Below are 56,006 nucleotides of genomic sequence, written 5' to 3'. Positions count from 1 at the left end.
CCCCCGAAGCCGTCGACCCCACGCCGAAGAAGGTGGACTACGCCGGTGTGGTGCAGGGCAACGGCGGCCTGGTGGCCATCTCGATCCGCGACGGCAAGGCGGTGGCCTACTTCTGTGACGGCTACATCGAGGCCTGGCTGAAGGGCACGGCGGAGAACAACACCGTCACCCTGAAGGGCAAGGACGCCCGGATCACCGCCACGCTCGGCGGCGGCAAGGCGGAGGGCCGCCTGCAGTTCAAGAACAAGTCGTGGCGCTTCTCGGCCCCGGTCGTGAAGAAGCCGTCCGGCCTCTACCGGGCCACCGCCCAGGTGCGCGGGGCACGGATCGTCGGCGGCTGGATCAAGCTGCCCAGCGGCCAGTCGGTGGGCCGGTTGGCCCTGGGTTCCGGCGGCGCCGGCGAGTCCGCGCCCGCCTTCGACGGCGGCGCCGTCACCTGGTACGGCATCCAACTGCAGCCCCAGGAGCCGGACGCCTTCATCGACACCCTGAACCCCTGATGTTAACGAGAAACCCGTCCCATAGACAGCCACATAGCCACCGACCAGGCCGCTCACCGCTGTGGCTGTCCAGATCACGACTTTCTCATTAAGCGAGCCCGACATGAGCCACACGCACCTGACCCGCCACCGCTCCGCCGTCGTCCTGCTCCTCGTCCCCGCCCTGGTCGGCGGCGCCATCTCCACCGCACTCGGCGTGTACGGGGAGTTCCACCCGCCCACCCGCTTCGGGATCAGCGTGGCCGGGTTCTCCGGCCCCCTGGCCATGAAGGCCTGGCTGACCACGGGCGCCGCCCTCTTGGCCATCGTGCAGGTCCTGACCGCCATGGCCATGTGGGGCAGGCTCCCGCTGGACGGCGCGTGGGTGGCCCCGGTCCACCGCTGGTCGGGCCGGATCGCCTTCCTGCTCACCGTGCCGGTCGCCTTCCACTGCCTGTACGCGGTGGGCGCCCGGTACGACGAACCCCGTGTCATGATCCACTCCATCCTCGGCTGCCTGTTCTACGGCGTCTTCGCCACGAAGATGCTCTCCCTCCCCAAGCGCGGCCTGCCGGGCTGGACCCTCCCGGTGCTCGGCGGCGTGCTCTTCACCCTGCTGGTCGGCCTCTGGCTGACCTCCTCGTTCTGGTTCTTCACCACGATCGGCGTGGTGATCTGACGCGCCACGACCCGCGCCAGGCCACACCGAACTCCCTGGGACCGCTTCAGGGGCCACCCCACAGCCCCTGAAGCGCCCTCAGAGAAGCCAGGCAAGCCAGACAAGCCAGACAAGCCGGAGGGAGCTCAGAGAAGCTCAGAGGGTTTCCGGCCGCTCGAACACCTTGCTCCGCGTCAACCCCGCCGCCCGCCCCTTGGCCGCGACCACCAGCGCCATCTTCCGGGACGCCTCGTCGATCATCTCGTCCCCCAGCATCGCCGCCCCCCGCCGCTCCACGGTCGTGTAGTACTCGTACGCGTCGAGAATCAGCTCCGCGTGGTCGTAGTCCTCCTGCGCCGGGGAGAACACCTCGTTGGCCGCGTCCACCTGCCCCGGATGCAGCACCCACTTGCCGTCGAACCCCAGCGCCGCCGCCCGCCCGGCCGCCCGCCGGAAGCCGTCCAGATCCCGGATCTGGAGGTAGGGCCCGTCGATGGCCTGCAGGTCGTGGCTGCGCGCGGCCATCAGGATGCGCATCAGCACGTAGTGGTAGGCGTCACCCTCGGGATACCCGGGCGGCTGCTCCCCCACCACCAGCGTGCGCATCCCGATCGAGGCCATGAAGTCGGCCGGGCCGAAGACCAGCGTCTCCAGCCGCCCGCTGGCGCCCGCGATCTCGTCCACGTTGACCAGGCCCCGGGCGCTCTCGATCTGCGCCTCGATCCCGATCCCGCCCAGCGGCAGCCCGTTGGCCCGTTCGATCTGGCTGAGCAGCGTGTCCAGCCACCGGACGTGGCCGGCGTCCTCCACCTTGGGCAGCATCACGCAGTCCAGCCGCCCCTCGGCCCCCTCCACCACCTCGATGACGTCACGGTAGGTCCAGTGCGTGGTCAGGTCGTTGACCCGGACGGCCACCGCCTTCCCCGACCAGTCGCCGGACCGCAGCGCCGCGACCACGTTCCGCCTGGCCTCCGCCTTGGCCAGCGGGGCGACCGCGTCCTCCAGATCCAGGAAAACGGAATCGACCGGGAGGCCCTGAGCCTTCTCCAGGAACCGCGGATTGCTGCCGGGAACCGCCAGAACAGATCGTCTCGCTCGCATGCGCCACACCGTAGCGCCCGCCCGGCCACCCGCAGCGCCCCCACCCCTCCGTCTGTGGATAACCCGCCTGCTGTGGATAACCCCGGATAGCCACCTGTGCCCTTCCTACAAACGACCGCGAACGACGTTGGCCGCGACGTCGTATATCGCACCCCAAAGCTCTCCCAAGAATGGTCAACAGCGACAAGTACTCCGAAAAGGACGTCAGGATGACCAGCGCAACCACCGGGGCCCGCCCCGCCGTACTGTCCGATCTCATCCCGGGGCGGCTGGTCCGCGACACCGCGCTGGTCGTCGGCGCCGCCGCGCTCACCGGCGTGGCCGCGCAGATCAGCTTCCCGCTCCCGGACACCCCCGTGCCGGTGACCCTGCAGACGCTGGCCGTGCTGCTCTCCGGAGCCGCGCTCGGCCTGCACCGGGCCTTCCTCGGCATGGTGCTCTACTTCCTGGTGGGCCAGGTCAGCGACCTGGCGGGCCTGGGCCTGACCTGGTTCGCCCCGTCCGGCGGGAACGCCACCCTCGGTTACATCCTGGGCTTCATCGTGGCCGCCTCGCTGGTCGGCCACCTGGCCGCGCGTGGCGGCGACCGCACCGTCGCGCGCACCGTCGGCACCATGCTCGCCGGGACCCTGACGATCTACGCCGTGGGCGTGCCCTGGCTGATGGTCTACACCGGCATGGACCTGGCCACCGCGGTGGACAAGGGCGTGGTGCCGTTCCTGGCCGGGGACACGGTCAAGCTGGTGGTGGCCGCCGGGCTGCTCCCCGCCACCTGGAAGCTGCTCGGCGGGGGTGCCAAAGTAGAGGAATGACCCTGCGGCTGATCGAAGAGGGCGCCAAGAAGTCCGGAGTCTGCTGGCTGGCGCTGCCGTCCGGAACCCGGCTGGCCTGGCACGTCTGGCACGACGGGGCGATCTGCCTGGTCACCGGCGGCGGCGAGCAGGAACTGCCGGGCCTGGCCGAGTGCGCGACCACCGAGGTGGTGCTGCGCAGCAAGGACAACGGCGCCCAACTGATCCGCTTCCCGGCCACCGTCGAGGTGCTCGACCAGACCGAGCACGCCGAGACGGTAGCCGCGCTGGCCAAGGAGCGGCTCAACGCCGCCGACAGCGCGGCCCTGACCGCCCGCTGGGCCACCGAAGCCCTGGTGGTACGGCTGACGCCGGCACCCGACCCCAACGGCTGAGGCCCGCACCCGACCCCAACGGCTGAGGCCCGCACCCGACCTCAACGGGTGAGCCCCTCACCCCACCCCGACGGGTGACGGCTCGGCCGCCACCGGTGCGGCCTTCCTGGCACCCGCGGCGGCGGTCTGGGCCAGCAGCGCCCCCACGAGCACCACGGCCCCACCGGCGATCTGCGCCACCCCGAGCCGCTCCCCGAGCAGCACCCAGGCGATCAGCGCCCCGCCGATCACCTCCACGGTGGCCACGGTCGCCCCCACCGCCGCCGACAACCGCCGCACCGCGGTGACCCCCGTGACGTACGCGATGACGGTGGCCACCACCACCAGCCAGGCGGCCGCGCCCGCCACCGGCAGCGTGTGCTCACCCACCGTGGCGGTCCCCCCGAACACCGCCCAGTCGATCTCCCACGGTCGCGCGATCGGAATCAGCACCACCGCCGCCCCCGTCATCCCCCAGGCGACCAGCCCGAGCGGATCGACCCGCAAGTTATCGCTCATCAGGAAATATCCGGCGCAGCACGCGGCGGCCAGCAGCGCCAGCACCAGCCCGATCGCGTCCAGCCGCAGCCCCTGCCACACCTCCACGACCACCCCGAGCCCGACCACCGCGACCACCGCGCCCACATAGGCCGCCCGCGACAGCCGTACCCGCCGGACGAACCGCACCCAGAGCACCACGAGCACCGGCGCGGTGTACTCGATGAGCAGGGTCACCCCCACCGGCAACCGGGTGATCGCCACGAAGAACAGCGCCTGCACCCCGGCCACCGCCACCACCGCGTACGCCGCGAAGAACCCCAGCTGGTCCCGGGGAATGCGGAGCGCCCGCGGCCGGACCACCGCCAGCACCGCCAGGAGCAGCACCCCGGCCCCGGCCATCCGCACCCACACCGACTCCAGCGGGGCGAGCCCGGCGGCCCCGAGGAACTTGGCCATCGGCCCGGAGAACCCGAAACAGGCCGCGGAGACGACAGCGATTCCCAGGCTGATTGACCTGATCATGACCCATCCATGTAACTACCGTTTGATGCTATTGATCCTGTCATAACCGGCGTAACGCACGCACCCCCATAGCCTTCGAGCGTGGATCGGATCTTCGTGGCCCGGCTGGCGGGGCTCGCGGTGTTCGATCCGGCCGGCGACCGCATCGGCCGGATCAGGGACGTCGTGGTCGCCCTGCGCGGCCGCCTGCCGCCCCGGGTGCACGGCCTGGTGGTCGAGGTACGCCCCCGGCGGCGGGTCTTCCTGCCGATCACCCGGATCATCAGCGTGGAGGCCGGCGCGGTCATCTTCACCGGCCGCCTCAACCTGCGCCGGTTCGAGCAGCGCGACTCCGAGACATTGGCCATGGGCGAGCTGCTGGACCGCAAGGTCGCCCTGGCCGGCGACCCCGCCACCGTGCTGGACCTGGCCATGGAGCACAGACCCCCGGACTGGCTGATCACCAAGGTGGCCATCCGGCGCGGCACCCGCCGCAGGGGCGAGACGGTGATCGTCGACTGGGACCAGGTCACCGGCTTCGAGACGCGCCCGCACGAGCAGGGCGCGGCCAGCCTGCTCGCCGCCATCGACACCATGCGCCCCGCCGACCTGGCCAACCTGCTGCACGAGCTGCCGGACAAGCGCATGGCCGAGGTGGCCGCCGCGCTCGACGACGATCGCCTCGCCGACGTGCTGGAGGAGCTGCCGGAACGCGACCAGGTGGTGGTGCTCGGCAACCTGGCCGCCGAACGGGCCGCCGACGTGCTGGAGGAGATGGGCCCCGACGACGCGGCCGACCTGCTCCAGGAGCTGCCCGCCGAGCAGGCCGAGTCGCTGCTCCAGCTGATGATCCCCGAGGAGGCCGAGCCGGTACGGCGCCTGCTCGGCTACGGCGAGGAGACCGCCGGCGGCATGATGACCACCGAGCCGGTGATCCTCCCGCCGAACGCCACCGTGGCCGAGGCGCTGGCACACATCCGCAACCCGGAGCAGACCCCCTCGGTGGCCGCCCAGGTGTTCGTCTCCCGCTCGCCCACCGAGACCCCGACCGGCCGCTACCTGGGCCTGGTGCACTTCCAGCGGCTGCTCCGCGAGGCGCCGTCCACCCTCATCGGCAGCCTGCTCGACACCTCACTCGACCCGATCCGCCCCGACCTCACGCTGCCCGAGGTGGCCTCCTACCTGGCCACGTACAACATGATGGCCAGCCCGGTGGTGGACGGCGTGGGCCGGCTGCTCGGCGCGGTGACGGTGGACGACGTGCTCGACCACCTGCTGCCCGAGGACTGGCGGGAGAGCAATGGCTGACCGGCTGGACCAGCCCAGGGAAGCGCGCCTCCAGCTCCGGCCGCAGTACGACCCCGAGGCGTTCGGCCGCTGGGCGGAGCGTTTCGCCCGGTTCCTGGGGACCGCCAGGTTCCTGGTGTACATGACGATCTTCGTGACCGTCTGGGTGCTGTGGAACGTGCTGACGCCGCTGAAGTTCGACCCGTACCCGTTCATCTTCCTGACCCTGGCCCTGTCCCTGCAGGCCTCCTACGCCGCGCCGCTGATCCTGCTGGCGCAGAACCGGCAGGACGACCGGGACCGGGTGCAGAACGAGCAGGACCGGCTGGCCGCGGAACGGAACCAAGCGGCGGTGGAATATCTGACCCGGGAGATCGCCGGACTCCGGATCGGGCTGGGCGACGTGGCCACCCGGGATTACCTCAGAGCCGAGCTCCAGCGCCTGATGGACCAGCTGGAGGGCGAGGCAAAAGACAACCCACAGGGACGGTAAGACAGCCCGCCGTTCGTAGGTACGCCCCCGAGTTCGTAGCATGAACGGTATGGCACCGACCCCTGAACAGGTGACAGCCGCGCTGGCGAGGGTCAACGACCCGGAAATCCGCCGGCCGATCACCGATCTCGACATGGTGAAGAGCATTGACATCGGGCTCGACGGTGAAGTCCGGGTGGGCATCTACCTGACCGTCGCCGGATGTCCGATGCGCGACACCATCACCCGGGATGTCACCGCTGCCGTCTCCGCCGTGCCCGGCGTGTCCCGGGTCCGGGTGGAGATGGACGTGATGAGCACCGAGCAGCGAAAGGTCCTGCAGACCAAACTGCGCGGCGACCGCGGCCCGGAGAAGGAGATCCCGTTCGCCAAACCCGGCTCGCTCACCCGGGTCTTCGCGGTGGCCAGCGGCAAGGGCGGGGTCGGCAAGTCCTCGGTCACCGTCAACCTGGCCGCCGCCATGTCGGCGAGCGGGCTCAAGGTGGGCGTGGTGGACGCCGACATCTACGGCCACAGCGTGCCGCGCATGCTCGGGGTCGGGGAGCGCCCCACCAAGGTCGAAGACATGATCATGCCGCCGGTGGCGCACGACATCAAGGTCATCTCGGTCGGCATGTTCAAGCCGGAGGGCAACAGCGCGGTGGTCTGGCGCGGGCCGATGCTCGACCGCGCCCTGCACCAGTTCCTCGCCGACGTCTACTGGGGCGACCTGGACGTGCTGCTGATGGACCTGCCGCCCGGCACCGGGGACATCGCCATCTCGGTGGCCCAGCGCATGCCGACCGCCGAGATCCTCGTGGTGACCACCCCGCAGCAGGCCGCCGCCGAGGTGGCCGAGCGGGCCGGGTCGATCGCCGCGCAGACCCACCAGCAGGTGGCCGGCGTGATCGAGAACATGTCCTGGCTGCCCTGCCCGCACTGCGACGAGCGCATCTCGGTCTTCGGCGAGGGCGGCGGCCAGCAGGTGGCCGACGCGCTGACCCGGACGCTGGGGGCCCGGGTGCCGCTGCTCGGCCAGGTGCCGATCGACACCCGGCTGCGCGAGGGCGGCGACGAGGGCAAGCCGCTGGTGCTCACCGACCCGGACGCCCCGGCCGCCGCCGAGCTCCGCCGGATCGCCGCCGGTCTCGGCAAGCGCTCCAGCAGCCTCAAGGGCCGCAAGCTCGACATCTCCCCAGCCGGTCGATAGACACGCACACGAAAAAGCCCGTCCTGTCCAGGACGGGCTTTTTCACATCAGGTCGCCTCGTTGTCGTATGGCGGGATCTCGCCGTTGGTGAGCTCCATGGCCGCCGGCGCCGGGACGGGCGCCTCCAGCGGCTCCGGTTCCGGCGAGTTCCAGTCCTTCTCCACGTCGTCCAGCAGGTGCTTGCGGACGAACGCCTTCGGGTTCAGATCGGCCGGGTCGAAGTTCTTGAACTCCGGCCCCAGGTTGGCCTCCAGATCGCTCCTGGCGTTGTTGGCCATCTGCCGCAGCTGCCGCAGCGTGCGCCCCGCCTGGGAGGCCGCCTGCGGAAGCTTCTCCGGACCGAAGACCAGCAGCGCGATGACCGCCAACGCCACAATCTCCGGCCAGCCGATTCCGAACACGGCGATCTCCCTTACAAACCCGTACCGATGGCTCTCAGACTAACGCCGCCACCGGCGTGCTCACGAGGCCCCGTCAGCTTGGCCGCGCGCTCGGCGCCGGTGCGGCACCGATCGTTACCGTGGTGGTCCGCTCCGCGCCGGCCCGCTGATACTTGAAGGACACCTGGTCGCCGGGCGCCTTGCTCCGGATGGTGACGATCAACTCCCGGCTGTCGCCGACCGGCTGGCCGGCCACCTCCAGGATCACGTCGCCCGGCCGCAGCCCCGCCTTGTCGGCGGGCCCGCCCGGGGTGACCGGCTCGATGCCCCGCTCGGCCTGCGCCGCGATCCGCACGCCCGGCCCCTGGTACTGCTGGTCGATGCTGATCCCGATCCGGGAGGTACGGGCCGTGCCGGTGGTGATCAGCTCCTCGGCGATCCGGCGTACCTGGTTGACCGGAATGGCGAAGCCCAGGCCGATGCTGCCGGTCTGCTGGCCGCCCAGGGCCGAGCCGCCGCCCAGGGTGGCGATGGCCGAGTTCACCCCGATCACCTCCCCGGCCGCGTTCACCAGCGGCCCGCCGGAGTTACCCGGGTTGATCGCGGCGTCGGTCTGGATGGCGTTGATCAGCGCCGAGTCCCGCCCGCGCTCGCCGCCCGCCTCCACCGGCCGGTTGAGCGAGCTGACGATGCCGGTGGTGACGGTCCCGGTGAGACCGAGCGGGGAGCCGATGGCGATGACCGGGTCACCGACCACCATGGTGTCGGAGTTGCCCAGCGCCGCCTCCGGCGAGCCGAAGGTCTCGTCCGGTTTGACCACGGCGATGTCGGAGTTGGGGTCGCGGCCGACGATGCGCGCGGTGGTGGCCTGCCGGTTGGCGAACTTGATCCGGATCTCACCGCCCTGCGCGGCCACCGCCACCACGTGGTTGTTGGTGACCACGTAGCCGCCCTTGATCAGGAAGCCGGAGCCGGTGCCCGACTCGGCGTTGCCCCGCACCTCCAGCGAGACCACGCTGGGCAGCACCCTGGCCGCCACTCCGGCCACCGACTCTGGCGGGCGCGCGGTGGTCCCGGCCGGGGCGCTGGGAATGGCGTACCCCGGGTCCAGGCCGGAGCCGCGGCTCTGCAACAGGTAGGTGCCGTAACTGCCGGCCACGCCGGCCACCAGCGCGATCGTCACGGCCAGCGCGGCCAGCGTGCCCGTCCGGGGCGAACGCCGCGGGGCGGGCGCCGGCGGGGGACCTCCCGGCGGCGGCGCCCAGGCCGGGCCCATACCGAACGGGTTGGTGGGCGGCGGCGGACCGGCCGGACCTGGCCCGCCGAAGGGCGGCTCCTGCGGAAGCGGCGGCGGCGGGCTGCCGAACGCCCCTTGCTGACCTCCGAATTGCTGACCTCCGAACCCCCCTTGCTGACCGCCGAACGACCCCTGCTGCCCGGGGTACGGCCCGAACTGCCCGGTCGTCGCCGGGTCCGGTGGGGGCATGCGGTGCGGAGCGGTCCCGCCGGCAGCCCCGGAGGGATCGCCCCAACCTGGCTGGGGCGCGGCTCCCTCCACCGGTGCCGGTAGGAACTGTGGCCGGTCCGACGCGTTGTGAGGACGCGTGTCGTCGGTCATCGCTGCTTTCACTCCCACGCAAGGTCAGCGGTGGCGGGATGCCATCCTCACCGCAACGGCATACGTCCGGCGTAAAGCCAGATCGTATGCCGTCTGGATCCCCATCATTCGGCAGGGTAGTCGCCCGATCTGGACATCAGTGCGCAAGCGACGGCGTCACACTCGGGCTGACCTGAGGAGTGGCCCTGGGGGCCTGGCCGTTGAACGGGGTCGCGGTCTTGGGCGCCGGCACCATCATCTCGGGCGGCGTAGCGGGCCGCGGGTCCCCGCTGACCATGAACAACGTGCCGAGCGCGACCGCCGCGGAGGCCATCCCGACCGCCACGTAGCCGACCCGGCGATTACCACGGCCAGGCCCGGAAGAACCGCCGCCGCTTCTGCGGGGGCGGTTGTCCAAAGGGGCCAGGCTGTAGATCCCCGGCAGGTTGCGGGTGTCCGGCGGGCTCGGCGGCGGCATGCGCAGCAGCGACATGGTCAGGTCGGCCGGCATGGCCGGCGGGTCCATCAGCCGCAGTCGGCTCTTCAGGGCCCGCAGCGCCTCCACCTCCGCCCGGCAGTCGGCGCAGAAGGTCAGGTGGGCCAGCGCGCGCTCCCGGTCGTTGTGGCCGAGCTCGCCATCGATCAGCGCGGAGACGCGCTCTCCGAGGTGCGTCATGCTCCCTCCTCGTGGTGCTGTCGGGGACAGCGGAGCGGGGTGCTCATCTGCCCTCCCGGGTGAAGGACGAAGGGGGGAGTTGGTCATTGCGGGGGGCCCGGTGCTCCAGCGCGTCGCGCAGCTGGGTGCGGGCCCGGTGGATGCGGCTGCGGACGGTGCCCAGCTTCACCCCGAGCGTGGCCGCGATCTCCTCGTAGGACAGGCCCTCGATGTCGCAGAGCACGACGGCGGCCCGGAACTCCGGGGCCAGCGCGTCCAGCGCCGCCTGGATGTCGGGTTCGAGGTGGGCGTCGTCGTAGGCCTGGGCCGGGGACGGCTCCCGCCCGCGCAGCCGCTCGGCCGCGTCGTCGGCGAGACCCTCGAAGCGGACCCGCTGCTTACGCCGCGCGTGGTCCAGGAACAGGTTGGTGGTGATCCGGTGCAACCAGCCCTCGAACGTGCCGGGCGTGTAGCTGGACAGGGAGCGGAAGACCCGGACGAACACATCCTGGGTCAGGTCCTCGGCGTCGTGCACGTTCCCGGTCAGCCGGTAGGCGAGCCGGTACACCCGCGCGGAATGCGTTCGGACGACCTCCTCCCAAGTGGGAGGCGTCCAGTCGGACACGGCGGTGTCCGGCTGGTGGTCCCGATCGTCCACCGACAATCCTCTCTCCAGTGCCGCTACTACCCCCATAGTGCCCGACCCCGCCCCTCCCTGCTGCGTCTAATTTCCCGGACCCCTCGGGCCCGGGACGCGCGCGACCCTTGTCGAACGAGCAGGGTTCGACAAAGACCGTTCAAAGCGTGCAACGTCCCCGTTGTTGCGTGAGTTCCCGTTCGGGGCTTACTCCCCTACGCTTCAGAACCATGAACACGGCGAGCCTGGCCTTTGCGGAGGAGTTCGTCCCGGAGGACGAGCTCCTGCGGGCGGCGCGGCAGCGCGGCACGGAAGTGGGTGCGCCGCCCATTTTGCCCGGCGCGGGCGCCGCGCTCAGCTTCCTGGCGAGCGCCAACAACGCCCGCGCGGTGGTGGAGATCGGCACCGGCTGCGGGGTCTCCGGCCTCTGGCTGCTCCGCGGCATGCGCCAGGACGGCACGCTCACCAGCGTGGACGCCGAGCCGGAGCACCAGCGTCTGGCGCGCCAGACGTTCGCCGAGGCGGGCTTCTCCGGCAGCCGGATCCGCCTGATCGTGGGCCGCGCCCTGGACGTGCTGCCCCGCCTCGCCGACGGCGGCTACGACCTGGTCTTCTGCGACGCCGCCAAGCAGGAGTACGGCGACTACCTGGCCGAGGCGATCCGGCTGCTCCGGATCGGCGGCATCGTGGCCTTCGACAACGCGCTCTGGCACGACAAGGTGGCCGACCCGACCCAGCGCGACCCGGACACCGTGGTCATCCGCGAGCTGGGCAAGCTGGTCCGCGGCGACGAGCGGCTCCGCCCGCTGATGCTCCCGCTCGGCGACGGCCTGCTCGCCGCGGTCAAGCTCAGCTCCTGACGCTGCCGAGCCCGCTCAGCCACTCCAGCAGCAGCCGCACGCCGAACCCGGTGGCGCCCTTGTCGGCGCGGGCCGGGCCGGCGATGTCCAGGTGCGCCCAGGGACGCTTGCCGACGAACTCACGGAGGAACAGCGCCGCGGTGACCGAGCCGGCGGCGGGGATGGGGCTCGGGTTGCGCTCCACGTTGGACAGGTCGGCCACGTCGGAGTCCAGTTCGGCCCGGTAGTCGTCGATGAGTGGCATTCGCCACATCCGGTCGCCGCCGCGCTCCCCTGCCGCCAGCAGTTCGGCGGCGAGGGTGTCGTCGCTGGCGTACAGGGCGCCGAGGCCGGTGCCGAGGGCGACCCGGGCCGCGCCGGTCAGGGTGGCCACGTCCACCATGGCGTCGGGGTCGAGTTCGGCGTCGGCGTAGGCGAGCGCGTCGGCCAGCACCAGGCGGCCCTCGGCGTCGGTGTTGAGCACCTCGACGGTGCGGCCGCCGTACTGCGTGATGACGTCGCTGGGGCGCTGGGCGGAGCCGGAGAAGGAGTTCTCGGCGCAGGCGATCAGGCCGGTCACCTTGACCGGCACGTCGAAGCCGGGCAGCGCGGCCAGGGTGGCGATCACCGCGGCGCCCCCGGCCATGTCGGTCTTCATGGTCTTCATGCCGTCGGAGGTCTTCAGCGAGAGCCCGCCGCTGTCGAAGGTGATGCCCTTGCCGACCAGCACCACATGCCGGTCGTACGAGGCGGGCGTGTAGGACATCTCGACCAGGCAGGGCGGGTTGACCGAGCCCTTCCCGACCGCCCGGATGCCGCCGAACCCGGCCAGCTCGGTGTCCACCCGCACGCCGACCCCGGCCGCGGCGCCGAGTTCCACGGCCTGCGCGGCCAGCCAGCCGGGGGTCTTGATCGAGGCCGGGGTGTTGATCAGGTCCCGGGCGGCCGCGGTGGCCCGCGCGGTGGCCTCGCCCCGGCGGATGGCCGCCTCGTCGCCGCCGACCACGACGATCTCCCCCACCGGGCGGCCGCGCACCTCGCCGATGGTGAACTGGTAGGTGGCCAGCAGGGCCGCTTCCACCAGCGCGGCCACGTCCCCGTCCGGCGGGAGCAGCACCGTCAGGCTGGGCCTGCCCTTGGCCTTGCCGCCCAGCGCGGCGCCCGCCTTGCGCAGGTCGTCGCCGGTGCCGTACAGCAGCACGCGCCGCACTCCGTCGCCGTTCGCGACCGGAATTTCGAGCACCTCGCCGGGCTCGCCCTTGGCCTGGTAGTGCGCGAGCAGGGCGTCCACCGGGAGCGGGAGGTCCACCTCGGGGGTCCGGCCGGGGCCGAACGGCACGGCCAGGAACTCGGCGTCGGCGATGGCCTGCGGGGCGATGGTCAGACGGGTCTCGATGGGCACGGAAACTCCAGATAACCGAGGACAACCAGGGAGAAAACAATGCGGCCCCGGCGCGGAATCACCCCGCGGCCAGGGCCGGTGTGGAATCGGACGGCGGGCCGAGCCTCAGCCGACCACGTTCTTGAGAGCGTCTCCGAGCGCGCTGGCCTCGTCCGCTGACAGCTCGACGACGAGCCGGCCACCGCCTTCAAGCGGGACCCGCATGACAATGCCCCGGCCTTCCTTGGTGACTTCCAGCGGACCGTCACCAGTCCGCGGCTTCATCGCCGCCATGCGTGTATCCCTTCCCGCGTTGTCGACCGCCCCCGAAGAGGTGGTCGGCGCATTCACGTCTTCTGTGATGTCCTATTATCCCGCCTCCGAGCTCTTCAGGGTAACGGCCTAGGGCTCATTTGTGGATCAAAGCGGGTGCCCCTATGCATTGTCGGAGACAGATCCTGACCCCACACTGGGTGGCGTGAACGCCCGAGCCGCGCTTTTCGACCTCTACGGGGACCATCTGCGTACGCGCGGCGGACGCGCCTCCGTGGCCGCGCTGGTGCGGCTGCTCGCGCCGCTCCACGTCGCCGCCCCGGCGGTCCGCACCGCCATCTCCCGCATGGTCCGACAGGGCTGGCTGGACCCGGTACGGCTCCCGCAGGGCCCCGGTTACGGTCTCACCCCAAAGTGCGCCCGCCGCCTGGACCAGACGGCCGCCCGAATCTACCGGAGCGGCACGGTCACCTGGCCCGGCCGCTGGCACCTGCTGGTGATCGAGCCGGTCAGGGACCGCCCGCGCCGGGAGCGGCTCCGGGCCGACTTGATGTTCCTGGGGTACGCGCCGCTCTCCGAGACCACCTGGATCGGTCCGCGCCCGTCTCCCGAACTGGACGCCCTGCAGATCACGGCGGACCGCTTCGAGGCCGTGCTGGAGGGCGACCCGCGGGACCTGGTGGCCCGGGCCTGGGACCTGGAGGGCATCGGCAGGGCGTACGAGGAGTGGCTGGCCGGGGCGATGACGCTGGTGGGCTCGCTGCCCGACGACGCCCCCGAGGACCAGGTGTTCGCGGTCCGCAGCAGGCTGGTGCACACCTGGCGCAACTTCCTGTTCCGCGACCCCGCGCTGCCTCCGGCCCTGCTGCCCCCCGGCTGGCCCGGGGAGAAGGCTCGCGCCTACTTCGAGCAGGAGGCCGGCCGCCTGCTGCCCCGCGCCGCCGCCTTCGTCGACCGCACCCTGCACGGGGCCACCTGAGGAAGCGGGTCAGGCTCCGGCCGGTGGCCTGACCGCGTCCGGGTCGGTGCGCACCACGCAGTCCGCGATGTGGTCGTTGACCAGGCCGATGGCCTGCATCAGCGCGTACGCGGTGGTGGGTCCCACGAAGCGGAAGCCGTGCCGTTTGAGGTCCTTGGCCAGGGCGGTGGAGGCGGGGGTGATGGCCGGCACGTCGGCCATCGTCTTCGGGACGGGGGCCGCGGGGTCGGCGTACTGCCAGACCAGGGCGGACAGGCCGCCGGGCAGGGCCAGGGCGGCGCGGGCGTTGGCCACCGCGGCCTCGATCTTGGCGCGGTTGCGGACGATGCCGGGGTCGGCCAGCAGGCGGGCCACGTCGGCCTCGCCGTACCCGGCGACCTGGTGGACGGCGAAGCCGTCGAAGGCCCTGCGGAAGTTCTCCCGCTTGCGGAGGATGGTCAGCCAGGACAGGCCGGACTGGAACGCCTCCAGGGTGACGCGCTCGTAGACGCCGTCGTCGCCGTGGACCGGGCGGCCCCACTCCTGGTCGTGGTAGGCGACGTAGAGCGGGTCGGAGGTGGCCCAGGCGCAGCGGACCACCACAGGGCTACCTCGTCTCCTCGGCGTCGGCCGTCACGTCGGCCTTGCCGTTGGCCGTGATCTCGGCCGTGGCGCCGGCCTGGGCGCCGTTCCAGTCGAGCACCTCGGGCTGGTGCTCGGTCCTGGGCGGCTCGGCCGGGCGGGCGTAGGCCTCCTGGCGGGCCTGCAGGCGGCTGGCCAGCAGTTCGGAGACCCGCTGCTCCAGCATGGCGATCCGGCTGTCCCGCTCGCTCAGCGCGGTGGCCGCCCGCTGGAGGGTCTCGTCCACGCTCTGGGTGTGGTAGCCGACCAGGCCGATGGGCAGGTGCAGGTCCACGAAGTCGCCCGCGTCGAGCCGACCGGCCTCCGGCAACTCCAGCGGCGGGACGTCCGGCGGGAACTCCGCCAGTTCGCCGCCCTTGCCCAGCGACACCAACACCACGCACCCCAGCACGGCGAGGGCGGCGACCACGAGTACGACCAGCAGCACATACGAATCGTGCCACAACTCCCACCACCGGGAGCCGGTTAGGTCAGGCCTCGTCCACGCTGGGGATGATGTGGGAGCGCTTGTCCAGCAGGTCGAACGCCTCCTCGACCGAGCCCGTCCAGGAAATCGCGTCGAACACGTCGGGCCGGGTGAACCCCTGGTCGTACATGCCCTCCACCAGGGCGCGGAGCGGGTCGTACAGGCCCCAGGGGTCGAGGATGACCAGCGGCTTGTTGTGGATGCCGAGCACCCGGGAGGTCCAGATCTCGAAGAGCTCCTCCAGGGTCCCGATCCCGCCGGGCAGCACCAGGAAGGCGTCCGACCGGGCGTCCATCAGCGCCTTGCGCTCCCGCATGCCGTCGGTCACCAGCAGCTCGTGGGAGCCGGTGTCGGCGATCTCGATGTCCACCAGCACCCGCGGGATGACGCCGATCGTGGCGGCGCCGCCGGCCCGCGCCGCCCGGGCCACCTCCCCCATGCAGGACACGATGGCGCCCCCGCTGACCAGGGTGTGGCCGCGCCGGGCCAGCTCGGTGCCCACCTCCCTGGCCAGTTCCAGGAACTTGGGGGCGATCCGCCCGCTGGAGGAGCAGAAGACGCAGATCGCGCTCACTGGGCGTCCGCGGCGGTGAGCTCGGCGGTGGGCTCAGTGGTGGGCTCAGTGGCGGGCTCGGCTTCCCCGGTGTCGTCGTGCTTGCGGTCGGCGTTGACGATGATCTCCACGGCCTCGTCGACGTCGTCGGTGAGGCGGATCAGGTCGACGTCGGCTGGGGAGATCTTGCCGTCGGCCAGCAGCGTGGTCTTGATCCAGTCGACCATGGGGGTCCAGAAACGGGTGCCCATCAGGATGACGGGGAAGGAGGTGACCTTGCGGGTCTGGACCAGGGTGAGGGCCTCGAAGAGCTCGTCCAGGGTGCCGAAGCCGCCGGGCAGGGTGACGAAACCGCAGGAGTACTTGACGAACATGGTCTTGCGGACGAAGAAGTAGCGGAACTCGACGCCGAGGTCGACGTACTGGTTCATGCTCTGCTCGTGCGGGAGCTCGATGCCCAGGCCCACGGAGAGGCCTCCGGCCTCCAGGGCGCCGCGGTTGGCCGCCTCCATGCAGCCGGGGCCGCCGCCGGTGATGACCGCGTAGCCGGCCTCGGCCAGGGCGCGGCCGAGGCGCACGCCGGTGGCGTAGTCGGGAGCGTCGGGCTTGGTCCGGGCGGAGCCGAAGACGGTCACGGCCGGGGGCAGCTCGGCGAGGGCGCCGAAGCCCTCCACGAACTCGGCCTGGATGCGCAGCACGCGCCAGGGGTCCAGGTGCACCCAGTCGGTGGGGCCGCGGCGGTCCAGCAGGCGCTGGTCCGCGGTGGAGTCGGAGACCAGGTTGCCGCGGACCAGGGCGGGGCCCTGGCGTCGCTCGGGTCGGAACGTGTTCATGGCGGTCACGGTACCGTCCTAGGCGGTGCCCGTGACGGCCGCGAAAAGAATCTTGAAATTCATTGGAAACGAGCGGAACCGGCTTTCGCGGAGGGCGCGTCTAAGGTTCGAGGGTGCTGCTCGGGACGGAAAGTGGCTTTCCCCGCCAAATGGCCGGCGAGGAAAGCCACTTTCTTCTTTCTACGGGTACTTCCCCGGGTGTCAGCTCAGGTCAACCAGGCTGTCATCACCCGTTCCGCCTCGACGATCTTCGAAAGTTCCACGTACTCGTCGACTTTGTGGGCCAGTTCCGGATCGCCGGGGCCGTAGTTCACCGCTGGCACGCCGAGCGCGGAGAAACGCGCCACGTCCGTCCAGGCCACCTTGGCCCGGGGAGTGCCGCCCACGGTGGCGGCGAACGCGGCGGCCACCGGGTTCTCCAGGCCGGGCCGGGCGCCGGGGGCGCTGTCGACCAGCCGGACCGCGAAACCGGCGAAGACCTCCTCCAGGTGGGCCAGGGCCTGTGCCTCGGAACGGTCCGGGGCGAACCGGTAGTTCACCGTCACCACGCACTCGTCGGGGATCACGTTCCCGGCGTGACCGCCCCGGATCAGCACCGCGTTGAGGCCCTCGTGGTACTGGAGGCCGTCCACCACCGGGCGGCGCGGGGTGTGGTCGCGGAGCCGGTTGAGGATCTCGGCGGCCTGGTGGATCGCGTTGACGCCCAGCCAGGAGCGGGCGCTGTGGGCGCGCACGCCGGTGGTGGCGACCTCCACGCGGAGGGTGCCCTGGCAGCCGCCCTCGATCTCGCCGCCGGTGGGCTCCATCAGCACCGCGAAGTCGCCGCGCACCCAGTCGGGGTGGTCGCGGACCAGGTGGCCGAGGCCGTTGCGGGCCGCCTCGATCTCCTCGCAGTCGTAGAAGACCAGGGTGAGGTCGCGGTTGGGACGCTCCAGCAGGGCCAGTTTGAGCTGGACGGCCAGGCCGCTCTTCATGTCCGAGGTGCCGCAGCCGTACAGGCGGTCGCCCTCGACCCGGCTGGGCACGTTGCCCGCGATCGGCACGGTGTCCAGGTGCCCGGCGACGACCACCCGCTCGGCGCGGCCCAGGTCGGTGCGGGCCACCAGATTGGCGCCGTCCCGGTGCACGGTGAGGTGGCCGAGACGGGACAGCGCGGCCTCGATCGCGTCGGCGAGCGGCTTCTCCTGGCCGCTCTCCGAGGGCAGGTCCACCAACTCGGCGGTCAGCGCCCTGACGTCTTGATCCAATCGCATGTTCCCGAGCCTATGTCCCGGGAGGGTAGGTTCTGGTTCGTGACAAGGCGCGTTCCCAGAACAGCACTGATCATCCTGGCCATCGTCGCTGTGCTGGGCGCGGGCATCTTCTTCGCCCTCTACAAGATCTTCCAACAGGCCCGGACGTACGCGCTGGGCGAGCACTGCCGGATCACCACCCCCGCGGGCACCCTGGAGCTGGACATCGAGCAGTCCCAGGTGGCGGCCACCATCGCCGCGGTCGCGGCCCGGCGCAAGCTTCCCGAGCGGGCCCTGAAGATCGCGTACGTGACCGCCATCCAGGAGTCCAAGCTGAGCAACATCCCCTACGGCGACCGCGACTCGGTCGGGGTGTTCCAGCAGCGGCCCTCACAGGGCTGGGGCACCCCCGAGCAGCTGCTCGACGTGGTCTACTCGACCCGCAAGTTCTTCGCCGCGCTGGAGAAGGTGGACGGCTACCTGGACATGCCGCTGCACGTGGCCGCCCAGGAGGTGCAGCGCTCCGCCGACGGCAGCGCGTACGCCATGCACGAGGCCGACGCGAACATCCTGGCCGGGGGGTTCGGCGGCCGGGTGCCCAAGGCCGTGAACTGCTGGTGGCCGCCCGCCGACAAGCCGGTGACCCCCCGCCTGGAGGCGGCACGGAAGGAACTGACCCGGGCGCTGGGCGCCGCCGCCGCCAAGGACAGCTGGCTGGTGGCCACCTGGTACGTGGCCTACGCCCAGAAGTACGGCCTGCGCGAGGTCCGCTACGACGGCGTGATGTGGATCGCCGAGAACGGCTACGACGGCTGGCAGTCCGATCCAAAGGCCAAGAGCGTCGCGGTCGTTTAGGCCAGCCGTTCCACCTGGATCGAGCCAGGGGTGAGCGGGTGCGCGTACGAGGCCACCCACTGCCCGCCCTGGACCCGCTGGAACGACAGCAGCCGGTTGTCGTTGGCCCGGTAGTCGGCGAAGTCGAGCAGCCCCCGGTCCGGCAGGCCGGTCATGCCCTCGGCCCGGAAGGCCACCGTGCCCCGCTCGATCGGGAAGAACTCCACGCCCTCCATGATCAGCATGCTCTTGGCCGGGATCATGCCCTGCGCGGGCACCTGGGTCCAGAGCATGACCTCCAGGTGGGCCTCCCCCTGGCTGACGTCCCGCTCCTGGACCGAGAGCCACTGGTAGCGGCGGGTGCCGTCGTCCAGCAGGTGCTCGGTCCACTGCTCGCCGTGCCAGGACAGATGGAGCGCGCCCATCGCCTTGTACCGCGCCCCCGCGATGTGCACGGTGTCGCCGACCTTGATGGTCCGCGGGTCGAAGAACCCGGGCCCCTGATCAGCGCCGAACTCCAGACCGGCGCCCGCGGGAGCGCTCCGCCGGTCCTGCCGGGTGGTGGCCAGGAACGCGCCCAGCACGACGACAAGCGTCGCGAGGCTCAGTCCGAGCACCACCGCTGTCGTCATGGCGGGAGATGCTACTGGAGCCGACGCACAACCGCATTTATCCGCTCATCGGTGGCGGTCATCGCTATACGAATGTGGTTTTTCCCCGCGACGCCGTAGAACTCTCCCGGAGCCACCAGGATGCCCGCCTCGGCCAGGCGTTTGACCTGGTCCCAGCAGTCGGAGCCGTCGGTGGCCCAGAGGTAGAGCCCGGCCTGGGAGTGCTCGATCCGCCAGCCGGCCGATACCAAAGCCGTACGGAGTGCGTTTCGGCGCGCCGCGTAGCGGAGGCGCTGGTCATCGGCGTGCTCGTCGTCGTCGAGCGCGGCGGTCATGGCGGCCTGGACCGGTCCGGGGACCATCATGCCCGCGTGCTTCCTGACCTCTAGCAGCTGCCGCACCAAATCCGGATCACCTGTGACAAACCCGGCACGGTACCCGGCCAGATTGGAGCGTTTCGAGAGCGAGTGCACCGCCAGCAGCCCTTGGTGCGAGCCGCCGCACACGTCGGGGTGGAGGATCGAGACCGGCTGGTCCTCCCAGCCGAGCCCGATATAGCACTCGTCGGAGGCCACGACCGCGCCGCGTTCCCTGGCCCAGGCCACCACCTTGGCCAGGTGCCGGGCGGGCAGCACCCGCCCGGTCGGGTTGGAGGGGGAGTTCACCCAGACCAGCGGCACCCGCTGCGGACCCAGGCTGACCAGCCCGTCCGCCGGGTACGGCTCCGCCCCCGCCAGCCGCGCCCCCACGTCGTAGGTGGGGTAGGCCAGCTCGGGGAAGACCACCCGGTCACCGGGCCCGACGCCGAGCAGGGTGGGCAACCAGGCCACCAGCTCCTTGGAGCCGATGATGGGGAGCACCGCCTCCGGGTCCACGCGCACCCCGTGCCGCCGGGCCAGCCAGCCGGCCGCCGCCGCGCGCAGGGCGGGGGTGCCGTGGGTGAGGGGATAGCCGGGGCTGTCGGCGGCGTCGGCCAGGGCCTGCCGTACCGAGGGGGGAACGGAGTCGACGGGCGTGCCTACCGACAGGTCGGCCAGGCCGTCCGGGTGGGACAGGGCGATCTCCTTGTACGGCGCCAGCCGGTCCCACGGGAAGTCGGGCAGTGCTTTCAACGGTGTCCCCCTACGAGTCACGCAGAGCGCATGCGGAAGCCGCCCGCCGGGCTGCTTCCCCCAGCAGGCGGCCGACCGCCGGTTTTAATGCTCGGTCAGTGGCCTTCGGCCTGCGGCGGCAGCGCTGCCACGATTTCATGGTCCTTCTCGATCTTGCCCACCTTGGAGGCACCCCCGGGCGAGCCCAGGTCCTCGAAGAAGTCCACGTTGGCGCGGTAGAAGTCCTTCCACTGCTCAGGCAGGTCATCCTCGTAGAAGATTGCCTCAACCGGGCAGACCGGCTCGCACGCCCCGCAGTCCACACACTCGTCGGGGTGAATGTAGAGCATGCGGTTGCCCTCGTAGATGCAGTCGACGGGGCACTCCTCGATGCACGCCTTGTCCAGGACATCCACGCAAGGCTGCGCGATGACGTAGGTCACCTCGGGCTCCTTCTTTCCGGCACGAACACGGCCGCGGTTGCTAACGCCTAGTATTGCGTTGCCTGCCTGGTGGCTGAAACAGGAGGGGGCCAAAGGATGGCCTTCCATCTCGTGGTGAGCATCTCAGCGGAAGACGTGGGGCGGCGGGTGTCGGTGCGACGCCGTTGTCCAGAGGGCTTCCGCGATGTCGTGGGCGTGCTGGAATCCTGGTCCGGCGGCGTGCTGGCGGTGCGCAGGCGGGACGGCACGCTGGTGGAGTTCTCCGAGCACGTCATGGTGGCGGCAAAGGTCGTGCCCGGCTGACGGCGTGTCCGCTCGACCTGGGGCAACCTCGCGCCAAGTATTCAAAGGGTGACCACACGTGTTCTCGGACTGTTCGCCCTGCTCGCGGTGGCCTCGGCCGCCTGTTCCACGCCACCGGTGGATGACAAGAAGCTGCCACCGGTCAATCCGAAGGCGGCCGGCCTCCAGCAGGGCTTCGGCACGCTGGACCGGCTGGCCGAGGCGGCCAGGAACGAAGGCACGCTGACCGTGATCGGGCTGCCCCGGACCTGGGTGAACTTCGGCGAGATCATGGACAGGTTCGCCGACAAGTACGACATCAAGATCAACGCCATCAGCCCCGACATGGCGAGCAGCCAGCAGCAACTCCAGGGCGCCGGCGGCCAGGCCCCGGACGTGTACGACCTGAGCCTGGACGTGGCGGTCGCCAACGCCGACAAGTTCGCCCCGTACAAGGTGACGGGCTGGCAGGACATCCCCGACGACCTGAAGGACCCGTCCGGCACCTGGTACGCCGGGTACGGCGGCTACATGTCCATCGGGTACGACCCGCGCCGCATGGCCGCTCCGCGCACCTTCGCCGAGCTCATCAAGCCGGGCAACACGGTGGCCCTGCCCGGCGACCCCACCAAGACCGCCTCCGGGTTCAGCGGGGTGATGGCGGCCTCGCTGGCGGGCGGGAAGGCCGACCCCGAGCGCGGCCTGAAGTACTTCACCGACCTGAAGAAGGCCGGCGCGCTGGTCTCCTCGCCGGAGCAGGCCACCGCCGTGCTGGACTGGGACTACCTCAACCTGGCCAGGGGCGCCGCCGCGGCCGAGCAGGGGCGGCCGGACTGGAAGGTGACCGTGCCGCAGAACGCGGTGCTGGCCTCGCACTACGCGCAGGCCATCAACGCGCAGGCGCCGCATCCGGCGGCGGCCCGGCTCTGGCAGGAGTTCCTCTTCTCCGACGAGGGCCAGAACCTGTTCCTGAAGGGGTTCGCCCGGCCGGTCCGGATGGAGGCCATGGAGATGCGGAACACGCTGGACAAGGAGGCCGCCGCCAAGCTGCCCAAAGTGTCCGGAACCCCGGTGACGCTCACCATTCCCCAGCAGGACGCCGCGAAGACGTACCTCAAGCAACATTGGGCACAGCAGATCGGTTAACGAACACGCATTCCACGAAGGCCGTACAGTATGCCTAACCGTGGAATGTGAGCCGATCTTGCGATATGACACCCCTAGTCTCATGAGGTGGAACGCTCGCGCGTACGACAGCTCTTTCGGCTACGTCTCCGCGCAGGGTGCGCCACTGGTTGAGCTGCTGGATCCGCAGCCGGGCGAGCGCGTGCTCGACCTGGGGTGCGGCACCGGCGTGCTGACCGCCGAGATCGCGTCCCGCGGCGCCCGGGTGCTCGGCATCGACGGATCCCATTCGATGATCGAGACCGCCCTGGCCCAGTTCCCCGGGCTGGACTTCACCGTCGGGGACGGGGCCGACTTCACCGTCGCGCAGCCGTACGACGCGGTCTTCTCCAACGCCGCGCTGCACTGGATGAGCCGCGACCCGGACGCGGTGCTGGACTGTGTCCGGATGGCGCTCCGTCCGGGCGGCCGGTTCGTCGGTGAGCTGGGCGGAGCCGGCAACTGCGCCGCGCTCACCTCCGCCATGCTCACCGCCTGGCGCGAGTACGGCCTGCGCGAGCCCGAGCTCCCGTGGTACTTTCCCAGCCCCGCCGAGTACGCGGTACGGCTGGAGCGGGCCGGTTTCACGGTGCGATTGGTGGAATACTTCGATCGGCCCACCCCGCTGGACGAGTGCCCGAACGGCGCCGCCGACTGGGTGCGCATGTTCGCCCACTCGCTGCTGGACGGTGTGCCGGTGGGGACGGTGGAGCCCCTGCTCCGCCGGGTCAACGAACTCGCGGCCCCCGCGTTGCGCCGGGAGTCCGGCTGGATGGCCGACTACGTGCGCCTGCGCTTCGCCGCGGAACGCAGTTGACCGTGATTACCCGGATACGGGGTTGACGCACGGGTTCGGTCACACGCGCGCGGCTCGGCGCTGGTTCTGGACGTCACTGAGGAAACTCCCGCCGCGGCGAGGGATTTGCCAGACTATGGTCTGGTCTTACGTACGTGATGGGGATGGCGATGAACTTTAGCCTGAGTGACCTTGTGCCACCGCTGCGCTGGAGTGACGCTGCCAACGTCCCCGTTCCCGCGGACCTGCCGGACGCCTGGTGGCGCAGCCTGCCGATGGCCCGGGTGCTGGCCACGACCGGCCCCGACAAGCTGGCCGAGATGCTGACCGAGCTGGCCCTGGACCTGTGGCCGGCGGCGGCCATCGGGGATGTGCTGCCCGCGTTGCACGTGCTGGACCCCGACGAGGCCGACGACCCCCAGGTGGCGATCGCGCTGGACCGGGCCGGGTCCTGGACCGGGCTGCTCGCGCTGACCGGGCGGGAGCTGGGCGACCAGCCGTTCGTGAAGGTCCGCCCGGTGCTGACCGCGCTGTTCGCCGCCGTGTTCCACCGCCTCGGCGCAACCCCGGCGGCCGCGCCGCGCACCGCCGCCGCGCCCCGACCGGCCGCCGCGCAGGGCCCGCTGGCCCTCAAGCCCTGGGAACCGATCCGGGTGGAGCCCCCGGCGGTGGCCGTCCCCGCCCCCCGGGCCGGGTTCTCCGGGGCCGAGCTGCCCCTGCTGCTGGACAACGTGTTCGCCGCGCTGGACGACCAGACCTGGATGGTGGCGCAGAACCGGGTCTTCACCGACACGCCGACCCCGGTGGAGGAGCTGGCCCGGCTGCTGGCCGTGCCCGCCGGGCTGATCGAGGCGATGGAGAAGGCGCTGCGGGCCCGGCTGGCGGAGTGGCTGGCCAGTCCGGAGTCGGCGCCGTTCCGCGAGCATGTGGACCAGATGGTGGTGCAGCTCGGGGTGGCCGCGCCGAAGACCCGGCTGATCGGGGCGGCCGAGTGGCACGAGGAGGAGCTCCGCTCGCTGGACGTGCCGGCCTGGCAGTTCGTGCTGGCCGCGCTGCCCGGGTACGAGGTGTCCGGGGAGTGGCTGGTCGCCGGGGACCTGGCGGAGTTGCACGAGAAGACCGTCGGGCTGATCATGAATGCGGACCGGCCGCCCACGGTGAGCCGGGCCCTGGAGCTGGTCTCCAGTCTGGGTATCCATCCCGAGGTGGCCAAGGAGTGGCTGGAGAACGTGCCCCAGTTGCGCATCCAGAGCGGCAGCAACGGCGCCCAGCCCAAGTCGAAGCCGAAACCCCGCCCGCAACCCCGGCAGACCCGGCCCCCAGCATCCCAGCCCCCGCCCGCCGCCCCCGCGCCCAAACCGGAACCCAAACCGGAGCCGAAGCCGGAGCCGAAGCCGGAACCTAAGTCGGAACCGAAGCCGGAAGAACAACCCGAACCCCAGCCGGAGCGGAAGCCGGAACCCCAGCCGGAGACGGTGCTCAGTGGCGAGGTGAAGCCGAAGGACCCGGGGTTCAAGGACGTCGCGCTCACCCGCCGGTGTTTCCGGCAGCCCGACGGCCGGTGGTGGCTCCGGGTGGACGTCACCGCCGAGTACCTCACCGGAGGCGAGGTCCCGCTGCCCAGCGGCTTCGCCGCCTACCTCGGGCTGGCCCAGGGCGGCAGCCGTACCGTGAAGAGCGCCGCCGGGGACGTGGAGATGAGCTGGGAGGCGCGCCCGGCGCTGGGGTCCCTGCAACGCATCCTGACCGAGGTGGCCGCCAAGGAGGGCGGGCACATCTTCCTCACCCTCTCCGAGGAGGGCATGCTGCGGGTGCGCCACCTGCCCGCGGCCTCCGGCGGTGACAGCACCTCGCGGGCGCTGCGCCTGGTCGGCTACACCGCCCCCGGCGGCACGCCGGACCAGGCCACCAAGGTGATCGCCACCCGGATCGGCCTGACCGGCCCGGTCGGCACCGCCGATCTCCTGTCCCGACTCCAGGAGCGCGGGGACCGCGATCTGCTGTCCCTGCTCGGATAGCGACGGGACCCATGCCACGACTCGCGGTCTCTCTGGACTTCACCAAGGAGCTCAGCGCCTTGGCCCGGCCAGTGCGCCGGGACGCCGCGGTCGCCGTCCGCCGTTTCCTGCACAACTCCCCCGCCGGGCCGACCCCGGAGCGGGTGCGCAACGCCCGGGACCCCCGGGTGGCCACACTCCGGCTGAGCGACCGGTACCGGGGGGTGGTGGTCCGCCAGCGGGACGTCTACTGGCTGGTCGCGATCCTGCCGGACGCCGAGGCGTGGAACTACGCCCAGCGCCACCTGTTCACGGTGAACTCGGCGATCGGGGTGATCGAGGTCTGGGACGCCGAGGCGCTGGACCGGGTGGAACCCGCGCTGCGCCGCTCCTCGGCCGGGTCCACCCGCCGCCTGTACAGCCACATCTGCGACACCGACCTGCTCAACCTGGGCATCGACCAACGGCTGCTGCCGCTGCTGCGGCTGATGTCCACCGACGCGCACCTGGCCGCGGTGGAGCCGCTGCTGCCGGAGAGCCAGTACGCGCCGCTGGCCTGCCTGGCCCAGGGCGGCTCGCTGGCGGAGGCGTGGCGGGAGCTGGACGGATGCCGGTGCATGCTGGCCGAGACCATCGACGAGGACGACCTGCTCACCGCGCTGGTGCGCACCCCCAGCAAGGCGGCCTTCGCGGCGGACCGGGTCGAGCTGGACCGCATCCTGACCGTGCCCGACTGGTGCACCTTCCTCTATCCGCCGCAGCACACCTACTCGCACTGGGAGACCTACGAGCAGCCCGCGCTGATCACCGGTGGCGCCGGGACCGGGAAGACGATCATCGTCCTGCACCGGGCGGCCTTCCTGGCCAGGGCGGGTACCGGCCCGATCCTGCTGGCCACCTTCTCCCAGGTGCTCGCCAACGAGCTGGCGGCCAAGCTGGACATGATCATCGATGATGAGGTGATCAGGAAGCGGGTCGAGGTCACCAACGTGGACCGGCTGGCCCACCGGATCGTGGCCGAGCACGAGGGCCGCTCGCCGACTCTGGTCGGGGATGTGGCCAAGTTCTGGCACGAGGCGGCCGGGAGCAGGTTCGGGGCGGCCTTCCTGCTCCGCGAGTGGGAGCAGGTGATCCTCTCCCAGAACCTGCGCACACTGGAGGAGTACCTGGCGGCCGAGCGGCCCGGCCGGGGGGTGGACCTGTCTCCGGAGATCAGGACCAATGTCTGGCACGCGGTCGAGCACGCCGTGGGCCGGCTCCGGCAGTCCGGGCGGCGTACCCTGCTCCAGCTGGTGAGCGAGGCCGCCGACCTGCTCGGGCAGTCCACCGGGGACATGCTGGGGGACCAGGCGCCGGGGCGGGAGCCGTACCGGCACATCGTGGTGGACGAGGCGCAGGACCTGCACCCGGCGCAGTGGCGGCTGCTGCGGGCGGCGGTGCCGCCGGGGCCCAACGACCTGTTCGTGGTGGGCGACCCGCACCAGCGGATGTTCGGCAACCGGGCCTCGCTGGCCGGGATGGGCATCCCGATCCGGCGGTTCCACCTGAAGATCTCCTACCGGCTGCCGCACGAGATCCTCTCCTTCGGCGTGCGGCTGCGCGGCGGCGGTCCGGTGGACGGCCTGGTGGACGGCATATCCGAGATGTACGGCTACCGCTCGCTCCAGCACGGCACCCGGCCGATGGTCCGCGAGTACGTCAGCCCCGAAGCGGAGCTCACCGGTCTGGTGGCGCACGTGAGCGAGTGGCTGGCCGACGGGGTGCCGCCGAACGAGGTCGCGGTGACGGCCAGGACCGTGGAACTGGTCAGGACCGCGCGGGCGGCGCTGCGCGCGGCGGGCATCGAGGTGAAGGTGACGGCACTCCATGGCATGAAGGGTCTGGAGTTCCGGCGGGTGGCCGTGATAGGCGTTGCGGATGGGATTGTCCCCTCGCCTGAAGCCCTGACGCCCGCCACCGAGGATCCGACCGCGCGGGCCCACGACCTGCAACGAGAACGGGGGCTGCTCTATGTGGCCTGCACGCGCGCGAACGAGTTGTTGTACGTGTCCTACTCCGGCCGGGCGAGTCCCTTCCTGCCCACCTGATCCCCTAATCTGAACTGCGGATATATTCCCCTTGCCGGTTGGACCTGCATGAATCTGAGCCTGAGCGACATCGTGCCTCCCCTGCGCTGGACAGCGCCCAGCCAGGTTGAGCCGATCGCCAGCGACCCCGGTCTCCCCGACGCGTGGTGGCAGGCGCTCCCGATCGACCGGGCCTGCGCCGCGGTGGGCACGGCACAGGTGGCGTCCCGGCTGGCCGATCTGGCCACCGCGTGCTGGGGCCATCTGGCGCTGGGCGACATCATGCCGCTGCTCAGGTTCACCGATCCGGTGGAGTCGGCGCGTACCCCGGGGAGCAGGGAGAGCGTGCACCGCATGTTCACCGGGCTGCTGGAGAAGCTGCTGGAGACCGAGCCGGGCGAGCAGGCCCCGGTGGCGCCGGAGCGGCCGCTGCCCGAGCTGGTGGACGCGGTCTTCGCGCGGCTGGACGACCGGCAGCGGGCGATCGCCAGGGACCGGCTCTACGCCGAGCAGCGGGCCACCCTGGACGAGCTGGCCCAGCGCTTCTCGGTCACCCGGGAGCGCATCCGGCAGATCGAACGGGACCTGCGCGACCACGTGGACGCCTGGCTGGCCGGCGCGGACGCGGCCCCGCTCACCGCGCACCTGGGCTGGCTGCGGACCCGGCTGGGTTCTGCCGTCCCCGCCGAGGACCTGGCCGCCGCGGTGCCCTGGCACCGCAGCGAGCTGGCCACCCTGGGCATCCCCGCCTGGCGGTTCATCCGCACCCTGCTGACCGGCTATGACCAGACCGACGGCTGGCTGATCGCGGGCGGCGCGGACGAGCTGCGGGAGAAGACCCGGGGCCTGTTCACCGACGGCCCGGTGCCGCTGTCCGACGCCATCAAGATGGTCTCCCAGCTGGGCGTGCGGGAGGACGTGGCCGAGCGGTGGCTGGCCGCGGTGCCGCACCTGCGGGTGCTGGAGGGGTACGTGGTGCCCTGGCCGCGCAGCGTCAACGACAAGGCCGAGGCGGTGCTGGCGGTGGCCGGCACGCCGCTGTCCCCTGAGGAGATCCAGACCCGGATCGGCGAGGACTACAGCCTGGTCGGCATCCGCAACCAGCTGACCGCCGACGAGCGGTTCATCCGGCTCGACCGCAACAAGTACGGCCTGGCCCGGTGGGGCGGCGAGGAGTACCTGGGCATCCGGGAGATGATCGCCAGGGAGATCCAGCGGGCCGGCGGCGAGGCCTCGGTCAACACCATCGTGTCCAGCCTGACCTCCAAGTACGAGGTGAGCGAGAGCTCGGTCCGGGCGTACGCGGGCGGGCCCGGGTTCGAGCGCACCCAGCGGGGCTGGATCCGGGTGGCGGGCGCCGAGCAGAGCGAGTACCAGCCGCGCCGGGACGTGTCCATGACCCGCCGCTGTTTCCGCAGCCGGGACGGGCGCTGGTGGCACCGGGTGGACGTCAACGCCGAGCACCTGCGCGGCTCGGGCTCCCCGCTGCCGACCGGCTTCGCGGCCCACCTGGGCATGGCCCCCGGCGGGCAGCTGACCGCCTCCACCGCCGCCGGCGAGGTGGTGATCAGCTGGCACAACCAGCCGACCATGGGGTCCATCCGCCCGGTGCTGGCCGAGTACAACGCCGCCGAGGGCGACCACGTCTTCCTGACCGTGTCGGACGGCGGCGAGCTGCTGACCCGGTTCCTGCCGGCCAGCCCGCCCGGGCTGCCCGCGCTCAACCGGGCCCTGCACCTGATCGGGTACACCGCGCCGGTGGCCTCGGAGGCGGAGGGGCTGCGGCTGATCGGGGCGCGGATCGGGCTGCCGGACGGCGCGGGCAGGGAGGAAGTCCTGGCACGGCTCCGGGAGCGCGGCGACCGCGACATTCTCGCGTTCCTGTAGCGGGCGTCGCCGGAGATCTGTCAGGATCTTCGGCACTTGTCCGTTACGGGGGGATTTTTCGTGAAGTTTTTACTTACGGGGTTGCTGACGCCTGCCGTCGCGATGGCCGTGGCCGGGATACCGGGGGTGGACGTCTCCAACTGGACGGGAGATGTGGACTGGGAGTCGGTGTCCCAGAAGGGGTCGGGGTTCGCGTTCATCCACGCCACCGAGGGGCTGGACTACAAGAGCCCGCGATTCGCCTCGCAGTTCGCGGGGGCGTCCACGGCGGGGATCTACCGTGGGGCCTACCACTTCGCCCAGCCGCACGAGTCCGGCGGGGCCGCGCAGGCCGATTTCTTCGTGCGGAACGGGGGCCGGTGGACTCCTGACGGCAAGACCCTGCCGGGGGTGCTGGACGTCGAGGACAACCCGTACAACAGCCTGAACAAGCTTGACCACTGCTACGGGCTCTCCCAGGAGGAGATGGTCGACTGGATCAGGGACTTCGCCAACCGGTACCGCGCGTGGACGCGGCGGGATGTGATCATTTATACGACCACGGCCTGGTGGCGGAGTTGCACCGGGGACTCGCTGGAGTTCGCCCGCAATCCCCTGTGGCTGGCGCGCTGGGGGAAGTCGGTGGGTGAGCTGCCGTCCGCCTGGAAGAAGCACACCTTCTGGCAGTCCGCGGCCAAGGGCAACCACGCCGGGGGCGCCGACCGGTTCAACGGGACCGCCTCGCAGCTGCGTGCGCTGGCCTTCCCGCCGATCCGGTACCAGCTGGCCGGGCGGGCGGTGCGGCGGAACGCGTACACGATCACGATCACCAACACGGGGGCGCGGGCGGCGACCGGCCTCAGCGTGTACGGCAAGACGTTCGGCTCCAACAAGCTGGTGAAGGCGCCGAAGGCGTGCAGGGTCACGGCGACCGTGCTGCGGTGCAAGCTGCCCGAGCTGGCCCCGGGCAAGAGCGTGAAGCTGACGGTGGCCACCAAGGTGAAGGGCGCCGCCCCGGTCGGCCTGCGGGTGGCGGTGGGGTCGGCGAAACTGACGCTGCGCGGGTGATCTCGCACAGCTGATCTGGATGGGTCCCCGTGGGTAGGCTCGGAGCATGTTGCGGCTCTATGACACGCGACACCGGCAGGTGCTGCCGGTTCTGCCCGCAGGGGCTCGTTCGATGCGGATGTACACCTGCGGGCCGACCGTCTACCGCTTCGCCCATGTCGGAAATTTCCGTTCGTACCTGTTCGCGGATCTGGTCCGGCGGGTGGTCGAGCGGCACGGGGCCCGGGCGGTGGTCTGCCAGAACATCACTGATGTGGGGCATCTGGTGGACGACGCGGAGATCGACCCCACCGGGGAGGACAAGGTCCTCGCCCAGGCCAGGGCCGAGGGCCGGTCCTCGCTGGAGATCGCGCGCTTCTACGAGGAGGCGTTCCGGTCGGACGCGCTCGCGCTGAACCTGCGCCCGCCGGAGCACACCCCCCGGGCCACCGAGACCATCGACCTGATGATCGAGCTGATCGCCAAGCTCATCGAGAAGGGCCATGCCTACGTGGGCACGGACGGCTCGGTCTTCTTCGACGCCCAGTCCTTCCCCTCCTACGGCGAGATTTCGGGAAATCGGCTGGAGGCGCTGCGGCCCGGGCACCGGGTCGACGGCGTCGACACCCGCAAACGTTTCCACGCCGACTGGGCGCTCTGGAAGCACTCCCACCGCGACATGACCTGGGACACCCCGTGGAGCCGCGGCTTCCCCGGCTGGCACATCGAGTGCTCGGCCATGTCCCTGCACTACCTCGGCGAGCGCATCGACCTGCACACCGGCGGCATCGACCTGCGCTTCCCGCACCACGAGGACGAGCGGGCCCAGTCCGACGCGGCCACCGGCCACGAGGTGGTCCGCCACTGGGCGCACGGCGAGCACCTGCTCTTCGACGGCCGCAAGATGGCCAAGTCCACCGGCAACGTGGTGCTGCTGGCCGACGTGGTCGCCGAGGGCCTCGACCCCCTCGCGGTACGGCTGGCGCTGATGGAACACCGCCACCGCCAGCAGATGAACCTCACCTGGGACACCCTCCGGGCGGCCGACCGTACCGTACGGCGCTGGCGCGCCAAGGTGGCCGAATGGGCGGAGTCACCCAGCAGGCCCATCGACGCCGGGTACCGCGAGCGCGTGCAGTCCTGCTTCGACGACGACCTGGACACCCCCGCCGCGCTGCGCGTGCTGCGCGAGCTGGAACGGGCCGAGGACGTGGCCCCCGGCGCCAAGTTCGAGACCTTCCTGCACTTCGACCACCTCCTGGGCCTGGACCTGTCCACCGAGATCGGCAAGGTGCCCGCGCTGCCGCCGGGCGCGGCCGAACTGCTGGAGCAGCGCGCCCGCGCCCGGGAGGCCCGGGACTGGGCGGGCTCCGACCGGCTCCGGGAGACGCTCGCGGGCCTCGGGGTCAAGGTCGCGGACACCCCTTCCGGGCAGACCTGGACGTTCTAGCGCCGCCAGCGGGGCGGGCAGCGGCGGTAGCCGCCGTCCTCCAGGTTGGCCATGCGCTCGAACACGTTCCAGGACGCCAGGTCTCCGGTGACCGCGTACGAGAGCGTCAGGTTCAGCACGTACAGCACCAGCATCGGCAGGCCGAGGCAGGCGGCGTACTGGGAGGCGTGCCTGGCCTCGTGGGCCAGCAGCCTGCCGTGCAGGAACCCGTCGGGGTGCTTGGTGAGGATGACGTTGCCCACGGTGAACGCGCCGGCGATCGGGAACGGGATGCGGTAGCCGTGCGCGTACACCAGGCCGAGGTCGCCCCGGCGGACGGTGGCGCCGCCGACGCGGGCGATGAGCAGGCCGAGCGGCGTGGACAGGTTCACCCAGTTGATCACCCGCCGGGCCTGGTGGCGTGGCTTCATGCCTCCCATGGTGACCCGGATCACAGGCGACGGTAACGGCCTTCGTGGTACAGGAGGGGCTCACCGTCCTGGGGGGTGCCCACCGTCTCGACCGAGCCGACGATGATCGTGTGGTCACCGGCGGAGTGGGTGGCCGTGGTCCGGCACTCCAGGGTGGCGATCGCCTCGTCCAGCAGCGGCACCCCTAACATGCCCCGGTGGTGGGGGTGCCCGGCCAGCCGGCCGGCCAGCGGACGGCCCCGGTGGGCGAAGAAGCGGGAGGTTTCCTCGGCCTCGGCGGCGAGCACGGACACGCCCCAGACGCCGGACCTGAGCACGGAGTCGTGGAACCGGGCGATCTTCTCGGCGCAGAACAGGGCGAGCAGCGGGTCCAGGGAGACCGAGCTGAAGGAGTTGACCGTCATGGCGTGGTCCATGCCCTCGTCCACCGTGGTCACGATGGCGATGCCGGTGGCGAAGCGGCCGACCACCTTGCGGTAGAGGTCCCTGTCTGCGTACACGGGGTTACTTTATTCGGACATTTTGCCGAAGTAGCCAGGAGCCCCCCGTTGAGGGGATCAACAGGACGGCGACCGCGGAGGCCAGCATGCCGCCGTACAGGTAGACATAGCCGGCCAGGTCGCCGGCGATGGTCAGGTCGCCCTCGGGGCGGCGGCCGGACAGGACGAAGGAGACCAGCAGCCAGGAGAGCATGGGCAGCAGCGCGGCCAGCCGGGTCCCCATCAACCGGCCCATGCCCCACGGCAGCGCGAACAGCGCCACGACCCACCCCACCGCCGCGATCGGGATGTCCTGCAGGTACCACGCGTGGCTGAAACCGCCCAGCACGCCGAGCACCACCCCGAGGATGAGCAGCACGCCGTACGCGGCCCCGGTGATGGCCGCCGCCCGAGCGCCCGGGAGTTCGGAACCGTCCGGAACCTCCGGGGCGACCCCCGGGGCGAGCATGCCCATCATGCCGCCGAGGTTAGCCGATCCCCGAGAAGAGCCCGACCTCCAGGTCATAGGGCTCGCCGATCCCCCCGGCCTCGACCGGCGCCCCAGGCCCGCCCGGACCGCGCACCCCGTCGGCCAGGATGAAGTGCTCGACCCCCAGCACCTCCTGCCCGATGTTGTTGGACAGCGCGAACCAGGGCGCGTCCACCGAGATCTGCGTCGCGTGCGCCCGCATCGCCGCCAGCTTGGCCTCCGCGTACGGCCGGGCGTCGACCTCCGTGGTGATCTCCGTGTCCTCGGCCCCGAACGGGAGGTCATCGATCGCCCCCTCCGCCCAGAAGGCCGGGAACGCCGCGCCCGCCGCCCGCATCGCCTCCGCCGACCGCCGCATCACCGACCGCGCCAGCGCCGTGTGGTAGAACTTCGCGACCTCCACCGAACTCCCCCGGACCGTCTGGAACGCCCGCCACGCCACCCGGTGGGCCTTGATGTGATCGGGGTGCCCGTAGAACCCGATCTCGTCATAGGTCACCATGACCTGCGGCCGGACCTCCTCGATCACCTCCACCAGCAGCCGGGCGGCTTCCCCCACGTCAGCCCGCCAGAAGCACCGCGGATCACCGTTGCTGGCCGCGCCCATCATCCCGGAGTCCCGCCAGCGACCCGGACCCCCGAGAAACCGGTGGTCGCTCACCCCGAGGGCGGCACAGGCCCGCGCCAGCTCCCCCGTCCGGTACTCGCCCAGCGCGTCCTCCCCCGCCAGATGCGCCAGCTCCGGCGGGATGATCTCCCCTTCTTCCCCCAGCGTGCAGGTCACCAGCGTGACCTGGGCCCCCTCGGCGGCGTACTTCGCCATCGTCGCCCCGGTCCCGATGCTCTCGTCGTCGGGATGGGCGTGCACCAGCAACAACCGCCGCTCAGTCATCCCCCGACCATATCGTCGGCATCTGTAGCGGTGGAGCCGAGGTTTGGTTGATATTGGGTGGTTGTGGCTTGGCGGTAGGTTTACCTGAGCTTTGCGTGACTAGTATTTGCTTGGCTCGGAAAAGTTTGATGGTCGTGGGAGGTCGCGGTGGTTGGACGCGTGCGACGACGGGTCGCGTCCACGGTGGCCGCTACCTTGGCGTCGGTCGGCGTGGTTGTGATGATCGCGGCCGCCAGCGCCTACGCGGGGCCGGTGGATCCGTGCGCCCAAGGGGAATGTGACACGATCACCGTGACCATGACGGTGTCCGGGAGCGGGGATCCCACGGCGGATCCGGTGGTCACGGTCACCCAGACGGTCACCCCGTCGCCGTCAGGCGCGGCCTCGCAGCCGGAAGCGCCGTCGACGACACCGGCGCCGATTCCGACGGTTGCGCAGACGTTACCCACCGGCGATCCGATCATCGAGCCGCCGAGCGAGACCGCCACCGAGTCCGAGGAAGCGGTTCAGCTCCCGCCGGCGAGGCCGACCACCGAGCCGAGCGCGTCGGGCCCGGCCTTCACCGATCCCGAGCCGCAGACCGTGCCGATCGAGATCCGCAACGCCAGCCCCGAGTTCGACCAGGTCAACCTGAGCCGGAAGCTGGCCGCCCCGGCCGCCCTGCTGGTGCTGCTCGCGCTGCTCGGCTGGCTGGTCTTCGAGGGCCGGCTGCGCCGCCTGGCCCACGCCGCCGCCGTACGCCGCGCCGGGCCGATCCCCCCGCACGCGCTCGGCCCCGGCATGCCGATGGCCCACGGCGGGATGGTGCCCTACCCCGGCTACCCGGTCCAGCCGTACGCGCCGCAGGTGGTCAGCTACGTGCCGGTGCCGTATCCGATGCCGTACCCGCAGCCGCCCTACGTGTACCCGGGCCAGGAGGGGCAGCCCCCGTACGTCGCCCCGCACCAGGAGCACTACGCGCAGGGGTACGTGATCGAGCGGACCGTCCAGGAGCCCATCCCGGGCCAGCACGTGGGCGACGGAACCGCCGTCTACCCGATCCACGGCGAGCAGCCGGAAGAGGACCCGCGCCGCCGCAAGCCGTACTAGAGCCGTCCCTGGAGCCATCCTGGAGCCGGTCTGGCGGTCTCGTACCGCATCCGCGACCATTTCGATCGGCCGGTGTCACATCTGGGACGTCGGCGGTGCTCTACGAATGTGGATGTTGTAGGGCATGGTGGGAGCGCCCCGGCTGTCCTGTTGAGTGGCGGCCACGGCGCGGCGGCCAGGCGGGCCGAGCGGAGGGACGGCGTGGTGGTGTCGGGTCCTCCGGGACAGGTGACTGTCAGAGCCGACCTCGAACAGGTCTTCCGGTCGGCCTATCCGCGAGTCGTCGCGGTCGCCGCCCGGGTGCTCGGTTCCCGAGACGAGGCCGAGGACGTGGCGCAGGAGGTGTTCCTGACCTTCGGGCGCTCCTCGATACCGGCCGGGGAGGCGGTGGGCTGGTTGTCCGTCGCCGCGGCGCACACCGCGCTGAACCACCTCCGCTCCGGCCGTCGTCGGGCCTGGCGTGAAGAGGCCGCCGACGGTGGCGATGGCGTCAGCCCGGATGTCGCCGACGCGGTCGTGACCCGCGACGAGCGCCGCCGGGTGCGGGCGGCACTGGCGCGGCTGCCCCGCAGACAGGCCGTCGCCCTCGTCCTGCGGCACAGCGGCCTCAGCTACGCCGAGGTCGCCGCCGCTCTCGATCTTTCCCCCGGCAGCGTGGGCACCACCGTGCGACGCGCCGAGTCCGCTCTGCGCGAGGAGTTGAACCGTCATGCGTCATCCGACTGACGGCACGCTGCGCCGGCTCCTGGACGAGCCGGCCGGCGTCGCCGAGGCCGATCGCGAGCACGTCGCCGGCTGCCCGGCGTGCCTGTCCGGACTGGCGGCCGCCCAGGAGGACGCGGCGGTCGCCAGCGCGGCCCTGAGCGTCCAGTCCGCGAGCGTCCAGTCCGCGAAAGTCGAGTCCGTCAGCGTCCAGTCCGTGAGCGTCGAGTCCCTGAGCGTCGAGTCCGACGTGGACGTGGACGCGGGGTGGCGCCGCCTGTCGCGCGCGCTCGCCGAGGAAGGGCGGGCGGCCCCTGGCTCCTCTGCCTCCCCCGCCCGCCGTTGGCGTGCGGTGCTGCGCAGCCCGGTGGTCGCCGTGGTCGGCGTCGTCGTCCTGCTGGCCGGGGCCGGTGCCGCGGCCGCCGTGGACTGGCTGCAGATCTTCCGGACCGAGCAGATCGCACCGGTCACCGCCCCCCGGGCCGACCTGGTCAAACTGCCCGACCTGTCCGCCTTCGGGAAACTGGAGGTCACCGGACAGGTCGACGTGCGCCAGGTCGCCGACGCCGCCGCCGCGGAGAAGGCCAGCGGTCTCTCCGTCCCGCGGGTGGCCGAGCTGCCCCGCGGCGTGACGGGAGAACCCACCTACCACGTCGGCGCCCGGGCGAGCGCGGTGTTCACCTTCTCGGCCGAGAAGGCGGCGCGGACCGCCGCGGCGGCCGGCCAGACGGCGCCACCACCACCCCCGGGCCTGGACGGCAGCCAGTTCCAGCTGGTCGCGGGTCCGGGGCTCGCCGCGGTCTGGTCGGCGAACCGCCCCTTCCCCGCCCTGATCGTGGCGCGCGCTATCGCACCCACCGCGTACTCCTCGGGCGTCCCGTTCGACACGGCTCGCGACTACCTGCTGTCCCTGCGCGTGCTGCCCGAGGACGTCGCCTCGCAGCTGCGCGGCTTCTCCGGCGAGGCGATGACGCTACCCCTGTTCACGGCGACCGAACAGTCCACGAGCACCACCGCCGACGTCGGCGGGGTGCCGGCCACGGTGCTCACCCCGCGCGACGGCACGATGGCTGCCGTGGTCTGGGTGAGCGACGGTGTGGTCACCGCGGTGGCCGGTTCGCTGAGCGCCGACGAGGCGCTGTCGGTGGCCAGGGGGTTGCGATGGAACCGATGATCAGCGACACCGCCGCCGCGGAGCGGCTGCTCGCGGAACTGCCCCCCGCGGCGGCGGTGTGGTGCTCGGGCCTGCGCAAGCGGTACCGGCGGCGGACGGCGGTCGACGACGTGTCCCTCACCGTCGGCCGCGGCGAAGTGGTGGGCCTGCTCGGACCGAACGGAGCCGGCAAGACCACCGTCATCAAGATCCTTCTCGGTCTGGTCCGGCCCGACGCCGGGGAGGCGCTGGTACTCGGGCACCCGGCCCGGGACCCACGTGCCCGGGCCCGCGTCGGATACCTGCCGGAGCTCTTCCGCTACCAGCCATGGCTCACCGCGAGCGAGGTGCTGGCCCTGCACGTCCGGCTCGCGGGCGTCGCGGTGCCCGCCCAGGAGCGGCGCGAGTGCCTGGCCGCCGTCGGCCTGGCCGACCGCGCCCGGGACCGGGTGGGCGGCTTCTCCAAGGGGATGCAGCAGCGCCTCGGACTGGCCGTCGCGCTGGTGGCCCGCCCGGAACTCGTCGTCCTCGACGAGCCGACCAGCGCCCTGGACCCCATCGGCCGGGCCGACGTCCGGGACCTGCTGCTGTCCCTCAAGGCCCGCAAGGTCGCCGTCCTGCTCAACTCGCACCTCATCGGCGAGGTCGAGCGGGTCTGCGACCGGGTCGTCATCCTGGACCGGGGCCAGGTCGCCGCCTCCGGCACCCTGGCGGAACTGCTCGGCAAGCGCGAACTGCGACTGCGGCTCGGCGAGGTGAGCGCCGAGGCGGAGGCGCGGCTGGCCGCCGTCGGCCGGTTCACCCGCAGCGGAGACTCCTTCACCGTCGCGCTGCCCGCCGCCGAGGACAGCGCCTCGGTGCCGGACCTGGTGGCCGACCTGGTCGGCCTCGGGGTGCGCGTGCACGCGGTCGAACCCGCACGGATCAGCCTGGAGGACCGGCTGCTCGACATCCTCCGCGCCGACGACGGCGGTGACCGCTCATGACCGCCCGGATCGTGTTCACCATCGCCGCCCTCACCCTCCAGGAGGCCGCACGCCGACGGGTGCTGCGCGCGCTCGCCGTGCTGACGGTCGCGCTGCTGACGCTCAGCGCCTGGGGGTTCTCCCGGCTGGTCGAGGTCGAGTTCGACGGCAGCGCGCTCACCAGCGGCGAGGCCCGGCTGGTGGCCTCCCAGCTGCTCAACCTGGTGATGTTCGGCCTGAGCCTGATCGCCGCCCTCGGCACGGCGTTCCTCGCCGGTCCCACCCTGGCCGGCGAGATCGAGTCGGGGACGGCGCTGGCGATCCTGGCGCGGCCGATCCGGCGCCAGGCGGTGCTGCTGGGCAAATGGCTGGGGCTGGTGGCCTTCGGCAGTGGTTTCGTGGCCATGGCCGGACTCGCCCAGTTCCTCATCGTCTGGGCCACCACGGACTACTGGCCGCCGCAGCCGGTGACCGGGCTGGCGCTGCTCGCGGCGCAGACGGCGGTGCTGCTCACCCTGGGCCTGCTGCTGTCCACCGCCATCTCGCCGATGGCCTCCGGCATCGTGGCGGTCGGCCTCTTCGGCGCCACCTGGATCGCGGGCGTGGTCGGCGGGGTCGGCCAGGCCCTCGGCAACGAGGGTGTGGCCCAGGTCGGCACCGTCTCCCGGATGCTGCTCCCGACGGACGGCCTGTGGCGCGGGGCCATGCACGCGTTCCAGGACCCGATCACGCTGGCGCGGTTCGACGGCCCCGCGCTCCGGGGCGGCTTCCCGTTCCTGAGCAGTGCCTCGCTCACCACCGCTTACCTGGCCTGGACCGGCCTCTGGGTCGTCCTGGTGCTCGGGCTCGCGATGGCGTCCTTCCGGCGTCGCGATCTGTGAGCCGTTCAGGCTAGTCGCGGACGTGTTCGGTGTGGGCGACCGCGAGGTCGAGGAGCATGCGGACGTGGGCGTCGTCGAGGCTGTAGTACGCCATGCGGCCGGCCCGGCGGACCGAGACCACCCGGTGCGCGCGGAGCAGGCGGAGCGCGTGCGAGGTGGCGGATTCGCTGAGGCCGCTGACCACGGCCAGGTCGCAGACGCAGAGCTCGCCCTCGACCAGGGCGAGCAGCAACCGGAGCCGTCCCGGGTCGGACAGCAGCCCGAACACCTCGGCGGTGTCCTTCAGGTCGCTGTCGCCGGGCATCCGGACCCGCACCGCCGCGACCCGCTCGGCGTCGACGATCCGGGCCTCGCACGCGTCCACATCTGAAGCCTGTTTCATATGACGACAATAACGGTTACGCCGGTCGGAAAGCCCCGACCGGCGTTCACCCGTGGTTCATCGGGTCACCCGTACCAGCGGAAGATCCGTTATCGGCGGAAGATCTTGTTACCCAGCCAGACCAGCGGGTCGTACTTCCGGTCGACGACGCGTTCCTTCATCGGGATGAGGGCGTTGTCGGTGATCTTGATGTGTTCTGGGCAGACCTCGGTGCAGCACTTGGTGATGTTGCAGTAGCCGAGGCCGTGCTCCTCCTGGGCCAGGTCCTTCCGGTCCGCCACGTCGTACGGGTGCATGTCCAGCTCGGCGATGCGCATCAGGAACCGCGGACCCGCGAAGTTGACCTTGTTCTCTTCATGGTCCCGGATCACGTGGCAGACGTTGTTGCACATGAAGCACTCGATGCACTTGCGGAACTCCTGCGAGCGCTCCACGTCGATCTGCTGCATGCGGTACTCGCCGGGCCGCACGTCGGCGGGCGGCGTGAAGGACGGGATCTCCCGAGCCTTCTGGTAGTTGTACGACACGTCGGTGACCAGGTCCTTGATCACCGGGAACGTCCGCATCGGCGTGACGGTGATCGTCTCGTCCTCCGAGAAGGTGGACATCCGCGTCATACACCCCAGGCGCGGCTTCCCGTTGATCTCCATCGAACAGGAACCGCACTTGCCGGCCTTACAGTTCCACCGCACCGCCAGGTCCGGCACCTGGGTCGCCTGGAGCCGGTGGATGACATCGAGGACGACCTCGCCCTCGTTCACCTCGACGGTGAAGTCCTCCAGCTTGCCCTCGCCGCCTTCGCCGCGCCAGACCCGGAACTTCGCCTTGTACCCCATCACGACTCTCTCTTCTGTGCTACCAGCGGCCCCGCGAGCGCGGCGTCGAACTCCGCCATTTCGTCCTCGGTGAGGTACTTGGACAGCTCGCCCCGGTCGAACAGGGTGATCAGGTCGTCCCGCATGGACTGCTGGACCTTCTCCACCACGGAGACCTCCGACCCGTCCGGCGCCGCCGAGCAGACCAGGAGTTTGCGCCGCCAATCCGGCGACATGATCGGGTAGTCGTCCCGGGTGTGCCCGCCCCGGCTCTCCTCGCGGAGCAGCGCCGCCTTGGCCACGCACTCGCTGACCAGCAGCATGTTCCGCAGGTCGATGGCCAGGTGCCAGCCGGGGTTGTAGATCTTGCCACCGGCCGCGGCCGTGTTCTTGGCCCGCGACTTCAGCTTCTCCACCACTTCCAGCGCCTCGCTCAGCTCGCCCGCCCTGCGGATGATGCCGGCCAGCTCGTTCATGGTGCGCTGCAGCTCGTGGTGGACCTCGTACGGGTTCTCCCCGCCGGCGCGCTCCAGCGGAGCCAGCGCCTCGGCCATGGCCTCCTCGACCCCGGTCACCACCGGGCGCTTGGCCAGACCGTCGATGTACTCGGCGGCGCCCGCCCCGGCGCGGCGGCCGAAGACCAGCAGGTCGGACAGGGAGTTGCCGCCCAGGCGGTTGGAGCCGTGCATGCCGCCGGAAACCTCACCGGCCGCGAACAGTCCGGGCACCGAGGCGGCCGCGGTGTCGGCGTCCACCTCCACCCCGCCCATGATGTAGTGACAGGTCGGGCCGACCTGCATGGGCTCCTTGGTGATGTCGACGTCGGCCAGTTCCTTGAACTGGTGGTGCATCGAGGGCAGCCGCTTGACGATCTCGGCGGCCGGAAGCCGGGTGGACACGTCCAGGAACACCCCGCCCTGCGGGGATCCCCGCCCGGCCTTCACCTCGGAGTTGATCGCCCGGGCCACCTCGTCCCGGGGCAGCAGCTCCGGCGGACGCCGGTTGCCGGCCTGGTCGGTGTACCAGCGGTCGGCTTCCTCCTCGCTGGTGGCGTACTTGTCCTTGAACACGTCAGGGATGTAGTTGAACATGAACCGCTCGCCCTGCGCGTTGCGGAGCACGCCGCCGTCGCCGCGGACCGACTCGGTGACCAGGATGCCGCGCACCGAGGGCGGCCAGACCATGCCGGTCGGGTGGAACTGGATGAACTCCATGTTGATCAGCTTCGCGCCCGCCAGCAGGGCCAGCGCGTGCCCGTCGCCGGTGTACTCCCAGGAGTTGGAGGTCACCACGTACGACTTGCCGATGCCGCCGGTGGCCAGCACCACGGCGGGGGCGTCGAAGACGATGAACTTGCCGGTCTCCCGCCAGTAGCCGAACGCGCCGGAGATGGCGTCGCCGTCCTTGAGCAGCCGGGTGACCGTGCACTCGGCGAAGACCTTGATGTAGGCCTCGTAGTCGCCGTGTACCTGGTAGTCCTCCTGCTGGAGGGCGACCACCCGCTGCTGCAGCGTGCGGATCATCTCCAGGCCGGTGCGGTCGCCGACGTGCGCGAGACGGGGATACTCGTGCCCACCGAAGTTCCGCTGGCTGATCTTGCCGTCCTTGGTGCGGTCGAACAGCGCGCCCCAGGCCTCCAGCTCCCAGACCCGGTCCGGAGCCTCCTTGGCGTGCAGTTCGGCCATCCGCCAGTTGTTGAGGAACTTGCCGCCCCGCATGGTGTCACGGAAGTGCACCATCCAGTTGTCGTCGGAGTTGACGTTCCCCATGGCGGCGGCGGCGCCGCCCTCGGCCATGACCGTGTGGGCCTTGCCGAACAGGGACTTGCAGACGATCGCCGTCCGCTTGCCCTGCTGCCGTGCCTCGATCGCCGCCCGCAGTCCGGCACCGCCGGCTCCGATGACGACGACGTCGTATTCGTGACGCTCCACGATGACAATCCTTACGCGAACGGGAAGTTGATGACGCCCTTGGCGACCAGTCGCACGTACAGGTCGGCGATCATGACCGAGAACATCGAGGCCCAGGCGAGTGGCTGGTGCTTGGCGTTGAGCTTCGAGACGAACGTCCAGGCCCGGTAGCGCAGCGGGTGCTTGGAGAAGTGGTTGAGCCGTCCGGCGGTGATGTGCCGGCAGGAGTGGCACGACACCGTGTACGCGACGATCAGCACCGCGTTGACCAGCAGGATCCACGTTCCGAGCCCGGCTGGTTTGTGGATGAGGGCGAGGATCGCGTCGTAGGTCAGGACGGCGCCGATCACGATCGCCCCGTAGAAGAAGTAGCGGTGGACGTTCTGGATGATCAGCGGCAGCCGGGTCTCCCCGGTGTACTTCTTGTGCGGCTCGGCGACGGCGCAAGCGGGGGGTGACAACCAGAACGACCGGTAGTACGACTTCCGATAGTAGTAGCACGTCAGCCGGAACCCGGCAGGCAGGCCGAGGATCAGCAGGCCGGGCGGCAGGCCGTACCAGTCGCCGAACGGGGCGAAGCCCAGGAACCGGGCGCCCTCCGGACAGGAGGTCGCCAGGCAGGGCGAGGAGAATGGTGCGATATAGGGATCGACGAAGTAGCTTCCATCGAAAATCGCCCAGAAACCGTAGATGAGAAATGCCGACAGGCCTGCGAACGTCAGTGCCGGGGCAAGCCACCATCGGTCGGTGCGCAGCGTGCGCACCTTGAGCTGAGCGCGTTGTTTCCTGGCCGGGCTCTCGGCCGTTGTCTGGGTCATCCGGGGACCTCTCCACCGCGTACGGACGCCGTATTGGTGGGGGCTACGTTACGACCACGCAAACAGCATGTGTGAAGCGGGTCACTCACTTTGGCTTTGTGATTCCTGTCACGTGCCCCGATAGGTGTTCCCAGGCAGCTTAACCACTGTCACAAAGAAGTCATCAATCTGCCTTACCACCCGGATGAACTGGTCGAAGTCCACGGGCTTGGACACGTAGGCGTTGGCGTGCAGCCGGTAGCTGCGCAGGATGTCCTCCTCGGCCTCGGAGGTGGTGAGCACCACCACGGGGATGGCGCGCAGCTCGGGATCGTCCTTGATCTCCTCGAGCACCTCCCTGCCGTCCTTGCGGGGCAGATTGAGGTCGAGCAGGATCAGGTCGGGCCGGGGCACGCCCGCGTAGTCGCCCTCCCGCCGCAGGAACTCCAGCGCCTGCTCGCCGTCGTTGACCACGTGCAGCTTGTTGCGGACCTTGTTGTGCTCGAACGCCTCCTGGGTGAGCAGCACGTCGCCCGGGTCGTCCTCGACCAGCAGCACGTCGATCCAGCGCAGGTCATTCACTTGGTGCCTCCAGGGTCCAGCGGAACGTGGTGCCGGGCTTGCGGTCCTCCAGCCAGATGCGGCCGCCGTGGTACTCGACGATTTTCCGGCAGAGCGCCAGGCCGATGCCGGTGCCGGGGTAGACGTCGCGCGGGTGCAGCCGCTGGAAGATCAGGAAGATCCGGTCGGCGTACTTGGTGTCGATACCGATGCCGTTGTCGGAGCAGGAGAACTCCCACACGGAGCCGTCCCTGCGCACCCCGATATGGATCACCGGCGGTTCCTCGGAGCGGAACTTGATGGCGTTGCCGATCAGGTTCTGGAACAGCTGGGTGAGCAGCAGCCGGTTGCCGTTCACCGTCGGGAGCTCGTCGTGGGTGATCACGGCCCCGCTGTCCTCGATGCGGGCGGCCAGGTTGCCGACGGCCGCCTCGTACACCTCCGAGACCGCGATCGGCTCGCGTTCGGTGCTCACCCGGCCCACCCGGGAGAAGTCCAGCAGGTCGTTGATGAGCAGCTGCATGCGCTTGGCGCCGTCCACCGCGAACTTGATGTACTGCTTGGCCCGATCGTCCAGCTGGTCGCCGTACCGCTGCTCCAGCATCTGGGTGAAGCTGGCCACCTTGCGCAGCGGCTCCTGCAGGTCGTGGCTGGCCACGTAGGCGAACTGCTCGAGCTCGCCGTTGGAGCGGCGCAGTTCCACGGCCTGGTCCTCCAGCGCCCGCTTGGCCTGGGTGGCGGTGCGCCACTCCCGGACGATGCGGCGGCGCATGGCGTCCACGTGGCCGGAGAGCTCGGCCATCTCGGCGGGGTGGTGGACGGTCAGCGACCGGTCGAACTCGCCCTGGGCCACCGCGCGGACCTGGGCGGCCAGCCGGTTCACCGGGCGGATCACGACCAGCCGGACCAGCAGGGTGAACAGCACGGCGGCCAGCACCAGCAGCGCGACCAGCACGATCAGCGCCCGGTAGAAGGTGTTCCAGCCCTTCTCCAGCCGCTCGCTGCCGGTCCGGTGCAGGGCCTCCAGGTGCTGCTGCTGGGTGGCGAAGGCGCTGCGGACCGCGCCGAACCTGATGTTGTTGACGTCGGCATATCCGGAGGCGGTCTCCCGGCCCTTGCTCGGCACGTCGCGGACGATGGCGTCGGCGTAGGCGAGCCGCCAGTCGTCGATGGCCGACCGCAGATGCGCCAGGTCGGCGGCCACCTCTGGCACGCGCGGGATGAACGCCTGGAGCGCGTTCCCCGCGGCCGTCTCGGCGACCCTGGCCTGGTTGTACTCGGCCAGGTAGGAGGGCTCGTTGGTCCGGCCGTAGCCGCGGATGGAGCTCTCCTCGGTGGTCATCGCGGTGGACATCTCCAGCGTGTGGAGCACCATCGGGTCGATCACCTCGATGATGTACTCGCGGGCCTCGCGGGTCTCGTTCAGCGTGGTGAGGGTGACCGCGATGGCCGCCGTGAAGGCCAGCACCAGGGCGGCGCCGACGAGCAGGAACCACCGCCCCACCGGCAGCCGCCCGAAACCGCGCGCGGGCTTCGGCGGGGGAAGCGGATCCAGCTTCACCGTCACCTCTTCTCGTTCACCTCTTCTCGTTCACCTCCGGGATAGGACCACCGCAGCCAGGTCGTCGGTCAATGCGGTCTTGTGCATCTCCTGCACCCGGGCGATCAGGCGGCGCAGGTCGATGCCGCCCTGTTCGCGGATGAGGCCGATCAGTCCTTCGGTGCCCAGCAGGTCGCGCCCGCCGCCGACGGTCGCCTCGATCAGCCCGTCGGTGTAGAGCAGCAGCGACCATACCTCGCCCAGCGCGACGTCCACCGGGTTCCAGGTCATGTCCTTGAAGATGCCCAGCGGCGGCCCGGACGGGATCTCGGTGACCACGTTCACGTCCTCGCCCCTGATCGCCACCGGCGGCGGGTGGCCGACCACGTAGAGCCGGGCGGAGCCCAGGTCGGGCGCGATGGTGGCGGTGCAGAGCGTGGTGAAGATCTCCGGGGAGTTGCGCTCGTGCCGGAGCACGGTGTCCATGGTGGCCAGCATCGGGTTGCCGTCCAGGCCGGCGATGGTCAGCGTGCGCCAGGCGATGCGCAGCGCGGCGCCGAGCGCGGCCTCGTCGGGGCCGTGCCCGCAGACGTCGCCGACCACCACGTGCACCGCGCCGTCCGGGGTCTGCACGGTGTCCCAGAAGTCCCCGGCCAGCAGGCCCGCCTCCCGGCCTGGCAGGTAGGTGCTGTCGTGGTGCAGCGCGTCGCCGCCCAGCATCGGCACCGGCAGCAGGCCGTGCTCAAGCCGGGCCGCCTCGGCGCTGAGCAGCCGTTGCGCCACCAGCTCCCGCTGGGCCAGGTCGCCGCGCTTGCGCTCGATGGCGTACCGGATGGCGCGGGCCAGCAGCGGGCCGTCCACGTCCTGCTTGAGCAGGTAGTCCTGGGCCCCGGCGGCCACCGCGTCCACGCCCATCTGCACGTCGTCCAGGCCGGTCAGCACCAGCACCGCCGTGTCGGGGGCCATCTGGAGCACGTGTTCCAGCGCCTCCAGGCCGCTGGCGTCCGGCAGCGAGAGGTCCACAAGCACGCACTTGACCTCGCTGGTCAGCCGCTCCCTGCCCTCGGCCAGACTCCGCGCCCAGATGATCTTCGGTGGTTTCTGCGCGCCCGCGAGCGCCTCTTCCACCAGGAACTTGTCCTCTGGGTCGTCCTCGATGAGGAGGAGGGTGAGGAGGTCATGGAGACCGTAGGAGAGAGTCGGCACGCACGCCTCTTTCGGGGGAGGGCCTCACAAATATAGCGAGATCGGGTCACACCTGTGGGAGCGCTTCGACCCCGTCGGGGAGCGTTCCCTCCTGCGTGGCTTCGGCCAGGAAGGCCAGCAGGGTGGCCCGGAACGCCTCCGCCGCCCGGGTCGGCCGCACGTCCTTGCGGTGGGCCAGCGCCACCGTGCGCTGGAGCCCCGGCAGCAGGGGCGTGCCGATCAGGCCGGGCCGCCCGTCCAGCACCATGGACGGCACCACCGCCACCCCGAGACCGGCCTCCACGAACCGGAGCACCGCGTCCATCTCGCCGCCCTCGACCGCGAACCGCGGCTCGAAGCCGGCCACGCGGCAGGCGTTCAGGGTCGCCTCGCGAAGGTCGTAGCCGCGCCGGAACATCACCAGCGGCCGCCGCCGCAACTCCGCCATCCGCAGGTACGGCCTGCGCACCGGCCCCGCCAGATGCGCGGGCGCCGCCACCACCAGGCTCTCCCGCAGGATCTCCTCGGTCACCAGCGCCGGATCGTCCCCCTGCAACGGAAGGATGATCAACGCCAGGTCCAGCTGCCCCCGGGCCAGCGCCCGGACCAGGTCACGGGAGCCGCCCTCCTCGACCTCCAGCTCCACCCCGGGGTAGTCCAGGTGGAACCGGGCCAGCGCGTCGGCCAGCAACCCGGCGCAGAGCGAGGGCGTGGCGCCCAGCCGGACCCGGCCCCGGCGGAGCCCGGCCAGCTCGGCGATCTCCCGCCTGGCGGTCTCGGCGTCGGTCAGCATGCGCCGCGCCAGCGGCAGCAGCGCCTCCCCTTCCGGGGTCAGGGTCACGTTGCCCCTGGCCCGGCTGAACAGCGGGGCGCCGAGCTCGGTCTCCAGGGCCTTGATCTGCTTGCTCAGCGAGGGCTGGGCCACCCGCACGCGCTCGGCGGCCTGCGTGAAGTGCCGGGTCTCGGCCACCGCCACGAAGTACGCGAGCTGCTGTAACTGCACGATTCCCCAGCGTACGTGGTGTGATATTGCTCGCATCAGGCCGGGTGGCGGGGATGCGGCAAGACCGCCGGAGCCTGATCTCATAGCCGACGGCTATGGAAACCAGATCCCCGATGACTTGGACGGCATTCGCGGCGGCTTCTTACCGTCAAAGGCGTGACCTCCATCATCGAACGGGGGGCGGCCACCCGGCCGATCGTCCCGCCGCCTGCGCGCAAGCCGGGGTTCTTCGGCTCCTCCACCGGCCAGAAGGCCGTGATGGCGGTGACCGGCGCGGTGCTGGTGCTCTTCCTGGCCGGTCACATGGCCGGGAACCTCAAGACCTTCGCGGGCGCGACGGCCTTCAACGAGTACGCGGCCTGGCTGCGTGAGGTCGGCTACCCGGCGTTGCCGAAGCGGGCCGTGCTCACGCTGGTGGAGGTCGTGCTGGTGGCCGCGGTGGGGCTGCACCTGTGGTCGGCGGTCGCGCTGGCCCGCCGCGCCGCCCGGGCCCGGCCGGTCCGCTACGCCCGGCGCCGCAGGTCCCAGGCCGGCGGGTACGTGGTGCACATCATGCGCTGGGGCGGCCTCACCATCGCCCTTTTCGTGATTTATCACCTTCTGGACCTCACGTTCGGCGTGGCCAACCCGGCGGGGCCCGCCGCCACGCCGTACGCGCGGGTGGTGGCCGGCTTCCAGCACTGGTACGTGACCCTCGTCTACACGTTGGCCGTGGTCATGGTCGGCCTGCACCTGCGCCACGGCCTGTGGAGCGCCTTCCAGACGCTCGGCCTGGGCCGCCACCGCAAGGCGCTCCAGGCGGGGGCCGTGCTGGTCTCGGCCGGGCTGGTGGCCGGCTTCCTGTCCGTCCCGTACGCCGTGCTGATCGGAGTGGTTCGATGACCGACCGGATGAGCTTTCAGGTGGGCGAGGACATCCGGGACACCAAGGCCCCGGACGGTCCGATCGAGGAGCGCTGGGAGCGGCGGAAGTTCCAGGCGCGCCTGGTCAACCCGGCCAACAAGCGCAAGCTTCACGTGATCGTGGTCGGCACCGGGCTGGCCGGGGGTTCGGCGGCGGCCACCCTCGGTGAGCTGGGGTATCAGGTCACCTCGTTCTGCTACCAGGACTCGCCCCGGCGGGCGCACTCCATCGCCGCCCAGGGCGGGATCAACGCGGCCAAGAACTACCGGGGCGACGGGGACTCCATCCACCGGCTCTTCTACGACACCGTGAAGGGCGGCGACTTCCGGTCCCGGGAGTCCAACGTGTACCGGCTGGCCCAGGTCAGCGTGAACATCATCGACCAGGCGGTGGCCCAGGGGGTGCCGTTCGCCCGCGAGTACGGCGGGCTGCTGGACACCCGGTCATTCGGGGGCGCCCAGGTCTCCCGCACCTTCTACGCCCGGGGGCAGACCGGGCAGCAGCTGCTGCTGGGGGCCTACCAGGCGCTGGAGCGGCAGATCGCGGCCGGGACGGTCACCATGAACGCCCGGCACGAGATGCTGGAGCTGATCATCAGCGACGGGCGGGCCCGGGGCGTGGTGGTCAGGGACCTGGTGACCGGGGAGATCGAGAGCCACCTGGCCGACGCGGTGGTGCTGGCCACCGGCGGGTACGGCAACGTGTTCTTCCTGTCCACCAACGCCAAGGGCTGCAACACCACGGCGATCTGGCGGGCGCACCGCAAGGGCGCGATGTTCGCCAACCCCTGCTTCACCCAGATCCACCCGACCTGCATCCCGGTCTCCGGTGATCACCAGTCCAAGCTCACCCTGATGTCGGAGTCGCTGCGCAACGACGGCCGGGTCTGGGTGCCGGTCCAGGCCGGAGACACCCGGGCACCGGGCGACATCCCGGAAGCCGAACGCGACTACTACCTTGAACGGATTTATCCGGCTTTCGGGAACCTGGTGCCCCGGGACATCGCCTCCCGGGCCGCCAAGAACGTCTGCGACGAGGGGCGCGGGGTCGGCCCCGGCGGTCTCGGGGTCTACCTCGACTTCGCCGACGCCATCGCCCGCCTCGGCCGCCCGGCCATCGAGGCCAAGTACGGCAACCTCTTCGACATGTACGCCCAGATCACCGGGGAGGATCCGTACCGCAGGCCGATGCGCATCTACCCGGCCGTGCACTACACGATGGGCGGCCTCTGGGTGGACTACGACCTGCAGTCCACGATCCCGGGGCTGTTCGTGATCGGGGAGGCCAACTTCTCCGACCACGGCGCCAACCGGCTGGGCGCCTCGGCGCTGATGCAGGGCCTGGCCGACGGGTACTTCGTGCTGCCGACCACGATCGGCGACTACCTGGCCGACGCCCGCGACTTCGGGCCGGTGGACGACGTGGCGGTGGCCGAGGCCGAGATCGCGGTACGGGACCGGATCGCGCGGCTGCTCGCGGTGGACGGCACCCGCACCGCCGACTCCTACCACCGGGAGCTGGGCAAGCTCATGTGGGACTACTGCGGCATGGAGCGCACCGAGGAGTCGCTGCGCAAAGCGTTGGAGCGCATCCCGGAGCTGCGCGCGGAGTTCTGGCGGAACGTCAAGGTCTCCGGCACGGCCGAGGAGCTCAACCAGGCCCTGGAACGGGCCGGGCGGGTCGCCGACTTCTTCGACCTGGCCGAGCTGATGTGCCTGGACGCCCTGAACCGGACCGAGTCCTGCGGCGGCCACTTCCGGGCCGAGTCCCAGGACGCCGACGGCGAGGCCGTACGGGATGACGAGAAATTCGCCTATGTCGCCGCCTGGGAGCACACGCCCGACGGGCCGGTCCTGCACCGGGAGCACTTGGAGTACGCGTACGTGACGATGACCCAGCGGAGCTACAAGTGAACCTCACCCTCAAGATCTGGCGGCAGCACGACGCGGCCAAGTCAGGCCAAATGGTGACTTATCACGTCGAAGAGGTTTCGCCGGATATGTCGTTCCTGGAGATGCTGGACGTGCTGAACGAGCGGCTGATCCTGGACGGGGACGACCCGGTGGCCTTCGACCACGACTGCCGTGAAGGCATCTGCGGCATGTGCGGGCTGGTCATCAACGGGGTGGCGCACGGGGAGAGCCGCGCGACCACCACCTGCCAGCTGCACATGCGGCAGTTCAGCGACGGCGATGTGATCACCGTCGAGCCCTGGCGGGCGGCGCCGTTCCCGGTGATCAAGGATCTGGTGGTGGACCGGTCGGCGTTCGACCGCATCATCCAGGCCGGGGGGTTCATCTCGGTGCCGGCCGGGTCGGCGCCGGACGCGCATGCCGTACCGGTGAAGAAGGAGGACGCGGACGCCGCGTTCGACGCGGCGACCTGCATCGGGTGCGGGGCCTGCGTGGCGGCCTGCCCGAACGGGTCGGCCTCGCTCTTCACCGCCGCCAAGATCACCCACCTGGGCCTGCTGCCGCAGGGACAGCCGGAGCGGGCCGTCCGGGCCAAGGCCATGGTGGAGCAGATGGACCTGGAGGGCTTCGGCGGCTGCACCAACACCGGCGAGTGCACAGCGGTCTGCCCCAAGGGCATCCCGCTGGACACCATCGCCCGCATGAACGCCGACTTCCTGGGCCGTCGCGGCTGAGCGGCCGGAACCGGGGCTGAGCCACCAGAAAACCATTTGCCGGTTGACCTGGGCATTTGCGAGTCTGGAAAGGCTATGCGCGCGTTACCTGTGGCCGATCCCGGCATACCTGACCATCGCAGCCCACTCCGGTTCCTGTGGTGGCTGGCGCGTGCCCAAGCGGCGCCCCTGGCCATCGGCATCGGCTTCGCCACGGCCTGGTGGCTGGCGCAGGCACTGGTTCCCGCCGCCCTCGGCGCGGCCATCGACGCCCTCACCGCCAGACGCTCCGGCGAGCTGATCGCCTGGTCGGCAGCGCTGCTCGGACTCGGCGGGCTGACCGCCGTCTGCGGCACCCTCCGCCACCGGTACGCGGTGTTCAACTGGCTGTCGGCCGCCTACCGGACGGTCCAGCTCACCAGTCGTCAGGCCACCCGACTCGGCGCCACGCTGCCCAAACGCCTCTCCACCGGCGAGGTGGTCAGCGTCGGCAACTCCGACATCGCGCACATCGGCAACTCGATGGACATCCTGCTGCGCGGGGTGGGCGCGGTGCTGGCCATCGGCGCGGTGACCGTGATCCTGCTCGCCACCTCACTCCCCCTCGGCCTGATGGTGCTGATCGGGGTACCGGTCATGGCGATCGCCGTCGGTCCCCTGCTCAAGCCGCTGCACCGCCGCCAGCACGCCCAGCGGGACCTCCAGGGCGACCTGGCCACGCGAGCCGGAGACATCGTGGCCGGCCTCCGGGTGCTGCGCGGCATCGGCGGCGAGCAGGTCTTCGCCGCACGCTACGGGGAGGAGTCCCAGCGCACCAGGAGGGCAGGCGTGCGGGTCGCCTCGGTGGAGTCGCTGCTGGAGGGCGCCCAGATCCTGCTGCCAGGACTACTCATCGCCCTGGTCACCTGGCAGGGCGCGCACTTCGCGCTGGACGGGCGGATCAGCGCGGGCCAACTGGTGGCCTTCTACGGGTACGCGTTCTTCCTGATCGCCCCGCTCCGCACACTCACCGAGGCCGCCGACAAGCTGACCAAGGGCCACGTGGCCGCCCGCCGGGTCTGCCGCATCCTCGAACTTGAGCCGGAGATCATCGGCGGCACGCAGGCCGTGCCCGGCGGCCCGCTGCTGGACGCCGAGTCGGGCGTCCTGGTCCGGCCGGGCCTGCTGATCGGCCTGGCCGCCGCCGACCCCGACGAGGCCATCGCCATCGCCGACCGCCTCGGCCACTATGCCCCGGGCGCGGTCACCCTGGACGGGGTCCCGGTCGCCCAGCTGGACCTGACCGAGTTCCGGGAGCAGGTACTGGTCGCCGACAACGCCGCCAAGCTCTTCTCCGGAACCCTCCGCGAGGAACTGGACGTGCGCGGCGAGCCGGCCGGGCTGACCCGCGCCCTGCACGCGGCCTGCGCCGAGGACATCGTCGAGGCCCTGCCGGAGGGCCTGGAGACCAGGGTGGCCGAGGCCGGGCGGGAGTTCTCCGGCGGCCAGCAGCAGCGGCTCCGGCTGGCCCGCGCGCTCACCGCCGACCCCGAGATCCTCATCCTGGTGGAGCCCACCAGCGCGGTGGACGCGCACACCGAGGCCCGCATCGCCGAACGACTCGGCAAGGCCAGGGCCGGGCGGAGCACGCTGGTCTGCACCACCAGCCCGCTCGTGCTGGACCGCGCCGACCTGGTGCTCTACGTGGAGCACGGCAAGGTCCAGGCCGAGGGCGCCCACCGCGAGTTGCTCGCCTCCTGCGCCCGCTACCGCTCGATCGTCATCCGGGAGGACTGATGGCCCGCCAGATCCTGCCCGTCGCCGACCAGGCCCAGGTCCGCGCGTACGCCCGGCGGCTCACCCTGAAGTACCCCCGGCAGCTGGCCGCCGCGCTGGGCCTGCACGCGCTGGCCGCCGTCACCGGACTGGCGAGCCCGCTGCTGCTGGGCCGCCTGGTGGAGGACGTGGTCCACGGCACCGGGAACGTGAACGTGGACGTGATGGCGCTGGCCATCGCGGGGTTCGTGGCGGCTCAGGCCGTACTGACCAGATTCGCGGTGTACGCCTCCGCCCGGCTCGGCGAGCGTGTGCTGGCCGAGCTCCGGGAGGAGTTCGTGGACCGGGTGCTCGCGCTGCCGCTGTCCACCGTGGAGCGCGCGGGCTCCGGCGACCTGATCACCAGGACCTCCCGGGACGTCGACTCCCTCTCCCGCACCGTGCGGCACGCCGTGCCGGAAACCCTGATCGCCCTGGTCGCCGGGTTCTTCGGGGTGGGCGCGCTGCTGCTGGTGGGCCCGGTGACGGCGGTGCCCTCGCTGATCGCGGTGCCGCTGCTGTGGATCTCCACCCGCTGGTACCTGAAACGCGCCAGGGACGGCTACCTCCGGGAGAACGCCGCGTACGCGGACATGACCGAAGGCCTGGCCGAGACCGTCGAGGGGGCCAGGACGGTGGAGGCGCTCGGCCTGCCGGAGCGCCGCCGGGCCCGCACCGACACCGACATCGCCCGCTCCTACGCCGCCGAGCGGTACACCCTCGGCCTGCGCATGGTCTGGTTCCCCTCGGTGGAGATGGGCTACGCCATCCCGGTGGTCGCCACCGTGCTCGTCGGCGGCCTGATGTACATCCAGGGCTGGGTGACGCTGCTCCAGGTCACCGCCGCCACCCTCTACGTGCAGCAGCTCATCGACCCGCTGGACCGGCTGCTCTCCTGGGTGGACGAACTCCAGGTGGGCGGCGCCTCGATGGCCCGCCTGCTCGGCGTGGCCAACGTCCCCGACGACCGCGACCCCACCGGCGCGCGCCCGTCCGGCGCGGAGCTCACCGCCACCGGCGTCCGGTACGCCTACCGGGACGGCCACGACGTGCTGCACGGCATCGACCTGGCGGTCCGGCCCGGCGAACGGCTGGCCATGGTCGGCCCGTCCGGGGCCGGCAAGTCCACGCTGGGCCGGTTGCTGGCGGGCATCCACGGCCCCCGCACCGGCGCGGTGACCGTCGGCGGCACCCCGCTGGTCGAGCTGCCGCTGGACGAGCTGCGTGGGCACGTCGCCCTGGTCACCCAGGAGCACCACGTCTTCCGTGGCACCCTCAGGGACAACGTGCTGATCGCCCGCCCCGACGCCACCGACGCCGAGGTCCGCCGTGCCCTCGAGGCGGTGGACGCCTGGGAGTGGGTGTCGGCCATGGGCCTGGACACCGAGGTGGGCTCGGGCGGCGAGGCGATCTCCCCGGCCCACGCCCAGCAGCTCGCGCTGGCCCGGCTGGTGCTGGCCGACCCGCACACACTGGTACTGGACGAGGCCACCTCGCTCATCGACCCCCGGGCCGCCCGCCACCTGGAACGCTCACTGGCCGCCGTGCTGGACGGGCGGACCGTCATCGCCATCGCGCACCGGCTCTACACCGCGCACGACGCCGACCGGGTGGCCGTGGTCGAGGACGGGGTGATCAGCGAGCTGGGCTCCCACGACGAACTGGTCGCCGCCGGGGGAGCCTACGCCGCGCTCTGGGACAGCTGGCACGGGAAGTCACAGACCGCCTAGCGCCTTCTTCAGGAACTCCAGCTGCAGCAGGAGCAGGTTCTCCGCCACCACCTCCTGCGGCGTCATGTGGGTCACCCCCGACAGCGGCAGCACGGTGTGCGGGCGTCCGGCGGCCAGCAGCGCCGAGGAGAGCCGCAGGGTGTGCGCCGCCACCACGTTGTCGTCCGCCAGACCGTGGATGATCATTAGCGGGCGTTCCAGCTTCTCGGCGTCGGCGAGCAGCGAGGAGCGCTCGTAGTGGCCCTCGTCCGGGTGGCCGAGATACCGCTCGGTGTAGCAGGTGTCATAAAGCCGCCAGTCGGTGACCGGAGCGCCCGCCACCGCCGCGTGGAACACGTCGGGGCGGCGGAGCACGGCCAGCGCGGCCAGGTAGCCGCCGAACGACCAGCCCCTGATGGCCACCCGGGTCAGGTCCAGGTCGGGGTGGGGGAGCGAGAGCAGCGCGTCCACCTGGTCGTCGAGGGTGACGGTGAAGTCGTGTCGGATCTCCCGCTCGAAGGCCGGCCCCCGCCCTGGCGTTCCTCGGCCGTCGGTGACGATCACCGCGAAGCCCTGCTCGGCCCACCATTGGGGTTCCAGGAAGCTCCGGCTGGCGGCGATCACCCGCTGCGCGTGCGGTCCGCCGTACGGGTCCATCAGGACCGGGAGCTTCCCTGCGCCCTCGACATGCCAGGACGGCAGGAGCACCGCGGTCGACAACTGCCGGTCCCCCGCTCGCACCAGCGAGACCCGCAGGTCGAGCGTGGGCCGTTCGGCCACACCGGCGATCGCGACGGTCGACCCGTCCGGGCGGATCACCCGGACCGCAGTGCCCTCGGTGTCCAGCGTCTGCGCGGCCACCACGGTGACCCCGCCCTTCCTACGGCCGGTGTAGACGCCTGCCTCGGTGGTGACCGGGCTGAGTGTGCCGTCCCGGTAGGTCCAGAGCATGATCTCGGTGGGGTCCCCGGAGGCCTGGAAGAGCACCGTGTCCCCGTCCACGTCCAGGACCGCCCTGACCTGCAACGACGGCGGGGTGACCGCGCGGTCCCCGACCACCAGCCGGCGCCCGCCGTCCTCGTCCGCGACCCACACCAGGGTGCCGTCACCCAGACGGCCCGGTATGCCCGGCACGACGTCCAGCCACGCCGGATCGACGTCCTCCCGGACCACGGTCGTCGCGCCGTTCTCCGGGTCGACGCTCAGCAGTCGCATCGTGCGCTGCGCCCGGTCCAGCGTCACCAGCGCCAGGCCGTGCCCATCCCAGACCGTCGTGACCAGGTACTCCGCCTCGTACGGCACCGGGACCCTGGTCCCGTCCAGCCGGTACACGAACAGCTGGACGTCCGCGTTGGCGGTCCCCGCCGCCGGATAGGCCACCGTCGCGGGCTCCCGGTCGGGGTTGGCCGGATCGGCGATGTGCCACCGCTCCACCGGTGCCTCGTCCACCCGGGCCACCAGCAGCGCCTGGCCGTCCGGCGACCACCAGTACCCCCGCATCCGGGACAGCTCCTCGGCCGCCGCGAACTCGGCCAGCCCGAAGGTCACCCCTTCCTCGGCCGCGACCGCGATGTCCGCCCCCGAGCCGACCTCCTGCACCCGGAGCACCCCGCCGGTCACATAGGCCACCCGCTCCCCGTCCGGCGACAGCCGCGGATCGATGACCGCCCCCGGCGTCTCCAGTCGCCGGACCTGGTCCGCCTCCCACAGATACAGCCCCCCGGAAAGCGCGAACACGATCCGCCGCCCCTCATCATCCACGGCATACGCGACCACACCCCCCGCCGCCTCCCGCGCCCGCTCCCGCCGCGCCCGCTCCTCCGCCGGCAGATCCTCCTCAGCCACCCCCGCCGACACCGGATCGACCAGCAGCCGCTCCACCCCGTCCGGCACGCTCAACTCCCACAGGCAGGTCACCGCATCGGTACCCGACCTGCTCCGCAGGAACAGCACACGATCCCCCACGATCGTGAATTGACGCGGCACCCCCAAGGTGAACCGCCGGGTCCGGGCATACAGTCTGGGGAAGCTCTCACTCATAGCTCCACATACTGCCAGCCGCATAGCGCCATCCGGTCACTTGCGACGGCCCGTCAATACGATCAGCGACGAGTGACGAAGCGGTTGCCGGTCGGAGGTCGGGAGGGTGGGTGGGACGGGGACGGGGACGGCGAAGTCGGGCAGGGGGTGGAGGGTGGGGTGGGTGGACGAGGCCAGTTGGGGTGGCCTCGGCCTGGTGGAGGGTAAGGCGAG

At 71.1% G+C, this 56,006-nt stretch carries 57 protein-coding genes (1 of these 57 running past the window's edge); 28 read left to right on the top strand and 29 right to left on the bottom strand.

What is annotated here, in order from left to right; translation table 11 throughout:
• A protein-coding gene (locus tag KIP79_RS34030) for a hypothetical protein (RefSeq protein WP_214109080.1) crosses the window boundary here: on the top strand, positions 1–500 show its 3' portion. The gene continues 238 nt to the left of window position 1, outside the view; only the last 500 of its 738 coding nucleotides appear in the window; its start codon lies beyond the left edge, outside the window; the stop codon is at positions 498–500.
• A gap of 103 nt (positions 501–603) precedes the next feature.
• Positions 604–1,158, top strand: a complete 555-nt coding sequence (locus tag KIP79_RS34025; protein ID WP_214109079.1) for a DUF6529 family protein — start codon at positions 604–606, stop codon at positions 1,156–1,158.
• Between the two features lie 135 nt (positions 1,159–1,293).
• Here KIP79_RS34025 and KIP79_RS34020 read toward each other — a convergent pair whose 3' ends face one another.
• Positions 1,294–2,238 carry an HpcH/HpaI aldolase/citrate lyase family protein gene (locus tag KIP79_RS34020; RefSeq protein ID WP_214109078.1) on the bottom strand — a complete coding sequence of 315 codons (945 nt, stop codon included), beginning with the start codon at positions 2,236–2,238 and terminating at the stop codon, positions 1,294–1,296.
• Between the two features lie 209 nt (positions 2,239–2,447).
• Here KIP79_RS34020 and KIP79_RS34015 point away from each other — a divergent pair, with 209 nt between their 5' ends.
• Both KIP79_RS34015 and KIP79_RS34010 read left to right on the top strand, forming a co-directional pair.
• Complete coding sequence (locus KIP79_RS34015) at positions 2,448–3,050, top strand: biotin transporter BioY (protein WP_214109077.1); 603 nt, start codon at positions 2,448–2,450, stop codon at positions 3,048–3,050.
• A complete protein-coding gene (locus tag KIP79_RS34010) occupies positions 3,047–3,424 on the top strand; it encodes a hypothetical protein (protein ID WP_250214274.1) in 378 nt (125 codons plus the stop codon). Before KIP79_RS34015 ends, KIP79_RS34010 begins: the two co-directional genes overlap by 4 nt.
• Positions 3,425–3,481: 57 nt before the next feature.
• Here the strand turns inward: KIP79_RS34010 and KIP79_RS34005 are convergent, their stop codons facing one another.
• Positions 3,482–4,426, bottom strand: a complete 945-nt coding sequence (locus tag KIP79_RS34005) for an EamA family transporter (protein WP_214109076.1) — start codon at positions 4,424–4,426, stop codon at positions 3,482–3,484.
• A gap of 81 nt (positions 4,427–4,507) precedes the next feature.
• On the opposite strand from KIP79_RS34005, the gene KIP79_RS34000 reads away from it, so the two are divergent.
• The 3 genes from KIP79_RS34000 to KIP79_RS33990 are packed head-to-tail and all read left to right on the top strand — an operon-like array spanning position 4,508 to position 7,374.
• Positions 4,508–5,713 carry a magnesium transporter MgtE N-terminal domain-containing protein gene (locus KIP79_RS34000; RefSeq protein WP_214109075.1) on the top strand — a complete coding sequence of 402 codons (1,206 nt, stop codon included), beginning with the start codon at positions 4,508–4,510 and terminating at the stop codon, positions 5,711–5,713.
• Positions 5,706–6,185, top strand: a complete 480-nt coding sequence (locus KIP79_RS33995) for a DUF1003 domain-containing protein (protein WP_214109074.1) — start codon at positions 5,706–5,708, stop codon at positions 6,183–6,185. The genes KIP79_RS34000 and KIP79_RS33995 overlap by 8 nt, the downstream gene beginning before the upstream one ends.
• A 49-nt stretch (positions 6,186–6,234) precedes the next feature.
• Positions 6,235–7,374, top strand: coding sequence for an Mrp/NBP35 family ATP-binding protein (locus KIP79_RS33990; RefSeq protein WP_372453732.1), 1,140 nt, complete (start codon positions 6,235–6,237; stop codon positions 7,372–7,374).
• Between the two features lie 47 nt (positions 7,375–7,421).
• On the opposite strand, the gene KIP79_RS33985 is transcribed toward KIP79_RS33990, so the two are convergent.
• From KIP79_RS33985 to sigE, 4 genes are all read right to left on the bottom strand, one after another.
• The gene (locus tag KIP79_RS33985; RefSeq protein ID WP_214109072.1) at positions 7,422–7,775 is read right to left on the bottom strand and encodes a sec-independent translocase; all 354 of its coding nucleotides are present in this window, start codon (positions 7,773–7,775) and stop codon (positions 7,422–7,424) included.
• Positions 7,776–7,848: 73 nt separating this feature from the next.
• Positions 7,849–9,240 carry a S1C family serine protease gene (locus KIP79_RS33980; protein ID WP_214109071.1) on the bottom strand — a complete coding sequence of 464 codons (1,392 nt, stop codon included), beginning with the start codon at positions 9,238–9,240 and terminating at the stop codon, positions 7,849–7,851.
• 268 nt (positions 9,241–9,508) lie between these two features.
• Positions 9,509–10,027 (bottom strand): anti-sigma factor family protein, encoded by a 519-nt coding sequence (locus KIP79_RS33975; protein ID WP_214109070.1) that lies wholly within the window; start codon positions 10,025–10,027, stop codon positions 9,509–9,511.
• Between the two features lie 43 nt (positions 10,028–10,070).
• Positions 10,071–10,700, bottom strand: a complete 630-nt coding sequence (sigE, locus tag KIP79_RS33970) for an RNA polymerase sigma factor SigE (protein WP_214109069.1) — start codon at positions 10,698–10,700, stop codon at positions 10,071–10,073.
• A gap of 173 nt (positions 10,701–10,873) precedes the next feature.
• On the opposite strand from sigE, the gene KIP79_RS33965 reads away from it, so the two are divergent.
• A complete protein-coding gene (locus tag KIP79_RS33965) occupies positions 10,874–11,503 on the top strand; it encodes an O-methyltransferase (RefSeq protein ID WP_214109068.1) in 630 nt (209 codons plus the stop codon).
• Here KIP79_RS33965 and KIP79_RS33960 read toward each other — a convergent pair.
• The gene (locus tag KIP79_RS33960) at positions 11,493–12,884 is read right to left on the bottom strand and encodes a leucyl aminopeptidase family protein (protein ID WP_214109067.1); all 1,392 of its coding nucleotides are present in this window, start codon (positions 12,882–12,884) and stop codon (positions 11,493–11,495) included. The genes KIP79_RS33965 and KIP79_RS33960 overlap by 11 nt on opposite strands.
• Positions 12,885–12,989: 105 nt before the next feature.
• Positions 12,990–13,157: a DUF3117 domain-containing protein gene (locus tag KIP79_RS33955; RefSeq protein ID WP_083502187.1), complete on the bottom strand. Its 168-nt coding sequence runs from the start codon at positions 13,155–13,157 to the stop codon at positions 12,990–12,992.
• Positions 13,158–13,341: 184 nt separating this feature from the next.
• Here KIP79_RS33955 and KIP79_RS33950 point away from each other — a divergent pair, with 184 nt between their 5' ends.
• The gene (locus KIP79_RS33950) at positions 13,342–14,115 is read left to right on the top strand and encodes a PaaX family transcriptional regulator (protein ID WP_214109066.1); all 774 of its coding nucleotides are present in this window, start codon (positions 13,342–13,344) and stop codon (positions 14,113–14,115) included.
• Positions 14,116–14,124: 9 nt separating this feature from the next.
• Here the strand turns inward: KIP79_RS33950 and KIP79_RS33945 are convergent, their stop codons facing one another.
• The 5 genes from KIP79_RS33945 to dapE form a co-directional block, all read right to left on the bottom strand.
• Positions 14,125–14,697 (bottom strand): DNA-3-methyladenine glycosylase I, encoded by a 573-nt coding sequence (locus tag KIP79_RS33945; protein ID WP_214109065.1) that lies wholly within the window; start codon positions 14,695–14,697, stop codon positions 14,125–14,127.
• 4 nt (positions 14,698–14,701) lie between these two features.
• Positions 14,702–15,163, bottom strand: coding sequence for a hypothetical protein (locus KIP79_RS33940; protein ID WP_214109064.1), 462 nt, complete (start codon positions 15,161–15,163; stop codon positions 14,702–14,704).
• A 43-nt stretch (positions 15,164–15,206) separates the two neighbouring features.
• Positions 15,207–15,776 (bottom strand): LOG family protein, encoded by a 570-nt coding sequence (locus KIP79_RS33935; RefSeq protein ID WP_214109063.1) that lies wholly within the window; start codon positions 15,774–15,776, stop codon positions 15,207–15,209.
• Complete coding sequence (locus tag KIP79_RS33930) at positions 15,773–16,588, bottom strand: LOG family protein (RefSeq protein WP_214109062.1); 816 nt, start codon at positions 16,586–16,588, stop codon at positions 15,773–15,775. Before KIP79_RS33930 ends, KIP79_RS33935 begins: the two co-directional genes overlap by 4 nt.
• A 206-nt stretch (positions 16,589–16,794) precedes the next feature.
• Complete coding sequence (gene dapE / locus KIP79_RS33925) at positions 16,795–17,841, bottom strand: succinyl-diaminopimelate desuccinylase (RefSeq protein WP_214109061.1); 1,047 nt, start codon at positions 17,839–17,841, stop codon at positions 16,795–16,797.
• Positions 17,842–17,880: 39 nt separating this feature from the next.
• Here dapE and KIP79_RS33920 point away from each other — a divergent pair, with 39 nt between their 5' ends.
• Entirely contained in the window at positions 17,881–18,675 is a 795-nt protein-coding gene (locus KIP79_RS33920; RefSeq protein ID WP_308170038.1) for a hypothetical protein, read from the top strand.
• Here KIP79_RS33920 and KIP79_RS33915 read toward each other — a convergent pair.
• From KIP79_RS33915 to fdxA, 3 genes are all read right to left on the bottom strand, one after another.
• Entirely contained in the window at positions 18,672–19,286 is a 615-nt protein-coding gene (locus tag KIP79_RS33915) for a DUF4178 domain-containing protein (protein ID WP_214109060.1), read from the bottom strand. The genes KIP79_RS33920 and KIP79_RS33915 overlap by 4 nt on opposite strands.
• 11 nt (positions 19,287–19,297) lie before the next feature.
• Positions 19,298–20,377 carry a succinyldiaminopimelate transaminase gene (gene dapC, locus KIP79_RS33910; RefSeq protein ID WP_214109059.1) on the bottom strand — a complete coding sequence of 360 codons (1,080 nt, stop codon included), beginning with the start codon at positions 20,375–20,377 and terminating at the stop codon, positions 19,298–19,300.
• A 95-nt stretch (positions 20,378–20,472) separates the two neighbouring features.
• On the bottom strand, positions 20,473–20,799 hold the full coding sequence (gene fdxA / locus KIP79_RS33905) for a ferredoxin (RefSeq protein WP_214109058.1): 327 nt from the start codon (positions 20,797–20,799) through the stop codon (positions 20,473–20,475).
• 96 nt (positions 20,800–20,895) lie between these two features.
• Between fdxA and KIP79_RS33900 the strand changes: the two genes are divergently transcribed.
• From KIP79_RS33900 to cysS, 8 genes are all read left to right on the top strand, one after another.
• Positions 20,896–21,102: a putative acetyltransferase gene (locus KIP79_RS33900; protein ID WP_214109057.1), complete on the top strand. Its 207-nt coding sequence runs from the start codon at positions 20,896–20,898 to the stop codon at positions 21,100–21,102.
• Between the two features lie 48 nt (positions 21,103–21,150).
• The gene (locus KIP79_RS33895; RefSeq protein WP_214109056.1) at positions 21,151–22,227 is read left to right on the top strand and encodes an ABC transporter substrate-binding protein; all 1,077 of its coding nucleotides are present in this window, start codon (positions 21,151–21,153) and stop codon (positions 22,225–22,227) included.
• An 82-nt stretch (positions 22,228–22,309) separates the two neighbouring features.
• On the top strand, positions 22,310–23,062 hold the full coding sequence (locus KIP79_RS33890; RefSeq protein ID WP_214109055.1) for a class I SAM-dependent methyltransferase: 753 nt from the start codon (positions 22,310–22,312) through the stop codon (positions 23,060–23,062).
• 149 nt (positions 23,063–23,211) lie between these two features.
• Positions 23,212–25,059 (top strand): hypothetical protein, encoded by a 1,848-nt coding sequence (locus KIP79_RS33885; protein ID WP_214109054.1) that lies wholly within the window; start codon positions 23,212–23,214, stop codon positions 25,057–25,059.
• An 11-nt stretch (positions 25,060–25,070) separates the two neighbouring features.
• Entirely contained in the window at positions 25,071–27,125 is a 2,055-nt protein-coding gene (locus KIP79_RS33880) for a UvrD-helicase domain-containing protein (RefSeq protein ID WP_214109053.1), read from the top strand.
• 48 nt (positions 27,126–27,173) lie between these two features.
• Positions 27,174–28,991 (top strand): sigma factor-like helix-turn-helix DNA-binding protein, encoded by a 1,818-nt coding sequence (locus KIP79_RS33875; RefSeq protein ID WP_214109052.1) that lies wholly within the window; start codon positions 27,174–27,176, stop codon positions 28,989–28,991.
• A 60-nt stretch (positions 28,992–29,051) separates the two neighbouring features.
• Positions 29,052–30,038: a GH25 family lysozyme gene (locus tag KIP79_RS33870; RefSeq protein ID WP_214109051.1), complete on the top strand. Its 987-nt coding sequence runs from the start codon at positions 29,052–29,054 to the stop codon at positions 30,036–30,038.
• A gap of 46 nt (positions 30,039–30,084) precedes the next feature.
• Positions 30,085–31,467 (top strand): cysteine--tRNA ligase, encoded by a 1,383-nt coding sequence (cysS, locus tag KIP79_RS33865; RefSeq protein WP_214109050.1) that lies wholly within the window; start codon positions 30,085–30,087, stop codon positions 31,465–31,467.
• Here the strand turns inward: cysS and KIP79_RS33860 are convergent.
• Genes KIP79_RS33860 through mshB form a run of 4 tightly spaced genes read right to left on the bottom strand, consistent with a single transcriptional unit; the run spans position 31,464 to position 33,738 of the window.
• Positions 31,464–31,877 carry a hypothetical protein gene (locus KIP79_RS33860; protein ID WP_214109049.1) on the bottom strand — a complete coding sequence of 138 codons (414 nt, stop codon included), beginning with the start codon at positions 31,875–31,877 and terminating at the stop codon, positions 31,464–31,466. The genes cysS and KIP79_RS33860 overlap by 4 nt on opposite strands.
• 20 nt (positions 31,878–31,897) lie before the next feature.
• Positions 31,898–32,377 (bottom strand): flavin reductase family protein, encoded by a 480-nt coding sequence (locus KIP79_RS33855; protein WP_214109048.1) that lies wholly within the window; start codon positions 32,375–32,377, stop codon positions 31,898–31,900.
• Positions 32,378–32,381: 4 nt separating this feature from the next.
• Positions 32,382–32,834, bottom strand: a complete 453-nt coding sequence (locus tag KIP79_RS33850; protein ID WP_214109047.1) for a DUF6113 family protein — start codon at positions 32,832–32,834, stop codon at positions 32,382–32,384.
• Positions 32,835–32,844: 10 nt separating this feature from the next.
• On the bottom strand, positions 32,845–33,738 hold the full coding sequence (gene mshB / locus KIP79_RS33845; protein ID WP_214109046.1) for an N-acetyl-1-D-myo-inositol-2-amino-2-deoxy-alpha-D-glucopyranoside deacetylase: 894 nt from the start codon (positions 33,736–33,738) through the stop codon (positions 32,845–32,847).
• Between the two features lie 159 nt (positions 33,739–33,897).
• Between mshB and KIP79_RS33840 the strand changes: the two genes are divergently transcribed.
• The 5 genes from KIP79_RS33840 (at position 33,898) to KIP79_RS33820 (ending at position 38,528) form a co-directional block, all read left to right on the top strand.
• Positions 33,898–34,827, top strand: coding sequence for a hypothetical protein (locus tag KIP79_RS33840; RefSeq protein WP_214109045.1), 930 nt, complete (start codon positions 33,898–33,900; stop codon positions 34,825–34,827).
• A 150-nt stretch (positions 34,828–34,977) separates the two neighbouring features.
• Positions 34,978–35,553: a sigma-70 family RNA polymerase sigma factor gene (locus tag KIP79_RS33835; RefSeq protein WP_214109044.1), complete on the top strand. Its 576-nt coding sequence runs from the start codon at positions 34,978–34,980 to the stop codon at positions 35,551–35,553.
• A complete protein-coding gene (locus KIP79_RS33830) occupies positions 35,537–36,703 on the top strand; it encodes a hypothetical protein (RefSeq protein WP_214109043.1) in 1,167 nt (388 codons plus the stop codon). The genes KIP79_RS33835 and KIP79_RS33830 overlap by 17 nt, the downstream gene beginning before the upstream one ends.
• Complete coding sequence (locus tag KIP79_RS33825; RefSeq protein ID WP_214109042.1) at positions 36,691–37,668, top strand: ABC transporter ATP-binding protein; 978 nt, start codon at positions 36,691–36,693, stop codon at positions 37,666–37,668. The genes KIP79_RS33830 and KIP79_RS33825 overlap by 13 nt, the downstream gene beginning before the upstream one ends.
• Entirely contained in the window at positions 37,665–38,528 is an 864-nt protein-coding gene (locus KIP79_RS33820) for an ABC transporter permease (protein WP_214109041.1), read from the top strand. Before KIP79_RS33825 ends, KIP79_RS33820 begins: the two co-directional genes overlap by 4 nt.
• A gap of 10 nt (positions 38,529–38,538) precedes the next feature.
• On the opposite strand, the gene KIP79_RS33815 is transcribed toward KIP79_RS33820, so the two are convergent.
• The 8 genes from KIP79_RS33815 to KIP79_RS33780 all read right to left on the bottom strand — a co-directional run bounded on the left by KIP79_RS33815 (position 38,539) and on the right by KIP79_RS33780 (position 46,721).
• Complete coding sequence (locus tag KIP79_RS33815; RefSeq protein ID WP_214109040.1) at positions 38,539–38,910, bottom strand: ArsR/SmtB family transcription factor; 372 nt, start codon at positions 38,908–38,910, stop codon at positions 38,539–38,541.
• Between the two features lie 89 nt (positions 38,911–38,999).
• The gene (locus tag KIP79_RS33810) at positions 39,000–39,746 is read right to left on the bottom strand and encodes a succinate dehydrogenase/fumarate reductase iron-sulfur subunit (protein WP_214109039.1); all 747 of its coding nucleotides are present in this window, start codon (positions 39,744–39,746) and stop codon (positions 39,000–39,002) included.
• Entirely contained in the window at positions 39,746–41,656 is a 1,911-nt protein-coding gene (locus KIP79_RS33805; RefSeq protein ID WP_443611869.1) for a fumarate reductase/succinate dehydrogenase flavoprotein subunit, read from the bottom strand. The genes KIP79_RS33810 and KIP79_RS33805 overlap by 1 nt, the downstream gene beginning before the upstream one ends.
• Before the next feature lie 11 nt (positions 41,657–41,667).
• Positions 41,668–42,453: a succinate dehydrogenase subunit SdhC gene (gene sdhC / locus KIP79_RS33800; RefSeq protein WP_214109038.1), complete on the bottom strand. Its 786-nt coding sequence runs from the start codon at positions 42,451–42,453 to the stop codon at positions 41,668–41,670.
• Positions 42,454–42,561: 108 nt separating this feature from the next.
• Entirely contained in the window at positions 42,562–43,014 is a 453-nt protein-coding gene (locus KIP79_RS33795; RefSeq protein ID WP_214109037.1) for a response regulator, read from the bottom strand.
• Positions 43,007–44,560, bottom strand: a complete 1,554-nt coding sequence (locus tag KIP79_RS33790) for a sensor histidine kinase (protein WP_214109036.1) — start codon at positions 44,558–44,560, stop codon at positions 43,007–43,009. The genes KIP79_RS33795 and KIP79_RS33790 overlap by 8 nt, the downstream gene beginning before the upstream one ends.
• A gap of 24 nt (positions 44,561–44,584) precedes the next feature.
• Entirely contained in the window at positions 44,585–45,739 is a 1,155-nt protein-coding gene (locus KIP79_RS49770; RefSeq protein ID WP_214109035.1) for a PP2C family protein-serine/threonine phosphatase, read from the bottom strand.
• A 46-nt stretch (positions 45,740–45,785) separates the two neighbouring features.
• On the bottom strand, positions 45,786–46,721 hold the full coding sequence (locus KIP79_RS33780; RefSeq protein WP_214109034.1) for a LysR family transcriptional regulator: 936 nt from the start codon (positions 46,719–46,721) through the stop codon (positions 45,786–45,788).
• A 156-nt stretch (positions 46,722–46,877) separates the two neighbouring features.
• Between KIP79_RS33780 and KIP79_RS33775 the strand changes: the two genes are divergently transcribed.
• From KIP79_RS33775 to KIP79_RS33755, 5 genes are all read left to right on the top strand, one after another.
• Positions 46,878–47,603 (top strand): succinate dehydrogenase cytochrome b subunit, encoded by a 726-nt coding sequence (locus KIP79_RS33775; protein WP_214109033.1) that lies wholly within the window; start codon positions 46,878–46,880, stop codon positions 47,601–47,603.
• On the top strand, positions 47,600–49,537 hold the full coding sequence (locus KIP79_RS33770; protein ID WP_214109032.1) for a fumarate reductase/succinate dehydrogenase flavoprotein subunit: 1,938 nt from the start codon (positions 47,600–47,602) through the stop codon (positions 49,535–49,537). Before KIP79_RS33775 ends, KIP79_RS33770 begins: the two co-directional genes overlap by 4 nt.
• Complete coding sequence (locus tag KIP79_RS33765; RefSeq protein WP_214109031.1) at positions 49,534–50,271, top strand: succinate dehydrogenase/fumarate reductase iron-sulfur subunit; 738 nt, start codon at positions 49,534–49,536, stop codon at positions 50,269–50,271. The genes KIP79_RS33770 and KIP79_RS33765 overlap by 4 nt, the downstream gene beginning before the upstream one ends.
• A 75-nt stretch (positions 50,272–50,346) precedes the next feature.
• Positions 50,347–52,026, top strand: coding sequence for an ABC transporter ATP-binding protein (locus KIP79_RS33760; RefSeq protein ID WP_214109030.1), 1,680 nt, complete (start codon positions 50,347–50,349; stop codon positions 52,024–52,026).
• On the top strand, positions 52,026–53,774 hold the full coding sequence (locus tag KIP79_RS33755; protein ID WP_214109029.1) for an ABC transporter ATP-binding protein: 1,749 nt from the start codon (positions 52,026–52,028) through the stop codon (positions 53,772–53,774). The genes KIP79_RS33760 and KIP79_RS33755 overlap by 1 nt, the downstream gene beginning before the upstream one ends.
• Here the strand turns inward: KIP79_RS33755 and KIP79_RS33750 are convergent.
• A complete protein-coding gene (locus KIP79_RS33750; protein ID WP_214109028.1) occupies positions 53,760–55,793 on the bottom strand; it encodes a prolyl oligopeptidase family serine peptidase in 2,034 nt (677 codons plus the stop codon). The genes KIP79_RS33755 and KIP79_RS33750 overlap by 15 nt on opposite strands.
• Positions 55,794–56,006: the final 213 nt, after the last annotated feature.

The organism is Acrocarpospora catenulata (assembly GCF_018476525.1).
GTDB classification, from domain to species: domain Bacteria; phylum Actinomycetota; class Actinomycetes; order Streptosporangiales; family Streptosporangiaceae; genus Acrocarpospora; species Acrocarpospora catenulata.
Note: the sequence above shows the minus strand (reverse complement) of the source record. Positions and strands in the feature narration are given on the sequence as shown.

What these genes read in the sequence shown, in the direction of transcription:
- KIP79_RS34025 (WP_214109079.1), top strand. Translation starts at nt 604, where the DNA reads ATGAGCCACACGCACCTGACCCGCCACCGCTCCGCCGTCGTCCTGCTC.
- KIP79_RS34020 (WP_214109078.1), bottom strand. Translation starts at nt 2,238, where the DNA reads ATGCGAGCGAGACGATCTGTTCTGGCGGTTCCCGGCAGCAATCCGCGG.
- KIP79_RS34015 (WP_214109077.1), top strand. Translation starts at nt 2,448, where the DNA reads ATGACCAGCGCAACCACCGGGGCCCGCCCCGCCGTACTGTCCGATCTC.
- KIP79_RS34010 (WP_250214274.1), top strand. Translation starts at nt 3,047, where the DNA reads ATGACCCTGCGGCTGATCGAAGAGGGCGCCAAGAAGTCCGGAGTCTGC.
- KIP79_RS34005 (WP_214109076.1), bottom strand. Translation starts at nt 4,426, where the DNA reads ATGATCAGGTCAATCAGCCTGGGAATCGCTGTCGTCTCCGCGGCCTGT.
- KIP79_RS33995 (WP_214109074.1), top strand. Translation starts at nt 5,706, where the DNA reads ATGGCTGACCGGCTGGACCAGCCCAGGGAAGCGCGCCTCCAGCTCCGG.
- KIP79_RS33990 (WP_372453732.1), top strand. Translation starts at nt 6,235, where the DNA reads ATGGCACCGACCCCTGAACAGGTGACAGCCGCGCTGGCGAGGGTCAAC.
- KIP79_RS33980 (WP_214109071.1), bottom strand. Translation starts at nt 9,240, where the DNA reads ATGCCCCCACCGGACCCGGCGACGACCGGGCAGTTCGGGCCGTACCCC.
- KIP79_RS33975 (WP_214109070.1), bottom strand. Translation starts at nt 10,027, where the DNA reads ATGACGCACCTCGGAGAGCGCGTCTCCGCGCTGATCGATGGCGAGCTC.
- sigE (WP_214109069.1), bottom strand. Translation starts at nt 10,700, where the DNA reads ATGGGGGTAGTAGCGGCACTGGAGAGAGGATTGTCGGTGGACGATCGG.
- KIP79_RS33965 (WP_214109068.1), top strand. Translation starts at nt 10,874, where the DNA reads ATGAACACGGCGAGCCTGGCCTTTGCGGAGGAGTTCGTCCCGGAGGAC.
- KIP79_RS33955 (WP_083502187.1), bottom strand. Translation starts at nt 13,157, where the DNA reads ATGGCGGCGATGAAGCCGCGGACTGGTGACGGTCCGCTGGAAGTCACC.
- KIP79_RS33930 (WP_214109062.1), bottom strand. Translation starts at nt 16,588, where the DNA reads ATGAACACGTTCCGACCCGAGCGACGCCAGGGCCCCGCCCTGGTCCGC.
- dapE (WP_214109061.1), bottom strand. Translation starts at nt 17,841, where the DNA reads ATGCGATTGGATCAAGACGTCAGGGCGCTGACCGCCGAGTTGGTGGAC.
- KIP79_RS33915 (WP_214109060.1), bottom strand. Translation starts at nt 19,286, where the DNA reads ATGACGACAGCGGTGGTGCTCGGACTGAGCCTCGCGACGCTTGTCGTC.
- KIP79_RS33900 (WP_214109057.1), top strand. Translation starts at nt 20,896, where the DNA reads ATGGCCTTCCATCTCGTGGTGAGCATCTCAGCGGAAGACGTGGGGCGG.
- KIP79_RS33890 (WP_214109055.1), top strand. Translation starts at nt 22,310, where the DNA reads ATGAGGTGGAACGCTCGCGCGTACGACAGCTCTTTCGGCTACGTCTCC.
- KIP79_RS33885 (WP_214109054.1), top strand. Translation starts at nt 23,212, where the DNA reads ATGAACTTTAGCCTGAGTGACCTTGTGCCACCGCTGCGCTGGAGTGAC.
- KIP79_RS33880 (WP_214109053.1), top strand. Translation starts at nt 25,071, where the DNA reads ATGCCACGACTCGCGGTCTCTCTGGACTTCACCAAGGAGCTCAGCGCC.
- KIP79_RS33875 (WP_214109052.1), top strand. Translation starts at nt 27,174, where the DNA reads ATGAATCTGAGCCTGAGCGACATCGTGCCTCCCCTGCGCTGGACAGCG.
- cysS (WP_214109050.1), top strand. Translation starts at nt 30,085, where the DNA reads ATGTTGCGGCTCTATGACACGCGACACCGGCAGGTGCTGCCGGTTCTG.
- KIP79_RS33860 (WP_214109049.1), bottom strand. Translation starts at nt 31,877, where the DNA reads ATGAAGCCACGCCACCAGGCCCGGCGGGTGATCAACTGGGTGAACCTG.
- KIP79_RS33850 (WP_214109047.1), bottom strand. Translation starts at nt 32,834, where the DNA reads ATGATGGGCATGCTCGCCCCGGGGGTCGCCCCGGAGGTTCCGGACGGT.
- mshB (WP_214109046.1), bottom strand. Translation starts at nt 33,738, where the DNA reads ATGACTGAGCGGCGGTTGTTGCTGGTGCACGCCCATCCCGACGACGAG.
- KIP79_RS33830 (WP_214109043.1), top strand. Translation starts at nt 35,537, where the DNA reads ATGCGTCATCCGACTGACGGCACGCTGCGCCGGCTCCTGGACGAGCCG.
- KIP79_RS33825 (WP_214109042.1), top strand. Translation starts at nt 36,691, where the DNA reads ATGGAACCGATGATCAGCGACACCGCCGCCGCGGAGCGGCTGCTCGCG.
- KIP79_RS33820 (WP_214109041.1), top strand. Translation starts at nt 37,665, where the DNA reads ATGACCGCCCGGATCGTGTTCACCATCGCCGCCCTCACCCTCCAGGAG.
- KIP79_RS33815 (WP_214109040.1), bottom strand. Translation starts at nt 38,910, where the DNA reads ATGAAACAGGCTTCAGATGTGGACGCGTGCGAGGCCCGGATCGTCGAC.
- KIP79_RS33810 (WP_214109039.1), bottom strand. Translation starts at nt 39,746, where the DNA reads ATGGGGTACAAGGCGAAGTTCCGGGTCTGGCGCGGCGAAGGCGGCGAG.
- sdhC (WP_214109038.1), bottom strand. Translation starts at nt 42,453, where the DNA reads ATGACCCAGACAACGGCCGAGAGCCCGGCCAGGAAACAACGCGCTCAG.
- KIP79_RS33770 (WP_214109032.1), top strand. Translation starts at nt 47,600, where the DNA reads ATGACCGACCGGATGAGCTTTCAGGTGGGCGAGGACATCCGGGACACC.
- KIP79_RS33760 (WP_214109030.1), top strand. Translation starts at nt 50,347, where the DNA reads ATGCGCGCGTTACCTGTGGCCGATCCCGGCATACCTGACCATCGCAGC.
- KIP79_RS33755 (WP_214109029.1), top strand. Translation starts at nt 52,026, where the DNA reads ATGGCCCGCCAGATCCTGCCCGTCGCCGACCAGGCCCAGGTCCGCGCG.
- KIP79_RS33750 (WP_214109028.1), bottom strand. Translation starts at nt 55,793, where the DNA reads ATGAGTGAGAGCTTCCCCAGACTGTATGCCCGGACCCGGCGGTTCACC.